This window comes from Clostridium sp. KLE 1755 (genome assembly GCF_000466465.2).
Taxonomy (GTDB): Bacteria; Bacillota; Clostridia; order Lachnospirales; family Lachnospiraceae; genus Eisenbergiella; species Eisenbergiella porci.
This window is the reverse complement of sequence record NZ_KE992693.1, coordinates 1-57671: the sequence shown is the minus strand read 5'-3', so window position 1 is coordinate 57671 and position 57671 is coordinate 1. Positions and strand designations below refer to the sequence as shown.

Here is a 57671-nt window from a genome sequence, read left to right as displayed (position 1 = left end):
CCCCCGGGGACGAAAAAGCGGCCCTGGCAAACAACGTACTTTTTTACCCTGTTCTTGTAAAACAGGAAACGGCCAGCTGGGAACGCTTTCGCACGCAGGCGCTGCCCAAATTCCTGCAGGGGAGCTATGCCGGGACGTACCAGGAAGAACTGACAGCCCTGTTTCATGACAATCTGAAAGGCAAAGCATAATATGGAAAGGATGTAACTGTGAAATTGCTGCGCAGTTATGAAAGGATAAAGGAAACATGGTAAATTTGAAAGAAAAACCCTTCTACCTGAAAGAGGAAGATATTAAATGGGTGGAGGAAACCATAGTCGGCATGACCACAGAGGAAAAAATCGGCCAGCTGTTTGTATATATGGTAACTAACCGCGATCCAGCAGTCATGAAATCGGTTCTTGACCGTTTCCATGTGGGAGCAATCCGTTATCACAATGCGCCTAAGGAAGAACTGTATGAACAGAACCGGATACTTCAGGAAAATACCAAAATTCCTCTTTTAATAGCCTCCAACTGTGAAGCCGGAGGAAACGGCGGAATTGAGGGCGGGACCGCGGTTGCCAACGGAGCTGCGGTCGCCGCAGCGGATTCCGAGGAGCTGGCCTATGAAATGTCCTGTGTAGGCGCTTCCGAATCCGCCGCCGTGGGCTGCAACTGGAATTTTGCCCCGGTTGTGGATCTGCTTTTTAACTGGAGAAATACCATTGTGCAGACAAGGGCCTTCAATGACAGCCCGGAGGATACCATACGCTATGCAAAGGCTTTTATGCGCGGCGCAAAGGAAAAAGGCTTCGCTACCTGCTGCAAGCATTTTCCCGGAGATGGGACGGAAGAGAACGATCAGCATCTGCTTATGGGTATCAATGAGCTTTCCTGTAAGCAGTGGGACAATACCTTCGGCAGAGTATACCAGGAACTGATAGACGACGGTGTAATGACTATTATGGCAGGCCACATTGCCCTGCCTTCCTACCAAAGGGAACTCCATCCCGGCCTGAAAAATGAAGAGATTTTACCGGCCACACTGTCGCCTGAGCTTATTACCGGGCTTTTAAAGGAAAAAATGCAGTTCCATGGCCTGGTGGTAACAGATGCGTCCCATATGATAGGCATGTTCGCCGCCATGCCGAGAAAGGAACAGGTGCCGAGGGCAATTGCCGCAGGCTGTGACTGCTTCCTCTTTTTTAATGATCCCGAAGAAGACTTCGGCTATATGCTGGAGGGCTATCGCAGCGGTATCATCACGGAAGAAAGGCTGAAGGATGCGCTTTACAGGATCCTGGGCGTAAAAGCAGCCATCGGCCTCCACCGTAAGCAGGCGGAAGGCACCCTTATGCCTCCCAGGGAAGCGCTGGAGGTTGTGGGCTGCAGGGAACACCGCTGGATAGCGAAAAAGGCTGCGGATCAGTTCATTACACTGGTAAAGGATACCCAAAGCATCCTCCCGCTGACCCCTGAAAAAAGCAGGCGGCTGAAGCTTGTATTTATCGGCGGCGGAGAAGGCATGGTGGTGGCCGGCAAGCTGATCAAGGACAACAGTGAGGAAGTAAAAGAACAGATGATCCGCCTGCTACAGCAGCAGGGCTTCCAGGTGGATGCCCAGACGCCTCAGGGAAAAGGGAAAATGGAGGATTTCCAGGCAAAATACGATGCCTGCATTGTCGCCCTCCATGTGACAGGCTTTGCCCAGTATAATTCGATGCGTGTCAAATGGGCCTCACCTGCGGATCAGCCCTGGTATGTCTCACAGATCCCCACCATCTTTTTATCGCTTGGCTTTCCCAACCACCTCATTGATGTACCGATGGCCAGGACCTATATCAACGCCTATCTTGATTCCGAAACAGTTATGGAAGCCGCGATAGAAAAGATTATGGGAAAATCAGAATTCAAAGGATGCTACCAGGAAAATGTATTCTGCGGCAGGTGGGACACCAGGCTTTAGAAAGCCCATTTTTGTACAGCTTTACAGCGAAGGAAAAAATTTTAAGTAGGTTTGCAGCGAAGGAAAATCCGTTCTGAAAATGCATCCGGCGAAAAAATACAGGAAAGGCCATACAGCACACCAAAGCTGTACGGCCTTTCTTTTATCATTTCTTTTTATAATAATGCTCCAGCCACTGAATCATCTGATAAAGTCCCATGGCAATAATACAGAGTATAATAATAGAAGTAATTACCATATTCAGCTGGAAGACCTGGCTTCCATAAATGATCAGATAACCAAGCCCTCTTCTTGCCGCCAGGAATTCCCCGATGATTACACCCACAAGGGCAAGACCGATATTCACCTTCATGGTGCTCAGAATAATAGGAATGGAACCGGGAAGCACCACCTTGAAAAGTGTATCCCTCCGGTTCCCGCCCAGGGTGTAAATCAGTTTGATTTTTTCCTCATCCACCTGACGGAAGCCGGTGTAAAGATTGATAATGGCGCCGAAGATAGCAACGGAAATGCCGGCCACAATAATTGTGTTCATTCCGGTTCCCAGCCATACGATAAGAAGCGGAGCCAGGGCGGATTTGGGAAGGCTGTTAAGCACCACCAGATAAGGCTCCAGAATTTCCGTCAGCCTGGAGGAATACCACAGCAGGGTGGCGCACAGCATGCTGAAGCCGAATACCAGCAGAAAGCTTAAAATGGTTTCATACAGCGTTACTCCAATATGCATGCATAAGGAGTTCTTCTGCAGCATAGTAATAAAACAGGTAACCACCCGGCTGGGACTGGAAAAGAAAAAGGAGTCGATGATTTTCAAATCAGCGCACAGCTCCCAGACAGCCAGGAATACAAGCAGGATAAAAAAACGCATGAAGGTCACCATTCTGTGGTGCCTTCTGTGCTCAGCAACAAAACGCTCCTGGGCAGACGCGGAAAGCTCTGCCGGAGTCATATTTTTCATTTTATTTTTATGATTCATCTGTCAGTTCCTCCCATAGCAGATTAAAATAATCCTTGAATTCAGGCGCATTTCTGGAGGCCAGCGGAGAGTCGTCCTTCAGGGTCAGATGGATGGGAATTTCCGCCTTAACCCGGGCGGGCCGGTTGCTCAGTACAATGACGCGTTCTGCGAGGCTGACGGCTTCTGAAAGATCATGAGTGATCAGGATGGCTGTTTTCCCGGCGGAACGTATAATGCGGCAGATATCAGCCGATACGGTCAGGCGCGTCTGGTAATCCAGGGCGCTGAAGGGTTCGTCAAGCAGCAGTATTTCCGGCTCCAAAGCCAGGGTGCGCACCAGTGCGGCCCGCTGCTTCAGCCCCCCTGAAAGCTCGCTGGGCTTCTTGTGAAGGAACGGTGTAAGCCCGTAATCATCCACCATGGCAAGAACCTTTTCCTTCTTCTCAGGCGTCATCTGCTTATTGATCTCCAGGCCCAGCATAACGTTTTTATAAATATCCCGCCATTCAAACAGGTGGTCGTGCTGAAGCATATACCCAATGCCGGGCTTTTTGTCCTGAGGATCCTTTGTATAAAAAGTAATATCGCCGGATTCAGGCTGAAGCAATCCGGCAATAAGTGATAAAATCGTGGATTTTCCGCAGCCGCTGGGACCGACGATGGCCAGGAATTCTCCGGTTTTGACCGAAAAGGATATATTGTTGAGTGCTTTTATTTCTCCATTCAGGCTGTGATAGGAGAATGCTATATTTTTCAATGAGAGTATGATATCTTCCATGTCAATCCTCCAATCTGGCCGGGAAAGGAAGCGGCAGGTCCCACAGCGGCAATCCAGGTCCGGTCAGTTATATAACATATCATATGAAACCGGGGGAAAATGGTTCCTTCCCGGTATTTTTCCGGTGGAAGAAAACAGGGGAAAATGGTAAAATAAAAAGAAAAAGCCAGCTTTTTGTCGGCTTATGTAAGGGGGATTGCATATATGCGGGGCTTGAAGCTTATGTGGGGGGTGTTATGGCCTTTTCTATGGTTCCTGGCGGCATTGGGAGCTGCTGCATTCTCCTGTCCCCACAGTTTTTCCGTACTGGAGGTGACGGGGATTGGCGCAGCTGCAGCAATCCTTACCCTGCTCGCCTGGGAACGTCTGCAAAAAGGAAAGGGCCTGACGGACAGGCTGTTTTGGGGAGGAAAGGCCCTGGGCTGCGGTTGGCTTCTCATCCCTGCGGGGATCTCGGTATGCATTACGCTTAACGGCTTATTGATTCTCACCGGGCTGGAAAGCGCGTCCGGAATGTATGACGGGATGGCGGAGCTTATCTACGGCAGCGCAGTCTGGGAACAGCTGCTGCTTTCCTGTCTCCTGATTCCTTTTGCGGAGGAGCTGGTTTTCCGTGAGCTGGGATACGGCAGGCTTAGGGAGGAAGTGGGCTTTGGAGCGGCTGCTTTGATAACTGCCCTTTTTTTTGGAATTTACCACCTTCGGCCGGTTCAGGCGATCTACGCGGCGGGACTGGGGCTTGTGCTGGCGGCGGCCTATGAAAAATGCGGCGGTTTTTTGGCGGCGTTTCTGGTCCATGCCGTGTCCAATCTGGCCTCTGTGGCAATGACGCTGGGAGAGGAGAACAATCAGCTATGGAATCGCCGGAGTGCGGCCGCTGTCTTTACTGTGGCATCAGGTCTGGTGCTTTTTGTCTGTCTGCGGAAGATACTGGCGTTTGATAAGAAAACTTTATTGCAATAAAGTTCATTTTATGGTAGTATCATTTTTAAATTGATTTTTAAGGTCATTTTTTATCGAATAAAAGGCCGGATTTTTGGCGGAATGGAGGATGTTTATGGCACAGCTCTGGGGCGGACGTTTTACCAAGGAAACGGACAGGTTGGCATATCAGTTCAATGCGTCTATTAATTTTGACAAAAGGTTTTTCGCACAGGATATTGAAGGAAGCATTGCCCATGCGGCGATGCTTAAGGAGCAGGGAATCCTGACGGAGGAAGAGAAGGAAGCAATCACGGAGGGCCTGACCGGCATCCGCAGGGATGTGGAAGAGGGACGTCTTGTGATTACCGAAGAATATGAGGATATCCACAGCTTTGTGGAAGCAAACCTGATTGACCGGATCGGGGATGCCGGAAAGAAGCTTCACACCGGAAGGAGCCGCAACGATCAGGTAGCTCTGGATATGAGGCTGTATGTGCGTCAGGAGCTGCTGGAAATCGACGGCTGCCTGAAGGACCTGCTGGAAACGCTGATAACGCTGATGGAAGAGAACCTGGATACCTATATGCCAGGCTTCACCCATATGCAGAAGGCGCAGCCTACCACGCTGGCACACCATCTGGGAGCTTACTTTGAAATGTTTAAAAGAGACAGGCTTCGGATGAAGGATATTTATGCGCGCATGAATTACTGCCCTCTGGGAGCCGGCGCTCTGGCGGGTACCACCTATCCGCTGGATCGCAGTATGACGGCTTCCCTGCTGGGGTTCGCGGGTCCTACGTTAAACAGCATGGATTCCGTTTCTGACAGAGACTATCTGATAGAGTTTTTATCAGCGCTTTCCACGGTGATGATGCACTTAAGCCGTTTTTCGGAGGAGATAATCACCTGGAACTCCAATGAATATCGATTTGTGGAGATCGACGATGCCTATTCTACCGGCAGCAGCATCATGCCGCAGAAGAAGAATCCGGACATTGCTGAGCTGACAAGAGGCAAGACCGGACGTGTTTACGGAGCGCTTGTTTCTATTCTGACAACAATGAAGGGAATTCCTCTCGCCTATAACAAAGACATGCAGGAAGACAAGGAACTGACCTTTGACGCCATAGATACAGTAAAGAACTGCCTGATCCTTTTTAACGGAATGGTAAAGACCATGCGCTTTAATAAAGCCGTCATGGAAAAGAGCGCGGTAAACGGCTTCACCAATGCCACGGACGCCGCCGATTATCTTGTGGGAAAAGGCGTGCCCTTCCGGGATGCCCACGGCATTATCGGCAGGCTGGTGCTGTACTGCATTGAGAAGAATACCAGCATTGACAGCTTAAGCCTGGAGGAACTCAAAAACGTCAGCCCTGTATTTGAGGAAGATATTTTCGATGCAGTATCACTGAAAACCTGCGTGGAAAAAAGGCTGACACTGGGAGCGCCCGGTATGGAGGCCATGAAGGAAGTCATCCGTGTTAACAGGGAATACCTGAAGGAAGAATGGCATTCTTAAACCACATTTAAGGAGATACACCGTCCTAAACAGTTACATTTAGAATATATATAGAAGAAAGATGAGGAGAGAAAAAATGAGTGAGAAACTGAAGGTAGGTATTTTAGGCGGAACAGGTATGGTGGGACAGCGTTTTATATCCCTGCTGGAGAATCATCCCTGGTTTGAAGTGACTACAATTGCTGCAAGTCCCAGATCCGCAGGCAAAACTTATGAGGATGCCGTGGGTGACAGATGGAAAATGACCACTCCCATGCCGGAAGCGGTTAAGAAAATCGTGGTTATGAATGTCAACGAAGTGGAAAAGGTTGCCGCTCAGGTGGATTTTGTTTTCAGCGCCGTTGATATGACAAAGGAAGAGATCAAGAAGATTGAAGAGGAATATGCGAAAACGGAGACCCCTGTGGTATCCAACAACAGCGCACACCGCTGGACCCCGGATGTTCCCATGGTAGTGCCGGAAATCAATCCGGAGCACATGAAGGTAATAGATTTCCAGAAGAAGCGCCTGGGAACCACAAGAGGCTTTGTTGCCGTAAAGCCCAACTGCTCCATCCAGAGCTATGCCCCCGTGCTGACCGCCTGGAAGGAATTCGAGCCTACAGAAGTGGTAGCCACCACCTATCAGGCGATTTCCGGTGCCGGAAAGACCTTTAAGGACTGGCCGGAGATGGTTGGAAACATCATTCCCTATATTGGCGGAGAAGAAGAAAAGAGTGAAAAGGAACCTCTCCGTATCTGGGGTAAAATTGAGGACGGCGTCATCGTTCCGGCGACAAGCCCGGTGATCACCTGCCAGTGTATCCGCGTCCCCGTACTCAATGGACATACGGCCGCTGTTTTCGTGAAGTTTAACAAGAAGCCCACCAAAGAGCAGCTGATTGAAAAGCTTGTGAATTTCAAAGGCCTGCCTCAGGAGCTGGAGCTTCCCAGCGCACCGAAGCAGTTCATCCAGTATCTGGAGGAAGATAACCGTCCGCAGGTTTCCCTGGATGTGGATTATGAAAAGGGCATGGGGATTTCCGTGGGACGTCTCCGTGAAGATACGGTTTATGACTGGAAGTTCATCGGACTTTCCCATAATACGGTCCGTGGAGCAGCAGGCGGAGCCGTTCTGTGTGCGGAACTGCTGAAAGCACAGGGATATATTACTAAAAAATAAGCCCTGAAAAAAGAGGTATGATTTGGGCAAAGATTTATTTATTGCGGAAAAACCCAGTGTTGCCCGCGAATTTGCAAAAGCTTTAAAATACAATATGAGCAACCGGGACGGCTACATGGAATCAAACGAGGCCATCGTCACATGGTGTGTCGGACATCTGGTAACCATGAGCTACCCGGATGCTTATGACCCGGAATTAAAAAGGTGGACGTTAAAAACGCTGCCTTTTATTCCGGAGGAATATAAATATGAAGTAATCCCCGGCGTCCAGAAGCAGTTTGACATTGTGAGCGGCCTGCTGAACCGGGCCGATGTCACCAGAATTTATGTCTGTACCGACTCCGGACGGGAGGGAGAATATATCTACCGTCTGGTGGAAAGGCAGGCCGGCGTCCATGGCAAGGAACGCCGCCGGGTCTGGATTGATTCCCAGACAGAGGAAGAGATTCTCAGAGGCATCCGGGAAGCCAAGGATCTTTCTGCCTATGACAGCCTTTGCGATGCGGCTTATCTGCGCGCCAAGGAAGATTATCTGATGGGAATCAATTTTTCCCGGGTCCTGACCCTGAAATACGGCACACCGGTGAAGAACTACCTGAAAAGAGACAAGGCCGTTATTTCCGTAGGCCGGGTAATGACCTGTGTCCTGGGAATGGTGGTAAACCGTGAGCGGGAAATCCGGCAGTTTGTGAAGACGCCGTTTTACAGGGTAACCGGGCGCTTTTCCATTGCCTGCCAGGCGAAGGACAACCAGGCAAGTGCTTCTTTGGCGGCCTCTGAGAACGGCAGCCGCAGCTTTGAGGGAGAATGGAGGGCAGTGGAAGGCTCCAGATGGTTCCAGTCGCCCTTACTGTATAAGGAAAACGGCTTTAAGGATAAGGAAGAAGCGCAGAAGCTGATAAATTTCCTGGAGGAGGAGCCCAGGGAAATTCCTGTTGTGGATAAAATCGAGCGGAAGAAAGAACAGAAGAATCCGCCGCTTTTGTATAATCTGGCAGAGCTTCAGAATGACTGCTCCAAATATTTTAAAATCAGCCCGGATGAGACACTGCGGATCGTCCAGGAGCTTTATGAAAAAAAGCTGACTACCTATCCGAGAACGGATGCCCGTGTGCTTTCCACCGCTGTTGCAAAGGAAATCAGCAAAAATATCAGCGGGCTTCGGGGAATCAGTTCCGTTGCCCCCTTTGCGGCGCAGATTCTGGAAAGCAAAAGCTATCAGGGAATTGCCAAAACAAGATACGTCAATGATAAACAGATTACGGATCACTATGCGATTATTCCTACCGGACAGGGACTGGGGGCGCTGAAAAGCGTTTCAGCCACGGCCGCAAAGGTTTATGAAATTATCGTGAGACGGTTTTTAAGTATTTTTTATCCGCCTGCGGTATATCAGAAGGTATCCCTGGTCAGTATTATGAAGGGAGAGCGTTTTTTTGCCAGCTTCAGAGTGCTGACGGAGGAAGGCTACCTGAAGGTGAGCCAGTTCTCTTTTTCCAGGAAAAAAGAAGACGTTCCTGCAAATGCAGAGAACAGAAATGAGGAGAAAGACGGCGCACAGGAGGATGTGAAATGCGATGCCGCCTTCCTGAAAATACTCCAGGGGCTGAAAAAAGGCACGCCGCTTGTAAATGAGGGCCTGGAGATCAAGGAAGGGGAGACATCCCCGCCAAAGCGCTATAATTCAGGAACCATGATCCTGACGATGGAAAACGCCGGCCAGTTCATTGAAGATGACGAACTTCGCGCCCAGATTAAGGGAAGCGGTATCGGGACCAGCGCCACAAGGGCGGAGATCCTGAAGAAGCTGGTATCCATCCAGTATCTTGATCTGAATAAAAAAACACAGATCATCACGCCCACGCAGATGGGGGAAATGATTTATGACGTGGTATCCGATTCCATCAGGCCGCTGCTGAATCCGGCACTTACGGCCAGCTGGGAAAAAGGCCTGACCATGGTAGCGGACGGCACGATTACATCACAGGAGTATATGAAAAAGCTGACCGATTTTGTTGGACGCAGAACCAACATCGTGAAGCAGCTGAACAATCAACAGATTCTGTACAGGCAGTTTGAGGAAAATTCAAAGTATTACATGAAGCAGCCCTCCAGGGCGGCTGCCGGAAAGAAACCGGAGGCGAAGGAAGCCTGACCGGGCCAGGGGCAGCAGGCAGCGTGTAAGCAGGCAGCGAGTGTCACGGACACAGTAAGGAGCAGACATGGAAGAATGTAAAATCATAAATCTGTATAACTTGAATGAAACGATTGCAGCGCCTTTATTTGAGGGCCTTACCTATCCCTGGGAGGCATTACCGAAAATCAAGGCTTTTATCATACAACTGGGAAATACGCTTCCTGCAGATAAATTCAACAAAATCGGAGAGGATGTGTGGATTGCAAAATCTGCCAAAGTTGCGCCCACCGCTTATATCAACGGTCCGGCCATCGTGGACGAGGAAGCGGAGATCCGCCACTGTGCCTTTATCAGGGGCAGCGCCATCGTTGGAAAAGGAGCCGTGGTAGGCAATTCCACTGAGCTTAAAAATGTAATCCTGTTCAATAAGGTGCAGGTTCCCCATTATAATTATGTGGGAGACAGCATTCTCGGCTTTAAATCACACATGGGAGCCGGTTCCATTACCTCCAATGTAAAGAGCGATAAAACCCTCGTTGTAGTCAGATGCAATGGAGATGAATTCCATACGGGCCTGAAGAAATTCGGCGCCATGTTGGGCGATAATGTGGAGGTCGGCTGTAATTCCGTCCTGAATCCCGGAACGGTAATCGGCAGGGACAGCAATATTTATCCCACCTCTATGGTAAGAGGCTTTGTACCTGCCAACAGCATTTATAAAACCAGAACGGAAATATCCGAAAAACGCGGTACACAGGCTGGTACGGACAGACAGTAAGTACTGGCTAACGACGGATAAACAGTAATTTCAATGGAATTAACCGGATATTTATATATCAAAAAAGCGGGTGGAGCATCTGCCCGCTTTTTTTGATTGCCATTTTTATGGGGAATTCATGAGCTCTTTTGAATAAGGGGTAAATTTTATAACAGCTTCAATAAATGAGCTGCTACAAAATATTGCGGGCCATATACGAAATATTGAAATTATTATTGACGAAAGGCTTATTTTCGTGTATAGTTACTGTTAGACGCGTTAATGCTTGCACGCGCTAAAGCATCGAACTGTAAAAGATACATAGAAAAGAGGAAAAAGTTATGAAAAGGTTATTAGCAGTAGCAACCGTTTTAACAATGACGGCAGCCATGCTGGCTGGCTGCGGCAGCAGTGCACAGAATGCTGCTTCCACGGCTTCGGAGCCGGCTGTACAGGAGTCGGTCCAGGCACCTGCGGAAAGCCAGGCGGCAGCCGACAGTGAAGCGCCCGCAGCGCAGACCGATTCGGATAAAGTATACAGGATCGGTATCTGCCAGCTTTTGCAGCACGAAGCGCTTGACGCCGCAACAAAAGGCTTCAAGGAAGCCATGATAGAAAAGCTTGGCGAGGATAACGTGGAATTTGACGAGCAGAATGCTTCCGGTGATTCCGCGACCTGCGCAACCATTATCAATCAGTTTGTTTCTGCAGACGTGGATCTGATTCTGGCAAATGCAACAGCTTCCCTTCAGGCAGCAGCGGCAGGGACCGGAACCATTCCGATTCTTGGAACCTCCATCACAGACTATGCGACTGCGCTGGAAATTGACGAGTGGACAGGAACCACTGGCAAGAATATCTCCGGGACATCCGATCTGGCTCCCCTGAAGGAACAGGCAGCCATGCTGAATGAGCTTTTCCCGGATGCCAAAACTGTCGGCCTGCTTTACTGCTCTGCAGAAGCCAATTCCGTATATCAGGCAAACACCATCCAGGAACATCTGGAAGGGCTGGGATATACCTGCAAGACCTACACCTTCGCAGACTCCAATGATATCGCTTCCGTAACCACCAATGCGGCGGGAGAGTGTGATGTAATCTATGTCCCCACAGACAATACGGCTGCTTCCAATACAGAGGTTATCAATAATGTATGTCTGCCCGCAGGCGTTCCCGTCATCGCCGGTGAAGAAGGAATCTGCAAGGGCTGCGGCGTAGCCACCCTGTCCATCAACTATTACGATATCGGATATAAAGCCGGCGAGATGGCAGTAGATATTCTTGTAAACGGCGCTGACATTACAACCATGGCGATTGAATCCGCTCCCAATGTAACCAAGGAATACAATGAAGCAATCTGCAAAGAACTGAATATTACAGTGCCTGATGACTATGTTGCCATCAAAGCCGAATAACCAATGTTTCTAACATAAAGTACATCCCCGCAGCCATCTGCGGTGAACTGGGGAACGGTTTTAGTTCCTTACGTACAGAAGCGGTTAAAAAAGCCCTGCTTTTTTACCGCTTTTTGTCGTACTCTATAGTTGGAGATGAAGATCATATTTTTTCCTGTTATAAATATATATATTTGGCTGTGAAAATACGTAAAAGCCCTAAAAATGAGGAAAAGTCCAAAGAGGCTTAATTAAAAAGATACGCGGAGGTAAAATGAAGTGAATATCATGTCGCTCTTTAATGCGCTGCCAGGCGCCTGCGCCCAGGGATTGATCTGGGGCATTATGGCAATCGGGGTTTATATTACCTACAAGATACTGGATCTGGCGGACCTGACAGTGGATGGAACAATGGCCACCGGAGGCGCTGTCTGTATTATGATGATACGAAGCGGACATTCCATCGGCCTTTCCCTCTTATGCGCGGTTATGGCAGGGGCGCTTGCCGGACTGGTTACGGGAATTTTTCATACGGCCATGGGAATCCCGGCAATTCTTGCAGGAATACTGACCCAGCTCGGCCTTTACTCCATTAACCTGAGAATTCTTGCCAACAGCTCCAATCAGGCAGTCAGCGTGGATAAGTATTCCCTGCTGGTTTCACTGCGCTACATAAAGGGCGTTCCTTTTTATAAAAATACAATACTGATTTGTATCGTAATTCTTATTGTACTGATCGCTTTACTTTACTGGTTTTTCGGTACTGAACTTGGATGTTCCATCCGCGCCACCGGCTCCAACCCGAATATGTCCAGGGCACAGGGAATCAATACGGATTTCTGTAAAATCCTGGGACTTATGCTTTCCAACGGAATCGTTGCTTTTGCCAGTGCGCTTTATGCCCAGTATCAGGGCTTTGCGGATGTAAATATGGGACGGGGCGCTATCGTTATCGGCCTGGCGGCCGTTATTATCGGTGAAGTAATCTTCAGCCGTGTCCGCGGGAACTTTGCTTTCAAGCTGTTTTCGGCGGCCCTGGGAGCAATTATCTACTATATCGTTCTGCAGGTGGTTCTGTGGCTGGGCCTGAATTCCAACGATCTGAAGCTGTTCTCAGCCCTGGTTGTGGCTCTGTTCCTGGCAATCCCTTACCTGAAGGACAGATATTCCAAAAAGGCGGTAAAAAAAGGAGGTGCTTCCCGTGCTTAAGCTAACAGATATTACCAAAACCTTCAATGCGGGTACGATTAATGAGAAAACAGCGCTGAACGGCCTTTCCCTTGAGCTTCAGGAGGGAGACTTTGTAACCGTCATTGGCGGAAACGGGGCAGGAAAGTCAACGATGCTCAATGCAGTGGCAGGTGTTTTTTATGCAGACGCGGGTACGATAAGCATAGACGGCATCGATGTGACCAAGCTGCCAGAATATAAACGGGCCAAATATCTGGGGCGCGTGTTTCAGGATCCGATGACGGGTACTGCCGCCAATATGCAGATAGAAGAAAATCTGGCCCTGGCGGCACGGCGCGGAGGCCACCGCACCCTCAGGCTGGGAATTACGCAGAAGGAAAGAGAAGAGTATCAGGAACAGCTGAAAATTCTGGAGCTCGGACTGGAATTCCGCATGACCAGCAAAGTCGGCCTCCTTTCCGGAGGCCAGCGCCAGGCGCTGACTCTGCTTATGGCAACCCTGAAAAAGCCCAGACTTCTGCTCCTTGACGAGCATACGGCGGCGCTGGACCCGAAAACAGCGGCAAAGGTTCTGGATATCACAGAAAAAATCGTTGACAGGGATCACCTGACCACCCTGATGATTACCCATAATATGAAGGATGCCATCGCTCACGGAAACCGCCTTATCATGATGCATGAAGGAAGAGTTATCTATGACGTGTCAGGAGAAGAGAAGAAGAAGCTTCAGGTATCAGACCTCCTGAAGAAATTCGAACAGGCCAGCGGCGGAGAATTCGCCAACGACCGAATGATGTTGAACTGATAACAATAACGTTGGTTCGGTCGTTTGCGACCGGATGATGTTGAATTGATAACAGAAAAGTTGGTTCGGTCGTTTATGACCGAATGATGTTGAACTGATAACAGAAATGTGGATTTTATAAGCGTATCCGAAGCCCTCATAAGCATCGGATACGCTTATTTTTACCACTTCGACAATTCTTTGACAAATTTTTTCAAAAAGGCTGGATTTTTAAGATGAAATATGAGAAAATAATACGAGCGATTAGGGACAGGTATTTTTGCGGCCTTTTTGCCGCAGAGGTATTTTGTTATCAATAAGGCGCCTTACCATACGACGCCGCACTGTTTGCTAATACAATCTACATATCGAAAGGAGTTTTCACATGATCTATTCAAAAGAAGTTGAAGAAATGTGTCCAGTAGCACAAGGCGTTGCTCACGGCTGTGCTCCGATCCCTGAAGAAGCAAAATGGGTAAAATCCAAAGAAGTAAAAGACATTTCCGGTCTGACACACGGTGTTGGCTGGTGTGCTCCTCAGCAGGGTGCCTGCAAGCTTACCCTGAACGTTAAGGAAGGTATTATCCAGGAAGCTTTGGTTGAGACAATCGGATGCTCCGGTATGACCCACTCCGCAGCTATGGCAGCAGAGATCCTTCCGGGCAGAACTGTTCTGGAAGCTTTAAATACAGACCTTGTATGTGATGCTATCAACACAGCTATGAGAGAACTGTTCTTACAGATCGCTTACGGCAGAACACAGAGCGCGTTCTCCGAAGACGGACTTCCTGTAGGCGCAGGCCTGGAAGACCTTGGAAAGGGCTTAAGAAGCCAGGTTGGTACTATGTATGGTACCCTGAAGAAAGGCCCCCGTTATCTGGAAATGGCAGAAGGCTATGTAACAGGCATCGCTCTTGACGAAGAAGATCAGATTATCGGCTACCAGTTCGTAAGCCTTGGAAAAATGACAGACTTTATCAAGCAGGGCGACGATCCGAACACAGCTTATGAAAAAGCAAAAGGTCAGTACGGTCGTGTTGCTGATGCTGTTAAGATCATCGATCCGAGAAAAGAATAAGAGGAGGTAGCGAAAATGGCTTTATTTGAATCATATGAAAGACGTATTGATAAAATCAATGCCGTACTGAACAGCTACGGCATCGCTTCCCTTGAAGAAGCTGAGAAAATCACAAAAGACGCTGGACTTGACGTATATGACCAGGTTAAGAAAATCCAGCCTATCTGCTTTGAAAATGCTTGCTGGGCTTACATTGTAGGCGCTGCAATTGCAATTAAGAAGGGCTGCAAGAGAGCAGCTGACGCAGCTGCAGCAATCGGTGAAGGACTTCAGGCTTTCTGTATTCCCGGTTCCGTTGCTGATACCCGTAAAGTAGGCCTTGGCCATGGTAACCTTGGAAAGATGCTTCTTGAAGAAGAAACCGAATGCTTCTGCTTCCTGGCTGGACATGAGTCCTTCGCAGCAGCTGAAGGCGCTATCGGTATCGCAGAGAAAGCAAACAAGGTTCGTAAGAAACCCTTAAGAGTTATCCTGAACGGCCTTGGAAAAGATGCAGCTCAGATTATCTCCAGAATCAACGGATTTACTTTCGTTGAGACAGAATATGATCCTTACACCAACACTGTAAAGGAAGTATACCGCAAATCCTATTCCGAAGGACTTCGCGCAAAAGTTAACTGCTACGGTGCTAACGATGTTTGTGAAGGCGTTGCTATCATGCACAAAGAAGGTGTTGACGTTTCCATTACCGGTAACTCCACCAACCCCACGAGATTCCAGCATCCCGTTGCAGGTACCTACAAGAAGGAATGCATCGAGCAGGGTAAGAAATACTTCTCCGTTGCTTCCGGCGGTGGTACAGGCCGTACACTTCATCCCGATAACATGGCAGCAGGCCCTGCTTCCTACGGTATGACAGATACCATGGGACGTATGCACTCTGACGCTCAGTTCGCTGGTTCTTCTTCCGTTCCGGCTCACGTTGAGATGATGGGTCTGATTGGCGCAGGTAACAATCCGATGGTCGGCATGACCGTGGCTGTTGCTGTTAGCATTGAAGAGGCTGCTCAGGCTGGCAAGTTCTAAGTAAATGACATAAATATATAATTGACCGTACCGACCTTTTATGGTTGGTACGGTTTTTTTTCTGAAAAATCTGTATATTCTTCGGATATAATTACAGTTTCTTCGATGGAGACAGCAAAATCCGCGGTCATACCAACCATCGGGTTATTACCTGCGCCAATCAGTACTATCATTTTATTTCCCATTAACCAACATATATTTCTATAAAACAGCAATTGCTTCTGTAAATTTTTATAAGTGAAATGGAACCTTTCTCCATACAGGATACTCTTATAATCAGAAGCTTCTGAAAAAGAGAGGTGAAAGCAGGTGCGGATAACAAAAGAAAAATTTGCGGATTTAATCAGAGAATATAAGCTGCCCATGTACCGGCTTTCTTATGGAATACTGCAAAATGAAATGGATGCGGAGGATGCCGTAGGCGAAGCGGTGATAAAAGCCTATGAGCATCTGGATTCTTTAAGGGAGATCGATAAGTTCAGGCAATGGATTATGATGATTACCGCAAACGAAGCAAAACATATTTTCCGGAAAAGGAAAAGGGTGGAACTGACTGAGGATGTGAGTCGGTATGGAATGTCACAAAATGATAAACACGATGAACTGTGGGACATTATATTAACCCTTGATGAAAAATATCGCTCCGTAATCATTTTATTTTATTATGATCAAATGAAAATAAAGGAAATCAGTGAAATTCTCCATATCACGGAGGGAACCGTTAAATCCAGGATGTCCAGGGCTAAGGATATATTAAAGAAACAGCTGGTATGATTCTGGATGGAAAGGAGCGGACTATGATTGATAATTTTGATAAAAAAATAATGAAGCTGGCTCAAAAAGAAGCGGACAGAACTCCGAAGCTGCCTCAAAACTTTGACGAACATATCGAAAATATCCTGAGCTGCCTTCCAGCAGGGAAGAAAAGGCGGTTTACATGGAAGAAGGCGATAATACTTGCGGCAGCATTGGCTGTAACACTGTCTGTTACGGTAACGGCAGCGGTTAATTACGTTAGGCAGCGGATGGAGGCTATGAATGAGGCTGAAAGATCAAGTCATTTCCAGGCATCGCTGAATACCGCACCGGCTGATTTTTATTCCAGGGAACTGACCGATATGGAAAAAAAGAAAATGGAAGAGCTGAAGGGGAAATATTATAACGAGGGCGTATTTCCGGAGGGAACATTGAAACGAATAGAGGCTGCATCGGAATATGATGGGAACGGAGTCGCCTTCCTTGCATCGCGCGGCACATTCTTTTTACCGGAAAAAGAACTGAATGATGAAGAAATCCTGCAAATTATTGATTTCCGGGAAAAACGGGAATTTAGTATACATGAGGCCGAAAGCAAAGCTGCCGCCGGAGAACTGAATGACTCTGCGTATGATGCAATCTATGAACCGGTACAGTTAGAGCTGACGGCTCAGGATCAGGTTATAATTTACAGCGGCGAAATGCGCATTGATGCTGCGGCAGCTTTTGGAAATACTCTTTATATCGGAGAAAGAAGCAATAAAGCGAATGGAAGTCAGGCATGCTTGTATCAGCTGGAGCTTGGCAGTGATAAGCCGGTGAAAATGGAGGTACAGGTGCCTGACGGCATGGATATTTCCAAGATGACATGCGACGGGAAAGGGAATCTTTGCCTTCTTCTTACCCAGTCAGAAAATGGTTCCTTTGAGAATGTACGCTCCTGTCTGTGGAAGCTTTCGCCTGAGGGAGAGGAACTTGAAAAGGCTGATATTAATCAAATCAGTGGGACGAAAATGCCTTATCAGGCGATTGCTGCAGATAAAGACGGCAGAATTTATCTGGCAGAATGGAAAGGCGCCAAGAAGAGTCAGAGAATACTGGTTCTGAATGAAGACTGCACCCTGGCAGGCAGCATTACCTGTGACGACGGCGATGTCCGGGGGCTGGGACGGGCCAGAAACGGAGAGGTCTACGGAGTGCTTATGGCTGGGCATGAATGGATCCCTACTATAGTTGGCTTTGATATACAAAACTTCACAATTGATGAAAAATACAGCAATGTCCTTCCTGATGATGTGGGAGCCTTTGATACGATGGGAGCCGGGACAGACTCAGATCTGCTAATCTGGGGACCTTATGGTATTTATACCTATAATATCGGAGACCAGAAGGCTGTTGCCACGCGTGCACAGTATGAACTCCCCAACGGGGCCGCCATGTGTTTTACACCAGGAAGCAGAGCCCTGTTCATTTCCAATAACTATACCGTGAAAGATGGAATTATGGATTTTGATAACTATAGTCTGGAAAAGATATATCTTATGAAAGCAGAATAAATTTCCAGAGGCGCAACAGTATTTCACTGAAAGCAAAATTCTACCTGAAATTAAGGAGGGGAAGCTATTGCTCCTCCTCCTTAACGATACTTTCCAGGACGTCAATCAAATCGTAAACGTCATTGATTTGAACGTTTCTTTCCAATATCATATTTTTCAGATTAATTGATAATGATTCAAATTTATCCCGGACTGCCGGGGATACATAGGATGCCATATTCTCACGTGTAATCCAATTATTTCAGATAGTAATTGGATTTTTCCTTTCTCCCAGAAATCTCTGGGTATTCTGCTCCATCTCTGATATATTTTGAAAAGGCAATGTGGATCTGTACCTATATTTTTACAGCTTTGGCTGTTCCGAGGTGACTCAGGCCACAGCTTCACCTCTTTGACAGTATGTGTAAAAGCGTTAAAATTATGCGAATCCGTTTTTGGCCTCTTACAATTATATAAGCTGGGATTCACTTAAAAGTCATTTTCCATTGCTATGTTTTACCTTGAAAGAAGGTAGAGCTTATGAAGGAAATAGAGGATGTCCCGTATATTGGGATAAAGCTGCAAAATAGCGATGAAGTGAAAAGAAGCGGCGGTGATAGCATTTCAATGAAAAGCTATCTTGGGCTAACGGCGGCATATGAGAAGGTACACCGGAAAACAGGGCGTATCACAACGGTACTGCTGGGGCTTTTGGGGGAAAGTGAAAACAGTTTAATGCGTTCCCTGTATCTGTTAGCGTTCCTGTTGGTTTTGCTGGTGCTTGCGGCCGGGACAGTGATGATATCGCAGAGCGCTCCAAACAGCAGCCTGCCCGAGAATCTGCGGGATGGCTGTTGTTGATACGATAAATAAACAGCAGTAGTTCTGTAAAGCCAGAGCAATTAAAGCAAGATTCTTTTCTTTCCTTATTCATACACAACGTAGTATAATAGGGAAATGAAATTTTGTGTGCAAAATCAAACATTGGACCGGGGGAAAATTCTCCGGCCCGTTTAACGTCACAGGATACAGCAATGCAGAAAGGAAAACAGAAATGAAATTATATTTTGCCCCCATGGAAGGAATTACAGGCTACATATACAGGAATGCCTACCACAGTATATTCCATCCCATGGACAAGTATTTTACACCCTTTATTGCGCCGAAGCAGGACAAGACCCTGAATTCCAAAGAACGGAATGATATTCTGCCGGAGCACAATCAGGGGATGTATGTAGTTCCGCAGATTTTGACCAACAGAGCGGAGGATTTTATCCGCACGGCCAGAAAGCTTGCCGAATATGGCTACCGGGAGGTGAACCTGAATCTGGGCTGCCCTTCGGGAACCGTGGTGTCCAAGAAAAAAGGGGCAGGCTTTCTGGGGGAGAGGGAAGCATTGGAACGGTTCCTTGCGGAAGTATTTGAAGCTCTGGATATGCAGATATCCCTGAAAACCAGGCTGGGGCTGGAGGAAGCTGAGGAATTCGGCCCTTTACTGGAAATCTTCAATAAATTTCGGCTAAAGGAGCTGATTATCCATCCCAGGGTACAGACGGATTATTATAAAAATAAGCCTAACTGGGAGGCCTTTGGGAAAGCGCAGGAATTAAGCCGGAATCCGGTCGTTTATAATGGGGACATTTTTACCACAGAGGATTACCTACGTTTTACCTCTGCCTTTCCGCAGACTGAAACGGTAATGCTGGGCAGGGGAATCCTGGCAAATCCCGGCCTGCCGGGAGAACTGGCGGGAGAGGAGCGTCCAGGAAAGCAGGAAATAAAGCGTTTCCTTGAACAGCTGGAACAGGATTACAGAGAGGTGCTCTCCGGCGAACGGGATGTACTCTTCCGGATGAAGGAATTATGGTACTATCTGGGCTGCCTGTTTTCCAACTCTGAAAAATATGTAAAAAAGATCAGGAAAGCGCAACGTCTGTGCGATTATGAGGAGGCCGTCCGCAGTCTGTTCCGGGAACAGGAGATAGCAGAGAACGCCGGCTTCAGGCCTATGGGATAATTTCATGGCGGATAAGAAAAAAACGGAGCTTCAGCTTTCGAAAAAGCAGGGTAACAGTTCAGGCAGGCAAAAGAAATGAAAAATGACTTGCTTTCCTTGTACAGGAATGTTACAATAATATGGCTTTACTGCTTTAAAGCGTGTTCGCAATAAAGCGCATAAAAACAGCGAAGCAAAACCCAAGATAAATCATCTAAAGGAGACAGAAATTATGGGGGGAAACACAGTTATTGTAACAATTTGTGTGGTGTATTTCCTGGTCATGATCGGAACGGGAATCTATGCATCCAGAAAAAATAAGAAGGCCTCGGATTTCCTGGTGGCAGGACGGAAGCTGAATGCGCCGATGACGGCAATCACCCTTGCGGCAGTTCAAATCGGCGTGGGAATCGTGCTCAGCAGCGCGACCAATGGCTACAACGAAGGCGTATGGCCCGGAATCTATTACTCTATAGGCTGCGGCGGCGGACTGATTCTGGCAGGGCTTCTTACCGCAAGAAAGCTGCGTCAGGAGGAAGGCTATGTACCGCTTGACTATTTTGCCAGGCGCTACGGCGACAGCAAAGGCATCCGTTTCTGGGCCTGGATCAGCAATGTTCCCAGCCTCCTTGGAATATTCATAGCCCAGCTGCTGGCCTGCGGCGGCATCCTGGCGGGCTTTGGCATTCCCTTCGGCGCAGGTGTTGTAATCACGGCCGTGGTTATTCTGATTTACTGCACCATCGGCGGCATGTGGGGCGTTGTTTTAACCGATGTGATTCAGACAGGAATTATTATTGTGGGTATTCCCATACTGGCCATTGCCACGCTGATTCAGTTTATGCATGCGGGCGGAAGCTTTGCCGATATCTATATGACACCGTTTATTCCTCAGGGAATGGGAACGAAATTCATTTATCTGGTATTGCCTTTCTTCCTTTCCATTTCCGTATCCTATGACGCTTACGCGAGAATCCAGTCAGCGAAGGATGCGAAGACGGCTACGAAGGGATGTATCTGGGGCGGTGTTATCGTCATTGTCATCGGGCTTCTGTGTTCCACCATCGGTGCGGCGTCAACCATACTGTTCCCCGGCGTAACCGACGGTATTTTTACCATTGCCGCAACCGGCGTGCTTCATCCGGTCCTGGCCGGAATTGTAATTGCAGCGATCCTTTCCGCGGCAATGTCCAGCGCAAACTGCGTTATCCTGTCCCTGGGAGCTTCTTTTTCCAGAGACTTCTACAATAAATTCCTCCATCCTGAGGTGGAGAACCTGGACGAGCTTCCGAAGGCCAAGCTTATTTCACGCGCTGCCGTATTCGGCGGAAGCATCGTGGGTATCCTGTTTGCATTTAAAATGACCGACATCCTGGATGCCATGATTATTTTCAATTATCCGTATATGGGAAGTATGCTGGTTCCCCTTCTGGGCGGACTTTTATGGAAGGGCGCTACCAGAAAAGGAGCCTTCGCAGCTGCCATTGCCGGCGGTATTGTGGGTGTGGTTTCCTTCTTTATCGGAATTCCCGGACCGCTTTACGGCATCATCAATGTGGACCTGTCCCTGATGATCGCATATCTGGTATCCGCAGCGGCGCTGGTTATTTTCAGCAGCCTGGATAAGGACGGGAAAAAAGTACATGTGTAATACGGCGGGGCAAATGGCTGCACAGCGCACCAAACATGCTCCGTACTGCAAAAATACAGTAACTGCGAGGATTCCGGACAGTTACAGAAAATAATTATTTTGTGAGGAAATATGAGTACATATCAGTGGCCATATAAAAATGAAATCGGGCAGGAGGAGGAGGTTTCCTGCGACGTCCTCGTCCTGGGAGGCGGACTTGCCGGCTGCTATGCGGCAATCGCGGCGGCCCGGAAAGGGAAAAAGGTGATCGTTGTGGAAAAAGGGGCTACCGAGCGCAGCGGCGCGGCCGGCAGCGGCTTTGACCACTGGGAATCCGCCTGTACCAATCCCTGTTCCCGGGTGACTCCCAAGGAAATCGCAGAGGCTTATATTGAAGAGCAGGATTATTACAGCAACGGTATCGCCCACTACATCGAATGCAGGGAGGGCTACGATCGTCTGCTGGATATGGAAAGCTTCGGCGGAAAGGTGCGGGACACGGAGGATGAGTTCAAGGGCGCAGAGTTCAGGGATGAAGAAACCAGGCTCATGTTCGCCTATGATTATAAAAACCGTTTTACGCTCCGTGTGTGGGGAAGTACCTTCAAGCCTGCTTTGTACCGTGAGCTGAAAAAGCTTGGTGTGGCCGTTTATGACAGAACGGAAGCCACAGCCCTGCTGACGGCCGTGGTTAATGGAAAAAAAAGAGGGACAGGCGCGCTGGGCATGAATGTGCGTACCGGTAAATTTATGATTTTCAGGGCAAAGGCCACAATACTCACCATGTCGCGTCCCGCCCGGGTATGGCTTTTTAATCCTGACCTGGTTGGACTGTGCGAATTCCGTCCCACCCAGAGCATCGGCAGCGGCCATGCCATGGGATACCGGGCCGGGATCGAATTTACCATGATGGAAAAGTCGGTGAAGGGCGAGTTTTCAGCGGCCGGCCGGAGCTTTCCTCCCTATGGCACCGGAAATAACCACAATACCTGGTACGCGGCCACCATGGTGGATGCCAGAGGCGTGGAAATCCCTTATGTGGACCGGGATGGCAAGGAGCTGAAAACCGTATCAGAGCGTTATTATCCTGCGCCCGGGCAGAAATTCTTCCTCAAGGGCGGCGTAATTGACGAAGCGAAATATGAATACAGAGGACCGGAAACCCTGCCCTTTGACGAACTGATAAAACGCGGCTACCAGCTTCCTTTTTATGCGGATTTGAGCCGGATGCCTGAAATGGAACGCAAGGTTATCTGGGGCATGATGGTAGGCGAAGAGGGAAAAACCAAGATCCCGATTCTGGAAAACTATACAAAACGCGGCTTTGACCCGGAAAAGCATATGCTGCAGAGCTACGGAAACGGCTGGCAGTCCGCGGCTTTTCTGGCTCAGGAACGGCAGCTGTTCGGCGCGCCCGGCGGCATCATGCATGACTGGGATCTGAAAACGAATATTGACGGGATCTATGCTGCCGGGGATCAGCTTTTTGCCTCGGACTGCTGTGGTTTTGCTGCCGCAACCGGATATTATGCGGGCAGAAAGGCTGCGGATTCCATAGAAGATGTGGAACTGGCAGTTCCAGACAGGCAGCAAATTGAAGCGGAAAAAACACGCCTGTATGCGCCGCTTTATGTGGAGGACGGCATGGACTGGAGGGAGCTGAATATGGCGGTTTCAAAGGCCATGCAGAACTACTGCGGCGGAATAAAATGCAGCGCTCTCCTGGAGGAGGGGCTGGCCCTCTTAAACAGCTATGAGAAGGAAGCGGTTCCCCTGGTAAAGGCGGATAACCCGCATGAGCTGATGCGCGCCCATGAGGTGTTTGATATTTTAGAGGTTGCAAAAATGATTCTGCAGGCATGTCTGTTCCGGGAATCCAGTTCAAAGCCTCTGTGCTTTGAACGAAGCGATTATCCGCAGATGGACCCGGAAGCCGACAAATGCTTTATCACCATCCGCCAGGAAAACGGAAAAGCCGTGAAGGGAAGAGTGCCGCTTGGATATTTCGGGGATGTGGAAGAGGAATATGAAAAACGGAACCAGGATTATATTGGCAGCAGATTACGGTAGAAGGAGAAGCGAGCATGGAAAAGGAACTGACGGCTTCCGTAGTGCCCTGCAGTGCAAGGCCGCTGAAGTTTGACGAAAGCCTGTGTGTCGGCTGCAACCGCTGCGCCGATGTATGCCAGGTGGATATTATGATACCAAACCCGGTCAGGGGAAAGCACCCTCTTGTTATTTATCCGGGAGAATGTTATTATTGTGGCAGTTGTGTAATGGCCTGCCCGAATAAAGGGGCGATTTCCCTGGAGCATCCGCTGATGAACCAGGCGAAGTTCGTACCGGTGAAATAGGATCGCCTGCGGCGGTCCCTTTTCATTTATCGGGACTTTTTTCAGATATCGGCAGGAAATAGCCGGGAAAGGGGAGAATATATGGAGAAGGAAAAATGTGGGCAGCTGAAAGATTTTTTTCCTTTCTGGGAGAAGCTGACTGCTGCGGAAATGGAAAGTATCTGCCGCAGCGCCGCTGAGATGACGTATTCCAGGGGAAGCTTCATTCACAAGGCTTCGGAGGACTGTGTGGGGGTAATCCTTGTGCAGGCAGGAGCGCTGCGGGTATATATCCAATCAGAGGATGGCAGGGATATCACGCTTTTCCGTATTGAAGAGGGAGAGGCCTGTATTCTTAGTGCATCCTGTTTTATGCAGGAAATCACCTTTGAGATTCTCATTGACGCAGAGGAAGACAGCAGGGTAACTGTCATCCCCACCGCTGTTTTTAAGAAGCTTTCCGATGAAAATATATATGTGGAAAATTTTATTTACAAGCAGACCACAGAACGTTTTTCCGATGTGATGTGGACGATGCAGCAGATCCTGTTCATGAGCTTTGACCGCAGGCTGGCAGTTTTTCTCATCGATGAGTCCGCAAAGACAGGAAAGGATACGCTGACCATGACCCATGACCAGATCGCCAAATATACGGGAAGCGCGCGTGAGGTTGTTTCACGGATGCTTAAATATTTTGAAAATGAGGGTATGGTGGAGCTGGGCCGGGGCAGGGTCCGGCTGAAAGATAAGAAACGGCTGAAGGAACTGGCCAGGCAGTAGCGGCAGGAAGGGTGTGTATGGCAGCAGAATCAATCAGCCGTCAAAACGTATCCTTTCCCGAACGATGAAGGGCGCAGGGGTCCCTGTATGTTATGTGACCTGGTTACGGAAGAAATACACTCCATAAGGTAAGATGAGTCCATCAGCTTACTGTAAAGGAGTGTATTTTTATGAGCAAAACAGTGATTATCGGCGGTGTGGCCGGCGGGGCCACAGCAGCAGCAAGACTGCGCCGCAGGGATGAGGGCATGGAAATCGTGGTTTTGGAGAAGGGCGGTTATATTTCCTTTGCCAACTGCGGGCTGCCCTATTATATAGGAGATGTAATCCGAAGCAGGGAGGCGCTTCTGCTTCAGACGCCGGAAGGAATGAAGAGCAAATTTAATATTGATGTCCGGGTGAAGAATGAGGTAACCGCCATCCGGCCCGAAGAAAATAAGGTAACGGTAAAAAAACTGCTTACGGGAGAAACCTATGAGGAAAGCTATGATCACCTGATTATCGCCACAGGCTCATCCCCGCTGAAGCCCGGTATTCCGGGAATTAACGGAGAACATATCTTTACCCTGTGGAATATCGCCGACACAGATCGGATCAAAGCCTTTGTGCAGGAAAACCATCCCCGAAGCGCAGCGGTAATCGGAGGCGGTTTTATCGGGGTGGAGATGGCTGAAAACCTTCATGCGGCAGGGCTTGCGGTATCCATTATAGAAATGCAGAACCAGGTAATGGCTCCCATGGATTATGAAATGGCCCAACTGCTCCATGAAAATATAGAATTGAACGGCGTGAGGCTGCTGCTTGAGGATGGGGTTAAGAGCTTCGGACAGGAGAACGGGCAGGTGGAAATCCTGCTGTCTGGCGGCAGGAAGGTAAACGCGGATATGGTCATTCTTTCCATCGGCGTACGTCCTAACAGCGCGCTTGCCGCCGATGCCGGCCTGGCGCTGAACGAAAGGGGAGGCATTGTGGTCAACGGCCATCTGCAGACCAGCGTCCCCAACATTTATGCGGTGGGAGATGTGATTGAGGTGACTCAGTTTACTACGGGTAATAAAACCATGATCCCCCTCGCCGGTCCGGCAAACAAGCAGGCCAGAATCTGTGCGGACAACATCGTAGGTGATAAAAAAGTATATGAAGGGACCCTGGGCGCCAGTGTCGCGAAATGCTTTGACCTGACGGCTGCCGCCGTGGGAATCAATGAAAAGACGCTCCTCGCCTCCGGCAAAAAGAAGGGTCGGGATTATGACACAATACTGATTCAGCAGAAATCCCATGCAGGCTATTATCCCGGCGCGGTTCCCATGACGCTGAAACTCATTTTTGATGGGGCGGCAAAGATTTTAGGCGCGCAGATCATCGGTCAGGACGGCGTGGATAAAAGAGTGGATACCATTGCCTCCGTCATGCGTCTGCACGGCACAACAGATGCTTTGGCAGAACTGGAGCTGGCCTATGCGCCGCCCTATTCCTCCGCCAAGGATCCTGTAAATATGGCTGGCTTTGTTGCTGAAAATGTGAGAAACGGGCTGGTTTCCTTCATAGGAGTCCGTGAACTGGAAAAGCTGCAGGCAGATGAGGCTGCGAAGGACACTTACCAGATCCTGGATATCACGGAAAATGTGGAACGCATGGTTTTCGCGCTTCCGGGTTCCGTCCACATTCCCCTGGGAGAGCTGCGCGGCAGGCTGGATGAGCTGGATCGTTCAAAGCTGATTATTCCCTACTGCGCCATCGGCGTGCGTTCCTATAATGCGGCCCGCATCCTGCAGCAGTCCGGCTTTCTGAAGGTACGGGTCCTGGAGGGCGGCAGCGCCTTTTATAAATCCTATCACTACAAAGAATATGCGGGAAGCCTTCCGCAGAAGGAGCCGAAGATGAAAGAGGAAAGCCTTCCGAAAAAGGAGAGAAGCATAAAGATCCTTGACTGCTGCGGCATGCAGTGCCCGGGGCCTATCATGAAGGTAAATGAAGCGCTCAAAGAGATGGAAGAGGGGGAGCAGCTCTGTGTCACAGCGACAGACATGGGCTTTGCCAGGGATGTGCAGGCCTGGTGCAGCAGAACCGGAAACCGGCTGGTAAACGTGGAAAGAGAAAACCGTGAAAATAAGGTTACGATTGAAAAAGGTTGCAAAAATCCCGCGGAGGGAACCGCCGCGTCAGGCTGCGCCTGTCCGTCCGGTTCCGGAACAACGCAGTATCCTGCCGAAAACCAGGGTAAGACCATCATCGTTTTCGACGGTGATCTGGATAAGGTGCTGGCAGCCTTTATTATCGCCAACGGGGCGGCGGCCATGGGCAGGCCGGTTACCATGTTTTTTACCTTCTGGGGACTGAACGCACTGCGTAAGCCGGAAAAGGTAAAGGTGAAAAAACCGTTCCTGGATCGTATGTTCGGAATGATGATGCCAAGGGGCACAGGGAAGCTGAAGCTTTCCAACATGAACATGTGCGGCATGGGAACCAGGCTCATGAAAAAGGTAATGAAGGATAAAAACGTAAGCTCTCTGGAAGAGCTGATGCGCCAGGCCATGGCCCAGGGTGTCCGCCTGGTGGCCTGCACCATGTCCATGGACGTGATGGGCATAACAAAAGAAGAGCTTATAGATGGTGTGGAGTTAGCCGGCGTAGCTTCTTATCTGGGAGATGCAGAAGTCTCCAATGTTAATCTCTTTGTATAAAATTAAGGGAAAGCAGCAAGCTTTCTGGAGAATACAAAACCAGAACCGTCCGGTAAAGTGACTTTGCCGGGCGGTTCTGTCATTAATTTTTACACCTTGATACGCCGTTCAAAAATAAATATGGTCTGAACGATGGCAGCATTGATGGAAACACCCTGAAAGCTTGTAAAAGAACCGCCTGAGTTCCTGCCCACTTCATTTGTAAATACAGAATGCAGACGCCAGCCGTTAAGGGCATAGCTCTCCAGTGTTTTCTGAAGCTTTTCCGAATTAATTTCTCCCGTTATTAAATCGTTTATAACGACAGTTTTATATTCATATTCGGAATTCAGGTATAACAAGTTCCTTTTTTTTATTTCTTCCCTCTGGTTCTCCTTGAGCTGTTGGATACGCAGTTCCTCATTCCTTCTCTCTTCAGCAATCCGTGAGGAATCAACCACCCTTTTCAGGCTGAAATCATAATGGCAGTTGAAGCAGATTTTTACGCTGTCGCCGACCAGTTCGTGACAGTTAGGGCATTCCTTCACATTTTACCTTTCTGCGCAAGGAGCACCTGTCGTTTGGTTTCTGTCTGTATTATAACTGGTATTATGCAAATATACAAATTCTCCATTCGGATGGCAGGCGGTACTGTAATGCTGTGTGCCTATGACGCAATTAAATAGTTTTAATGACGTTTTTCCATCTCATACAGATTCAAGTTGCCGGAAGCCTAAAAGGAATGTATGATAGGCATAGGTATCAATGAAACGAACTGAAAAGCAGGGAGGACGGGCTTATGTGTCAGTTGGGGATGAAGGCAGCGGAGATGATTGATTTGTTTCACCATGCGGAAACAGAACAAAGGGAATTTACTGAAGAGGAAAAAGAAAAGTTTATGGCTGTCCTGGGGGAGCTGCTGGACTGGGAGCGCAGTGTTCTGCTGGTTCCTGATAAAGGAATAATGTGTCCTCTTTATCTGAAATTTGGAGGCAGCATCCCGGATGGATTTCGTACCATGAATGGTTTCCGGCCGAAAACAAAAATTTTTTATCTGAACTATTGTGAACTGGAATTGCTTAGAGCAGCATATCTTCTGCAGCCTGACAATCCCGTCCTGCTTTTTGCATGTGAACAGACAAAGCAGAGAATAAGAAAGAACTGCTACGGACGTTTTTGCCCCACGGGAGAGTGCTTTGAAATTTCAATTTCCGCTCTGCGTTTTGTATCTGTGGTTTTCCCGGAAGAAGCCGGCTGGATTGAAATGTATATTACTAATATAACCGATACTATTTTGTCGGGCGCCAAAAATACGGTATGCCAGACAGAGTTATATTTTTTCCAGACCTTATGGGAAATTCACTCGGAGGATTCGATACGCTGTTTATGCCGGCTGGAAGAACGGATGCGCAAGCTGCCCATGCGTATGTCAAAAAGCCGATCGGAATACCGGAGTATAAACAATACTGTAATAGCAAACTGCCTTCATGCAGTAGAAAGGGTAAAGGAGAAAAAGTAATGGAACAAAGCAAAATAATAATTCAATATATGCCTGAAATTACAGAGGATCAGTTATGGGATTTTTATGTACGCAACGATATATGCGAGGTCGGTTACGGAAAAGAAACCGCGGTAAAGCCATTAAAATTTCCCGCATACATCGTCGGCGCTTTTTATGAGGACAAGCTGGTCGGGCTGATACGCGCCATGTTTGACGGATTATCGGCAGATATCCGGGAATTCTGTCTGGAATGTGAGCTTCAGGGGGATAATCTTAAATATAATAACGGTTCTGTAATTGAACAGGATAAATATGGGATTGCAGGCCGTATGGGGAACCTGCTTACCGAAGAACTCCGGAAACTGGGAAATACTTTTACGGTTGCCTATATTGTGGAAGGGACGGAAGAGGATATCTACCGCTCCATAGGATTGAAGCATAATCAGGGACATGCCGTCTATTACAGGGATGAAAGGCCTTATGTATAAATGGGGAAATATATGACGCGTATTCAAGGCAGTCAGGAAAGCAGTAATTGTGAAGGGACCGGACAGTTTCAGGAAATTTTAAAAACAGTTCCTGAAAATATTAAAAATTCGTTTGGATTCTATCACGGAACGCGATATAATAGGAAAGTCAAAACATTACTATTTTCATAACAAATTATACAAAAGAAACCTATGGAAGGCGGTACCACGAAATGAACCAGCTGCGGAAAATATTGATCGACACCTTTAATCTGAACACGGACTGTGCGTCTCAGGAGGAAATAGCGGACAGAATAAAGAGCGGAGGGCAGCTGAGGGGAACGAACATGTGCATTATGATTTTAGCCATGTTTATCGCTTCCATTGGACTGAATATGAACAGCACCGCTGTTATTATAGGGGCAATGCTGATTTCTCCGCTCATGGGCGGGATTATGAATATAGGTTACGGGATTGCCACCTATGACATGGCATATGTCAGACATGCGTTTATGAAGCTTGCCTTCCAGGTGGTGTTCTGTGTGATGGTATCCACCGTATATTTCATGCTGTCGCCCATAACAGCGCCGTCCAACGAGCTGCTGGCCAGAACCTCGCCTACTATATGGGATGTCCTGATAGCCGTTTTCGGCGGCCTTGCAGGAATTATCGGAACTACAAGGGAAGAGAAGGTAAGCAACGTTATCCCCGGTGTGGCAATTGCCACCGCCCTGATGCCGCCCCTTTGTACAGCGGGCTATGGCATCGCCCGTCATTCCTGGAAGTTTTTCGGCGGGGCCATGTATCTCTTTTTCATCAACTGCTTTTTTATCTGCCTTTCGGCCGTGGTGGTCCTCAAGATCATGCATGTCCATGCAAAGCAGGAAATTTCCGGGAAGGTGCTGCGCAAGCAGAAAATATATGTGATGCTGGTAGGGATTATCACTGTGCTGCCAAGTGTCTATTTAGCCTACCAGATGATCAATACCAGCGCGGTCAACAGCCAGTTTAGCAGCTTTATTTCCAAACAGTTTGATTTTGATGAGACGCAGGTGGTTTCCAAAAGCCTGGATACGCAGAACGGAATCATACGCGTGGCTGTGGTGGGCAAGCGCCTGGACAGCGCCACGCGGGATGCAATCGAACAGTCTCTGGCAGATTACAGCCAGCTAAAGGGCATGAAGCTGTACCTGACACAGACGGAATTTACGGGCGGTATCAGTAAGGAAGAGGTGGAAAACCTGATTAATTCGGAAATTGCGGCAGGAGAGGAAATCCAGCTGGATTATGAGGAAAAAACCAAGGCATTGTCAGAGAAAACAGAGCTGTACTGGCCTGCCTATGCCCAGTTTTCCTTCAGCGCCTCTCTGAAGGAACAGCTGATGGACGAACTCCCCCTTTTCTATCCCCAGATCAAGGACCTGGACTGTGCCGCGCTGGGAGGGCTGGATGAAGAGAAGAAGGTGGTTGTGGAAAAATACCTGCTTATCCTTCAGACAGATACTCCCCTGGATAAGGCGCAGCTTGAAAAAATAGAAGAATGGGCGTCCCGGATTATCGGACAGGAGGTGACAGCTTCCTGGCGGCTGCTTCCGGGAATTTCCGAAAATTCCGTATCAGCTGACAGTATCTCTGAAAACAGCGTGCCGGAAGAAAATAGTGCGGAGAATCCGGATGCAGAGGAAGCGGATGGAATATAAATAAAAAGCGGCAGACAGAGGAAAAAAGGCGGCAGTTCAGTTTTAGAACTGCTGTCGAAATCCGTCTGTCAGTCCCTTTTACAGTAATGAATGAGGAATATGAATGACGGATATGCGGACAATTTTTGATAAGACAACTGCGGACTGGTTTGCGGCTGCGCTGGGAGAACCCACTCAAGTGCAGAAGGAAGCCTGGCCTGCGATTGCAGGAGGAAAGCATACGCTTGTATCAGCTCCCACAGGAACGGGCAAAACGCTTTCCGCCTTTCTTGTGTTCATTGACAGGCTGATGAAGCAGGCGAGAGAGGGGACGCTTCCAAGGAAGTTGCAGCTGATTTACATTTCGCCGTTAAAATCCCTGGCAGGCGATATCAGGGAAAATCTGCGCCGTCCTCTGGACGGTATTTCCGGCGGCGGGACCGATCTGATCGACGTAGCGATCCGTACCGGAGATACGCCCCAGAGGGACAGGCAGCGCATGGTGAAATATCCGCCGCACATTCTGATTACCACGCCGGAATCCCTGTATCTGATGCTCACAAGCAAATCAGGACAGTCTGTGCTTAGCAGCGCCAGGGCCATTATCCTGGATGAGCTTCACGCCATGATTGATACCAAACGCGGAGCGCATCTGATGCTTTCCGTCGCCAGGCTGGATAAAATCTGCGAAGCGCCTCTGCAGCGCATCGGGCTTTCAGCAACCATAGAACCGCTTTCCCTGGCGGCGTCCTATCTGTCGCCTGATCCGGTAACCATTGTATCCCCAGGCATGAAAAAAGAAGTGGAGCTTGTGATAACCAGTCCCTTTGCGGATGCCGCTAAGGGGAAACGCAAGGATCCTGTCTGGGAAGAGCTGGCGGAGCTGGTCTACCGCCATTGTCAGGGAAGCCGCAGCGTCATCGCTTTTGTGGAGGGACGCCGTTATGCGGAAAAACTGGCTTACTATGTGAATCTTCTGGGAGGAGACGGCTTCGCCAGGGTTCATCATGGCAGCCTGTCAAAAGAACAGCGTTTTGAGGTGGAGCAGTCGCTGCGTGACGGAAGCCTGCGCCTTTTGTGCGCCACCTCTTCCATGGAGCTGGGCATTGATGTGGGAGAAATCGACCAGGTGCTTCAGGTCGGCTGCCCGAAAACCATTTCCGGCACCATGCAGCGGCTGGGCCGCGCCGGGCATAACCCGGGGCGGGTGAGCGTGATGTATCTTTTTCCCCGTACAGCGCCTGAGGGCGTTTGGTGCGGCATGACGGCAGAACTGGCCAGGCGGGGCGGGGTGGAGCATGCCAATCCGCCGGAGGGCTGCCTGGATGTGCTGGCGCAGCATCTGGTATCCATGGCGGCTTTCCGCGGTTATGAGGTGGATGAGGTTATGGAAATCCTGCCGCGCGCTTATCCCTTCCGGGAAATAACCAGGGAGGATGTCCACTCTGTTCTTGGCATGCTGGCAGGGGATTTTGAGCATGACAGGGATATTCCGGTCCGCCCGAGGATATTATATGACAGGATTCACGGGCGTGTGGAGGGAGACGGATACAGCCGGATGCTTGCCGTATCCGCCGGAGGTACCATACCGGATAAAGGTCTTTATACAGTACGTACAGGCGATGGAGTCAAGGTGGGGGAGGTAGACGAGGAATTCGTATACGAATCCCAGAAGGGCGACCGTTTTCTGCTGGGCGCTTTTGCATGGAAGATTCAGGATATCAGCCGGGATTCGGTCACCGTTGCCCAGGCGCCTTTGGAGGGAGCCAGAGTGCCGTTCTGGAAAGGAGAGTTAAAAGGAAGGGATCTTCGTACCAGTAAGGCCTTTGGCCGTATTTACCATGAATTGCAGGAGGCCTGTGAGAAAGGAAGCCTGGTTCAGGTGCTGAACAGGCTTGGGTTGGATGATGCGGCCGCTGATCTGTCGGCTGGCTTTATTAAAAGACAGGTCCAGGCAACGGATGGCCTGCCTGACGATAAGACGATTCTTGTGGAGCATTTCCGGGATCAGTCTGGCAACGCGCAGATTATGATACATTCTCTGTTCGGCAAGCGTGTAAATGCGCCGCTTGCGCTGCTTCTGCAGCAGGCTGCCAGGCAGCGGGCCGGCATCAATGTTGGCTGTGTGGAGGAAGAGGATGGCATCCTTCTGTATTCCTACGGAGAGGAGCGGATGCCGGAGGGCCTGCTTTATCAGGTGGATCCGGAAAGTGTGGTTCCTGTTTTGGAAGCCCTTCTTCCGGCAACGCCTATTTTCGGTATTGCTTTCCGTTATAACAGCGGCAGGGCTTTGATGATGGGGGTCAAAAAAAGCGGCAGGCTTCCTCTGTGGATGCAACGTCTCCGCAGTGCGGAAATGCTGGATACGCTGGTAAAGGATACTTCCGGAGGAGTGTCCCTGGAGAAGGCTCATCCGTTGATCCGGGAGACAATGCGGGAATGCCTGACACAGATATGGGATCCGGAGGGAGTGAAGGAGATTCTTCATGACATCCGATCCGGCGCAATCAGCGTACGCGAATTTCATTCGGAAACACCTTCTCCCATGTCACTTCCCCTGCAGTGGGCACAGGAAGCCGCGGTCATGTATGATTATTATCCCACCACCAGAGGAGTCCAGGCTGCGGTGGAGGATGAGCTGAAGCAGGCGCAGATGATTGCCGCCGGGAAAGAGGAACTGGCGGGTGTGCAGCAACGCCGCCATCTTCCGGAGGATGAAAAGCAGCTGCATACCCTGCTGATGACGGAAGGAGATCTTACCGCCAGGGAACTGGAGGTCCCTGTGGAGTGGCTGGAAAGTCTGGCTGCCCAGGGCCGGGCGGCATATCTTGAACCCGGACTGTGGATAGCCATGGAACACAGGGAGGAGTATCTCCTTGCGCTTTCCGTCTGTGAATCAGAGGATGGGGAACTTCTGCCGCTTGCAAAACCGGAAACGGACACAGAGACGGTCCAGGCACGGCTTCACATTGTCAGGCGGCTGCTCAGATACCGGGGAGGGCAGACCGCCTGGCAGACGGCACAGCGTTATTTCTGGACGGAAACAGAAGCCCTGGAAATACTGGACGAGCTTGTCTGCCGGGAAGAGGCCGTGGAAAGTGAAGGTGTGTATTATCACGGAAAGCTGTATGACAGAGCCCGCAGGCAGACTCTGAAAAACAGGCGAAACCAGATACAGACACGGCCAGCCGCCTCCTATGAAGCGCTGCTCCTTTCCAGAATGAGTATTCATGCGCCTTCCGGGGAACAGCTGGAACGGACCTTATCCATATTTGCAGGACACCCTTTCCCTGCGTCATTATGGGAAAGCGTTATTCTGCCGGCGAGAGTGAAGGGCTACAGAGAGTCCCTGCTGGACGCCATTTTAGCTGAAGGCACCTTTTTCTGGCATATGGAGGAAGGCGGTATGCTCCGCTTTGATGATCCGGAAAACACTGACTGGGAAGCAGATCTTTCCCCTAATCTGGAAACGTTATCGGAAAAGGAACAAATCATCTACCAGGCTCTGTTAAAGCGCGGCGCCAGCTTTATGCAGGCGCTGAAGGGTCTGCTGGAAGGGGAATCTCCCCACGGGATTCTGCTCTCCCTTCTGGAAAAGGGACTTGTATATGCAGACAGCTTTGTCCCCGTCAGACAGTGGCTTGACCGGGATAAAATAAAAAAAGCAACCGCAAGGCAGCGGGTGAACGCGCGCGTAATGGCTCTGCAGGCAGGGCGCTGGGACGTGGTAAGGCCTCAGAAGGAAACAAACGGCCAGGAATGGGAGCGCTGCTTTGACCGCAGCATTATTTTGTGCCGGGAAACTGTGGCTTCCTGGAATATGTCCTGGCAGGCGGCGCTTTCCGTCTTGCGTATCCGGGAATATACGGGACAGGTCCGCAGGGGGTATTTTGTGGAAGGTCTTTCCGGGGCACAGTTTATCCGGGAAAAGGATTTTCACAGTACGGTACTGGCCCTGGAAAAACCAGAACAGGAAATAAAATGGCTGAATGCGTCTGATCCGGCGCAGATCTGGGGAAAGGTGCTGACGCATCAGGAGGGGAAAGGCTTTACCTGCATTCCCGGAACCCTGGTTGCCATGAAGGGCGGAAATCCCATTGCGGTCATGGAGCGGCAGGGAAAAACACTCCGCTTTTTCGGCGGATGTCCACCGGAGGAATGCCTTGCGCTCATGCAGCTGTTTGTGGAGGATTTCCGGCAGAAGCGTATTTTTGCCGGATTGAAACGGATTGTTGTGAAGGATTATCCCGCAGAAGTGTCCGGCGCGCTGTCCGGCGCCGGTTTTATCAGAGAAATGCAGGATTACGTCCTGTACCGTTAGTGCAGGAGGAAAGCGGCGGAAATTATGCTGAGCTTACTCGTTTTAATTTTGTTGTTTATTTATATGTATAAAAAAAGAGCCTCCTATAATCCCTACGATGTAAAGTACAGTCATAGCTCTTATTATGACTGCTCCTTTACTAAAAGGGAAACCTGTACGGAGGAGATTCTGGATATTCTCAGGCCTGTGGCCGGATATAAAAGGATTCTGACAGATCTGTGTCTGACGGATGAATTGGGACGGACCGGCGGTGCGGATGTGGTGATGATCCATGAATCAGGTATTTATGTAATTTATTCCGGGAATTTCCCGGGAGTGATCTCCGGCAATCCGGAGGGGCGTTACTGGATACAGTCCTTCCGGGAGGGCTGGTTTCTTTCTTGCCGCAATTATCTGTATAATCCTTTCCTGGAAAATAAGCGGATTCTGGACCGGATGCAGTGGGAGTTTAAAGACATGCCCTGGCTTCCTTATTATTCCATCGCGGTTTTCGGAAAGGCGGGTTTGCTGGCTACGGCCGGATATATGGGAGAAAACCGTTTCGCCCTGCCTGTTTATGGGCTTTCTGCGGCTGTGGCGGATATATTCCGCCATAACAGACGGTTTCTGAAGACTCAGGATATAGACCGCGTGTGCGAACGGCTTGAAAAGCTGTAGGGACTGGATTTCGTTTGTCGAAGAGTTTGAGATTCCAGCTTGCTTTTATTGTTATGTCATGTTATTATGAAACACAAAGATTGCAAAGGAAGGAAAGAAAGATGGTCGGATTTGTTCCTGGTCATACAATTTTAGACAGATTGCCGATATCTATGTGCGGAATTATACATGTTTATTCCGGATCACAGGTGGAGTCTGCCCAAAATTGCATATCAGGAAGTGAGCAACCGAAACCGGAAGCCGCGTTTTGTGCGGCAGGGTAAGTGATTTCTGAACTTGGTTTTCCGTATTTTTTCAGTGCGGGAAGCGGCGATCGAGAAGTTATAGGATGATATCAGGATCCGGGCGGTATTGCTCCCCGGGTCTTTTTTTGTATATCTGAGGATTATATGGATGGATATGGTGAACAGCCGGCAGGACTTTGCATTTTTTTGTGCGGGGCCGCGGAGTGTTTATCGTATACAGAAGGAGAGGCCCTGGCAGGCTGCGGTAAATTATGGCAGCCTGTTGGTGCTTTTTTTATGGCGGCGGAACGTGTGACAGGCGCGTTGGAGCCGGCTCAGGCAGAATGAGGGGAGTGGGCCGGTTCGGGAAGAAGGAGAGTAAAAAATGATAGAGTTATCATGCAGTCAATTGAAAAAGTATTATGGAGCACAGCTGGTGCTTGAAAACATTACCTTTGAGGTGCAGGAGGGTGAGCGGGTGGCCGTAATTGGAAAAAACGGCTGCGGGAAATCCACCATTCTGAAGCTGATTACCAGAGTGGAGGCGCCGGATGAAGGATGTGTATCCATCCGCAAAAATGCAGTGACAGGTTATCTGGAGCAGATGCCTGTTTATGAAGAGAAAATGACGGTAAGGCAGGTGTGCGAGCAGGCTTTTTGCGAGTTAGTAATGCTGCAGGAGCAGATGCAGGCGCTGGAAAGAGCGTTGGAGAATGCTGCAGGTTCCGGGGGCGAAGAGGATATGGATGTTCTTTTGAAAAAATATACCCTTTTGCAGGAAAGGTATGAGGCAGGCGGCGGATATGAAATGGAGGAGCGTTTTGCGCGTATCTGTACGGGGCTTAAGCTGTCCGGCGAATTTCTGGAGGCGGAGTTCAGGACGCTCAGCGGAGGTGAAAAGACGCTGGCCTGCCTGGCAAAGGTCCTTTTGCAGAATCCGGATATCCTGGTGCTTGATGAACCTACGAACCATCTGGATATGTCCATGCTGCAGTGGCTGGAGGAATATTTGAAGAACTATAAAGGGACTGTGCTTATGGTTTCCCACGACAGGTATTTTCTGGATGCCGCGGCTACCAGAATCCTGGAGGTAGAGGACGGGACGGCCGTGGAATATCTGGGGAATTATTCTTATTACCTGGAGGAAAAGGAACGGCGCAGGCAGCGGCAGCTGGATGCTTACAAGGAACAGCAGAAGAAAGTTAAGGCTATGGAAAAGGCAATCAAGGATATGCGTTCCTGGGCCGCGCAGGCTGATAATGAGAGTATGTATAAGCGGGCGGCCTCCATGCAGAAGAGGCTGGATCGGATGGAAAAAGTGGAGCGTCCGAAAAACGAGGGCCCGGGAATGCGGGTAACTTTTGAGGAGGGTGAGCGTTCCGGAAAGGATGTTCTGCTGTTGGAAGGCGTTGCAAAAAGCTTTGGTAATAAAAAGCTTTTTTCCAATCTCGATCTGGAGGTGTATTATCAGGAACATGTGGCTCTGCTTGGAAGAAACGGGTGCGGAAAGACAACGCTGCTCCGTATGATACTGGGTGAGCTTCCGGCAGACGCAGGGAGCATCCGTGTGGGCGCCAGCGCCAGAATCGGCTATCTGCCGCAGCAGGTGCATTTCCCCAGGGAGGATGTGTCCGTATTGGAGGCCTTTCGGGATGGATTGGTTATCGGGGAGGGCAAGGCACGTGAAGAACTGTCCAGATATCTTTTTACCGGTGAAAGTGTTTTTAAAAAGGTGGAAAATCTGTCCGGCGGCGAGAAAAGCCGACTTTATCTGGCCAGGCTGATGCAGACCGGGGTGTATACTCCCGGAGAAAATAGCCAGGGCATCAATTTCCTGATACTGGATGAGCCAACCAACCATCTGGACATTCTTTCCAGAGAAAATCTGGAAACAGCGCTGGAACAATTTAAGGGGACGCTTCTTATTGTATCCCACGACAGGTATTTCCTGAACAAAATGGCCGACAGGATGGTGGAAATCACGCAAACAGGCGCCTGCAGCTATGCCGGCAATTATGAATATTACCGGCAGGAAAAGGCAAAAAGAGCCGCCATGCCAATTGCGCCCGCTCAGGAAACGGAAAAGAAAACGGAAAGGAGGTGGGAAACAAACACTGTCCCGGCTAAACCGGCTGCGACAGGAAGCGGACGGAACCAATACCGCCAGAAGCAGCTGGAGCAGGAAATCAGGATGCTGGAGGAATTAAAAAACACCTGCGAGGCCGATGCGGCAGCGGCAGGAACTGATTATGAGAGGCTGCTGGAGCTGGAAGCTGAGAAAAAAAGACTGGAAAACCAGATTGATGAAAAAATGGAGGAATGGCTGGAATTGACGGAAGGGTAAAAATGAATGATAATAAAAGAGAACGTTTTAATCGTTCCTTTCAGGAAGCGTCCTGAAAAAAGCAGGTAAAAGGAGAATGGAACTATGGAAAAGAATCAAAAAAAGCAGGCAAAACAGGCAGGATGGTTTATGGAAATGCTGGTATTGACAGCAGCGGTAGCCGTTATTTCGGCGGCGGTATATTTTTTCCTGATACCCAGCCATGCTTCGGTGAGCAGTATTTCCGGATTGGCCATAGTGCTTTCCAATTTTGTTCCCTTATCCATATCAGCCATCACAATGATTTTAAATGTGATACTTTTGGTGATTGGTTTCTTTACCTGCGGAAAGACCTTTGGTGTCAAGACGGTCTACACAAGCATTCTTCTGCCCGTATTCTTAGGCATTTTTGAACGGGTACTGCCGGATAACCAGTCAATGACGGGCAGCGCGGAGCTGGATGTAGTCTGCTATATTTTCGTAGTCAGCATCGGGCTGAGTATTTTATTCAACAGAAATGCTTCTTCCGGCGGGCTCGATATTGTGGCTAAAATCATGAATAAGTACCTGCATATGGAATTGGGTAAGGCCATGTCTCTTTCCGGAATGTGCGTGGCGCTTTCCTCCGCCCTGATTTATGACAAAAAGACGGTAATCCTCAGCATCCTGGGAACCTATCTGAATGGCATGATTTTGGATCATTTTATCTTCGGGCAGAATGTAAAGCGGCGGGTCTGCATTATCACAAAAAAAGAAGGACAGCTGAGAGATTTTATTATCAATACCCTGCACAGTGGCGCTACCGTCTATGAGGCAATCGGCGCTTACAATCTGGAAAAGCATAACGAAATCATTACTATTGTAAATAAAAGTGAGTACCAGAAGTTAATGAATTATATTAACCATGAGGACCCTGAGGCATTTATAACGGTTTATACGGTCACAGATATGCGCTACCGGCCGAAGGTTTGGTGATATTGCGACAATAGAACTTAAAACAGCATAAACAGCTTCTGTTCTGGAAAGCGATTGCCAGAATAAAAATGTCAGTGCATATAAGGGGAAGCTTCATGAATGTCAATGTACGGAATAAGGAACATACAACTCACGGCGTACTAAATAATTTCAGGTTTATGATCAAGGAACAATGGAACTTTGAGAAAAAACCAGTGTTTGTATGGTTAATACGTATTTTTTCCGAATTAGTCGTTTCATTAACAGCAATCTATTTTCCAAAAGCAGTATTGGATTCCATCAGCCGGTCTGTTTCCAGCAGTGAATTTTTATTTCATATTGTTATTTTAACAGTGGTATTAGTTATTTTCCGTTACTTAAGTTTTTATTTAGAACAAAGCATAATAATTGGAGCAATCCGAATCTTAAATATGCGCTTTTACCTGGGGAAAGACTGGAAAGCTCTGGATATGGATTATAGCATAGCAACATCAAAAGAGGGAAAAATGAAGATTGAAAAAGGACATAGTGCCATAAACAGAAACGTATATGTTAACATGGCATCCTACTATATCAATCTGACCGAATTTCTGAAGAGCGTGCTGGTACTGATTTCCTTTAGTACAGTTATTTTGTTATTGGATCCGGTTGTTATATTGATTTTGCTTATTACATATTTGATCGATGGAGTTATTTCAGTCAAAGTACAAAAAGGGAAAAACAGTGTTAAAGAAGAAAGAGCTTCTGTTAATAGGCGCCTGGGTTATGTTTTGGACGATATTGGCAATTCACTCATGGCAAAAGATATTAAAATCTATAAGATGATGAATTGGATCAATGAAAACACGGATAAGTATATAAAGGAATCAAATGAATTAGAGAAGAGGGTGCTAAGAAAGGATACAAACCAGCATCTGGCAGAAGCATTATTGGTATTTGCCCGTACCGGAGGGGCATATTTTTATTTGTTATGGAAAATGTTCCATTCCAATATGACAATCGGTGATTTTACGCTTTATTTTGGAGCAATTACCGGTCTTGGACAATGGTTAAGCCAAATCGTAACGAGAATCGGCAATTTAACTATTGCCAACTATCTTGTAGATGACTATCGTAACCTGATTGAGACTAAAGATCATATGAACAGAGAAAAGAGCTCTGTAAACCCGAATGTGAAGGCAGCATGTGAAATAAAATTCGAAGATGTAAGTTTTCAATATGAGGGAACTGATCGTCCCATATTAAATCATATCAATTTAACGATACATAAAGGTGAGAAGCTTGCATTGGTGGGAAATAATGGGGCTGGAAAGACTACTCTGATTAAGCTGGCCTGCGGACTTCTACCGCCAAAATCAGGTAAAATTTTCTTCAATGGAATTGATATAAGTGAATACAACAGGGATGAATATTATAAAATGATCAGTGCGTCATTTCAGAATGTGTGCCTTCTGCCAATGAGCATAGCAATGAACGTCGGATATAACAATGAAAACAGTATCAACAGGGAAAAACTGCATAAGGCTGTAAAATTAGCCGGATTGGAAGAAAAACTTTTATCGCTGCCATATGGTATGGACACAGAATTAGTGCCTTCTGTGACTGAAGGCGGAATTAACTTGTCCGGCGGAGAAACACAGAAGTTAATGCTGGCACGTGCAATCTTTAAAGAAGCCCCATTAATTATTATGGACGAACCAACGGCCGCCCTGGACCCAATTGCAGAACAGGAAATGTACTTAAAATATAATGAGCTTACTAAAAATCGTACTGCAATTTATATTTCACACCGTCTTTCATCAACAAAATTCTGTGATCGCATCATATTGTTAGATCATGGAATAATCGTGGAAAGCGGAACACATGATGAATTAATGAATTTGTCAGGAAAATACAAAGAACTATATGACGTACAAAGTCAATACTATAAGGGTGATGCCGTGGAGGTAGAGGCGTGAAAAGAATGAAAGGAGAGAAGAGCAGTTTTTCTGAGAATATAGGTTTAATAAAGAGGGCTTTATCCATAATTTCACAATTATCGCCTAATATGTTAAATATCAATTTAATAAAAGCATTTATAGATGCCTTAACTCCTTATATAGCAATCTGTTTGTCAGCTTTGATTATTGACGAATTGGCCGGAGAGAGAAATTCTGATGTATTATTTTGCTGTGTTCTTATTGTAATATCAGGCACTTTGTTTTTCAATATATTATCTATCTTTTTGCAAGAAAAGATAAATATTATGAATGTGTCGTTTCATCATGAATTCAAAAAATTTCTGAATAACCTTAAGCTGAAATTAGATTATGACAAAATGGAAGATCCAAAGTATAATGAGCTTCATTCCAAGATTGTGGGCTCCATGTTTATGACAAATGGAGGGATTACAAGTATCATTGACCTGATTACAAGTATGGCAGCTAACAGTATCTCATTTATAACTGCAGTGATTATCATTGCAAGAGTTCTTATAAAAACATCTGGAAAAAGTAATCTTTTTTCTTCATTTGGAGCCGGCTTATTATACACTTTAATTATAATTGGGTGTATTGCATTGACTGTAAGAAATTCTCGCAAAGAAAGCAAGGAGGAATTTGACCTTTATAAAAATTGTGCCACGAACCGCTATGTTGATTATTACCATTTTAATTACATGGAGGATGATAAGGCTGCCAAAGATATACGTATCTTTAACCAAAGAGATTTAATTATTGATGACTTGTGGAATAAAGCCCGCAAACCCTAGATGAATATCTTAATCAGAAGATCCGGACTGATACAAAAGTATTTTGGTACCAATGTAATCATTTCAACATTTATTGGTGGATTTACATATGTTGTTATTGGTTTAAGAGCACTTAAAGGATATATCAGTTTAGGTAATGTATCTCAAAGCTACGCGTCCATCGTAATTCTGATTTCTTCTATTCAAAATCTTTTTGTTTCGGTATCACAGATCATCAGTAATAATGATTATCTGAAAGTTTTGTATGAATATATTGATATATCGAAGATATCGTCCAAAGAAGGTCTGATTCCAAAAGCACAAAAGGGCTGGGAAATAGAATTTCATAATGTAAGCTTTAAATATCCCTCAGCAGATGAATATGCATTAAAAAATATATCTTTTAGGATAACATCAAACAGCCAGACCGCTGTTGTTGGAGTAAATGGTTCCGGTAAAACGACAATGATAAAATTGTTATGTGGGTTTTATCAGCCTCAGGAAGGATATATCACTTTGAATGGAATCCGGATTAATAATTATGATCGTGATGCATACCTTGAACTATTTTCTGTTGTATTTCAGGATTTCAGGATCTTTGCATTCCCAATAGGAGAAAATGTTGCAGCTTCTGTCCATTATGATGAAAACAGAGTATGGGATGCGCTAGCGAAGGCTGGTCTTAATGAGAAGACTGAAAGCCTGCCTGAAAAGCTTAACCAGTATCTATTTAAAAATATAGATGCTGAAGGTCTGGAAATCTCAGGCGGAGAAGAACAGAAGCTTGCAATTGCAAGAGCTTTCTATAAAGATGCCCCTTTTATTATTTTTGATGAGCCTACTGCAGCACTTGATCCAATTGCAGAATCTGAAATTTATAGCAAATTTAATCAGATTGTCGGTACAAAAGCAGCCATATTCATTTCACACAGACTTTCATCCTGCAGATTTTGCAAAAGGATATTGGTATTCGATCAAGGAAAAATTATTCAGTGCGGAACACATGATGAGCTTCTTCAAAATAGGAATGGAAAATACTATGAATTATGGAATGCTCAGGCACAATACTACCAATAATATGCAGAAGGGAAGAAACAGTAATTAAGCGCTGTTATAAACATGCAAATATATATACTAATAACCAGAATTGGAGAAAATAAATGAATTATTTTAATGAAAACAAAAAGGCCTGGGAAGAGGCCTTCGAACACAAACTTCCCGGATGGGGAGAAGAAAACTACGAAAGGCTGATGAATGAACACCTTCCCTTTTTTTGCCCTGATTTGGCAAAAGAGCTGGAAGCTTTGGATTTTAGAGGGAAAACAGCAGCGCAGTTTTGCTGCAACAATGGACGGGAACTGCTTTCTCTGATGCAGCTTGGCGCAAAGGAGGGCTATGGCTTTGATATTGCGGAAAACATAATCGGGCAGGCCCGCGATACGGCTCAAAAGGCCGGAATTGACAATTGCCGGTTTACTGCCTGCAACATTCTGGAAATACCGGAGGAATACAACAACCGCTTTGATTTTGTGATGTTCACCATCGGTGCAATTACCTGGTTTGAGGATCTTGAGCAGCTATTTTCCAAAGTGGCGGACTGCCTGAGGCCGGGCGGCATTCTTCTTATCCATGATTATCATCCTCTTATGAATATGCTGGCCATGCCCGGTGAGCCTGCATTTGATGAAAAGCACCTGAATCAGATTGCCTATTCTTATTTCAGGAGGGAACCATGGATCGAAAATGAAGGAATGGGATATATGTCGGAGCAATATGTCTCCAAAACCTTTACCAGTTTTTCACACACGATGTCCGACATTATCAATGCGGTCTGCTTTTCGAAAATGAATGTATGCAAACTGAATGAGTATGACTACGATATCGGTTTAACAGAAGCTTATGATAAAAAAGGGTTCCCTCTGTCATTTCTTCTGATTGCGCAGAAATAACATTTTCAATGTGTAACATTTATAACTTTCAAATGATATAGCAAATATTCTTAAAGGATCTTTAAGAAATAAGTAATTGCTGTATGCATTCAGAAAATGGTATAATAGTCCTTGCAATGAGCAAAAAATATGCCGGCTGCCAGTGCATGCCGGTATATTTTTGTCGGGGCAGGACTCTGGCACAGGGCATGCTTTGCATTTACTAAAGAAGAAAGGAAAAAAGACAATGAGGGACAAGGAAACAGAAAAATTTGAAAGAGTGGGCAGGAGCTATATCCTGCTTGTGCTGGCAGCAGGGATTATCCTCCCGTTGGTCGCATCATTAATCATGTGTATTGTTATGGGTGAGATCAGAGTGGATCTGGTTCTCGCTATGTCGCTTATTTTCGGAATTATGATCTGGATTATCATGCTGATGATGATTGCATGGGGTAATTTTTCGAGCCTGTTTGTAAAAAAGACGGCGAAGGAGGTTGACTCGCTTCCTTACCGGTTTGACAGCTCTTTTCAGGGGAGAGGCGGAATTCTCTATATCGACATGACAAACGGCATGATTGGCTTTATTTCTTCCTACAATCCTTTTAAAATCCAGATTTTCAATGCCTCCCGTATTGACCGTATTGAAACAATCGCTTCCGCCATGACAGGGATACGTTTTGTTTTTTATCTGGATGGTAAAAAAATATCCATGCCGACCCTTCTGACCAACCGGGTGGTGAGTACGAAATCCGGAATAGGCGCTGAGGCGGTATCCAAGGCCGATGCTTTCGTGGAAATACTGAAGGCGGCAAAGGCCAGGGCGGAAGGAAGGATGTAGCAATGGGCTGGATATATTATATGCCGGAGATTCTCTTCGTTATAGCGGCAGTAATTGCGGTTTTTGGCGTCATTTCCCTGATACGTGCGCTTGCCGCCGATACGGAAGGCAAAATTCTCTGCCGGAAATGCCAGGCTCCTGCTGTAAAATCTTCTACCCGTACCTATCTGTTCCTGATACCTGCCTCTTTTGAGCAGGAGTATGGGGATCCCGAGGGGTATCTGAGCAGGAATATGAAGCCGATTGCAGGAAAGGAGCAGATCCCCACAGGACGGCGCGCATGCTGGCTTGAGGTTTTCACCTGTACCAAATGTGATGAAAGGCAGGTGCGGATCAAGGATTTCCTTCAGGTGAGGGGAGAAGAATATCTGAAAGGGACTTATATTCTCCCTTATGAGCCATTCCGTCCCCTGACAGAACAATGGGAGGAAATGAACTGGGGCAGGTAGCACCGGTAATATCAGAAAGGATCTGCAGACCGCAGGAGAATAGGCTATGGATAAGTTTTTAAAAATACTGGATTTCGTACTTGTGATTGCAGCTATAGTACTGGCTGTATATGTAGGAAAAAATATCGGGCTGGAATATCTGATGCGGGGCAGGGAGGAGCCTGTTACCCTGTCCATGACTGAGGGCGGCCTTCCTGAGGATTACATCGGCAGGCCTGCCGGCGGGGATATCCCCCTCATTGAGGACGGACATAGCTGGGAGGAAGCCTGGGCAACTGACTATATAACGATACAGCCTGTGGGTATTGTATCCACAGGAGTAGGTGCCCTTCATCCCTGGGTTGACGCATACACCACCCCGACACGCAGAAACAGAGGCGGCTGGAAAGCGCCTGTAATAACCAATACAGCATTGGACGTTTTCAATGAATATGGGGAATTCTATCTGCTTCAGCTGCCGGATGAATCGTACATACTGGCCCAGCTGCCGATGGAAGAGGCAAGGAAGCTGAAAATGGGAAAAGAAATCACCCTGCCCGTCGGCCGGAAAATACCGCTTAATATGCAGGCGAAGGGCAGCCTTGACGGAATCTGCTATGAATATGATGTTCCCATGGATGATGTTTTTTACTGCATTAATGATAAATGGAATGATTCCCATGAATTCGGACTTTTTCTGCTGCGCATCGCAATTGCCGTTCTGGTATTGTTTTCCTTTGGAACCGCATTCATTATGCTGGCAGAGAAGATTTTCAAACGGGAGAAAAAGTAATAAGCGGTAATTGATTACCGCCAACAGAAAGCGGCAGGAGAAAGAGCGTGGGACAATTTATTATTGAGGCAAGTAATATCAGAAAGAAATACGATGACAAAACTGTACTGAAGGATATTTCACTGCAGGCGCAAAGAGGGGAAGCTGTTGGCCTTGTGGGCGTAAATGGCTGCGGGAAAAGCACGCTGCTGCGGATTCTGGCCGGCCTCAGCAATCCATCCTCAGGAGAAGTGAGCCTGCAGGCAGGAACCCGCATGGCCTTCATTCCCGACCGTTATGAGAAGATCAACATGACACTTGGAAAGTTCATGGAGCATATGTATCTTATGGAAACGGAAAGAGAAGGCCGTGACCGTATGGCGCATTATCTGCATCAGTTTCATCTGGAGACCATGCTGAAAACTCCCATGAAATATCTTTCCAAAGGAACGCTGCAGAAGGCGGCGGTGATTCAGGCTCTGCTTGGGAAAAGAGATCTGATGTTTCTGGATGAACCCCTTTCCGGACAGGATACGCTGTCCCAGATGACCCTGATACAGGAGCTGCGAGAGAGAAAAGAAAAGGGAATGGCGCTGATTATGGCCTGCCATGAAACCTATCTCATTGAAGAGCTGGCTGACCGGATTTATGAGATCAAAGAAGGAGAGCTGGCTGACGGCATTCCCTATGTGTATGGAACACACAGAAAACAATGCAGCCTTCTCTTTAAGCCCTGCAGCAGGCAGAGTGTATTGGAAATCCTGAAGCAATGTCTTCCTGAAGAAGGCTGGAACATTACGGATTTTGGGACAATCTGCAGAATAGAGGCCGATACTGTTCTGGCGGATAAGCTGTTTGGAATCTGCCTGGAAAAGCAGTGGCATATTGTCAGATATGAGGAGGCGGATGAGACATGACAGCTGAAACGAATGCTCCAGGTTCAAAGCGTTTTGCCCGGGCGGCACATCTTCTGGAAATCTTCCGTTATGAAAGGGAAAAATATAAGCACAGCAGCCGGATGATCCTTCCGGCCATCCTTTTGTTTTTTTATCTGGGTTTTGCCTATTCCATGGCGCCCCAGTATGTACTTGACAGCTTCAGCATCTGTTCCCTTGTGGTATTTCTCCTGATGCTTGCCATGGGGGTTATGTATGAGGATATTATCTTTCCCATGATTGATCAGACCGTATTTATCAAAACGGAGGAAAAAGGACTGCTGTTTGGCGGCCGGTGCCTTCTGGTGGCTTATATCAGTCTGGAGACCGCCGCTGTCAGCGCGGTGTATCCTTTTTTATGCGATCTGGTGAATAAAAAAGGGTTGTTTATGAGACCTCTGACCGCTGCAGATATCATCAGCGCTTTTTTCCTTTTCTGGATTATAGGGATCAGCGGAGGCATTACGGGACTTTTTGCCAACAGGAGGATTTTCCATAAGAGAGAAACAGCCTTGATTCTCAGTGTGTTAATAGGACTTATTATAGTCCTTAAAGGGGCTGTGGGCGAAAAGTTCGCTGCCGTACGTCTGGTGACCTGGGTTCTGCCGCCGGTATATGATTTAAGTGTTAATTATTGTGCGGAGGAATACTTTCATTTTTCCAGGCTGTGGATTTATTTCTTCTGGATGGCAGCTTACACAGTGCTGGAGACCTGGATCTATATTAAGATAATGGTAAGAAAAAAGTTTGAATAATTTCGGGATTATTACCAACACACCTGAAAATCTGCTGAAAGATAAGTGCCTGCCTTCCCGGGAAACCAGGAGAGCAGGCACTTTATGATTTACCAAACCGGTCAATGAAGAACATTAATCGAGGATGCCGCGGACGGGGTTATGAGCCATGGCAGGGCCTCTTTCATAGGTGGTTTCCAGTTCCAGATAGCGGCCCTCAAGGCTGCTTTTTTCAAAAGCGGTCATGATTTCCAGTACATGCAGAGTCTGGCTGCAGTCTGCCCTGCAGGCCCTTCCGGTGCGAAGTGCTTTTGCCATATCGGCGACACCCAGGCCGCGGCTGTTTTCCTGATAATCGAAGGCCAAAGGGATTTCCTTGAAGCTGCCGTCTTCAGGGCGCAGGAGAGTGATGCTCCCGCCGAAGCAGTTGGGATCAGGAACGCGCAGGGTACCTTGTGTCCCATAGATTTCAAGTTTATCCTGTCTGTCATAATACACGTCAAAGGTGGTGGTAACAGTAGCTACCGCACCGTTTACGAACTGAAGGATACCATTTACATGGGTTGGAACCTCCACCGGAATTACAGTACCGCACTGGGGTTCGCTGGTAATGGTGCGCGTTTCAAAGGATTTTGCAGTCAATCCGGTCAATCCTTTAACTCCGCCCAGAAGGTTGACCAGTGCAGTCATATAATAAGGTCCCATATCCATCATGGGGCCGCCTCCGTACTGATAGTAAAAGGCAGGCGCCGGATGCCAGCTCTCATGCCCATGGCAGATCATCTGCGCTGTTGCGCCTATGGGCCGGCCGATAAAGCCATCGTCAATGAGCTTACGGCAGGTCTGGATTGCCGCCCCCATGAAGGTATCAGGCGCTCCTGCGAGAAGCAGTCCTTTTTCCCGGGCCATGGCAACCAGCTCCTTGCCTTCTTCCAGAGTGGCCGCCAGCGGCTTTTCACTGTATACGTGCTTTCCCGCCAGAAGAGCCGCTTTGGTGGTGGCATAATGTTCAAAGGGGCGGGTGAGGTTAAGGACGATTTCCACCTCCTCATCCTGAAGCATTTCTTCCATAGAGGTATAGGCTTTGGGGATTCCATATTCTTTCTGGGCCTGCGCTGTTTTTTCCGGAATAAGGTCATAAACGCCGATTACCTCCACTTCCTTAAACAGCCCGGTCAGATTTTTCAGATAAATTCCGCTGATGGCACCCAGTCCCAGAATGCCGATTCTTACTTTTTCCATAATTACTCCTTTCCGGCAATGCTATGTATCGGTTCAGATAGTTGAATTATTACAGGTATCATAACGGCTCAGTTCCGTCGCAGATACTGCGCTGGCCTGCTGGGAAATATCCGGATATCAATACATTTTTGCCGTATTTTCAAACCTCTCCGTGGTCAGCTTGTGCTCTGAGGCATATTCTTTACCCTGAGCTGCCCAAAGCATACCGCGCTCCATAAGAATCTGTGCCTCAGGGGATTTTTCAAAAACGTCATCGTGATGTCCCAGCGAATTATAGAACACCCGGCCGTTGCCCCAGAATTTTGTCCAGGCTACAGGCATATCCACTTCTTTATTGGAAATATGATAGTAGGGAACAATGGGGAAACGTGTGGTTGCAAGCACCTCTACCGCCGGATCCACATGCAGATAATATTGTTCGCTGCATACCGGGAAATCCTCCAGGCCTTCCACAATAGGGCTGGATCCCTTGCAGATATTAACCTGATAGGAGATGCCATCGCCGCCGGGATGGCTTACCCACTGTCCACCAGTCATAAATTGCCATTCCACATCCTCACGGAACGCATCGCACATCCCACCGTGGCATCCGGCAAGTCCGGTGCCGGCCGCTACGGCCTTCACAATGTTTGCCCTTGCTGCGGCATCGATCTTGCCCATTGTCCAGCAGGGAATAATAAGATCCTGACGCATCAGCAGATCCAGATCAAGAAGCACCTCCTGATTGTCGTAAATCTTGCATGTGTAGCCGTTTTTCTCCATCAGCTTCGCAAATCTTGCGGCGACCTTGACCGGTTCATGGCCATCCCATCCGCCCTGGAAAATCAAAACATTTTTCTCTGTCATAGCAAATCCTCCGCTTTTCTTGATTATGCTTGTATTATAGCAGGACGGCGCGTATAATGATTGCCATAACTAAAAGATTAGTGGCCATAAATTGCGGTCATTCCAGCCACAGGCAATATTCCGGGAGGGAGAAGGGGAATGAATCCTTTTTATGAAAGGCGGAGCGGCAGGCTCCAGATCGGTGTATCGGACAATATGAATTTTCCGGCGCATCTGCATGATGATGTGGAAATGCTTTATTGCATGGAAGGGGAAATACGGGTTTCCGTTATGGGGGAAACAAGATTGCTGCAAAGCGGCGAATGCGCGGTTATTTTCCCTGAGCGGGTACACAGCTATACGACGGAGCATACATGCAAAGCGCTTCTTTTGATTTTCGGTTCGGCCATCGCCGGAGCTTATGCGGGAAGCATCCGGAAATATTATCCTGCCAATCCTTTTTTGGGGAAAAAGGATATCCCAGCGGATACCGCCCTTGCTTTCAGACGGCTGTGCAAAAAAGAAATAAACTCTGATCCGGGCCTGTGCGGCGCCTGGATCCAGGTGGTACTGGCGTATCTGTTTCCCCGTCTGACGCTTTGCGAAGATGAAAGCCCGGAAAATATGGATCTGACCTATCGTCTGGTACAGTACATTATGGAACATTTCCAGGAGCCTCTGACCCTGGAAGAGCTGGCAAAGAAGCTGCATGTTAATAAATACTACCTGTCCCATACCTTTTCCGCCCGCCTGCAGATGAGCTTCCGGGAATACCTGAACCGTATCCGCCTGGAATATGCCATGCAGCTCATACGCACCACCGGAAAGCCGCTGACGGAAATATGGGAAGATGCAGGTTTTGAAAGCCAGAGAAGCTTTAACCGCGTTTTCCGGGACGCGGCGGGGATGACGCCTAAGGAATACAGGAGCAGAGGAATGTAGCTGCAGTTCTTGCTGGACTGATGCAGCACCATAGTATATAATGAGGAAAGGTTAAGGCAAAAGGAGGGTGGTTGTTGTATGACTACAGATATATATTCTGCATAGCAAAGGCTATTGCAGACAATAAATCATATAATATGAAAGACTTGTAATAGCCTTTGCTCATCCGGGAAACTATTCCCGCGGACAGCAGGCCGGCCGGATATGCAGTGAACACTGCCAGGTTATATATCCAATTGGCTTCTGCCGAGGGAATCAAATGTCCGCAGCTTACTGCGGGGGATTTGACTTTTCAGGAGGGCAGAATGGGCTACAGAAAGGCAGAAAAAATATTGCCGCCGGAGGTGGTGGCACTGATACAGCAATATGTGGACGGAGAATATATTTATATACCAAGGAAAGAAGAAAACAGGAAATGCTGGGGAGAATCCACGGATTACCGCCGGGAAATGGATGAAAGGAACCGCCGGATTTATGAGGACTATCTGTCAGGCATGAAAACGGATACATTATCCATGAAGTATTTTCTTTCTGAAAAAAGTATCCAGAGAATTATTGCAAAAGAGAAAAAGAGACCGGCATGAGCAGCCGGAGGGGAAAGGATTTCGTAAACCGCAGGGCGGGACGGGATCCTTTTTTTGTTCAGCCCATGACTGTCCAGTTCCTTGAACTGTCAGCTTGGCGCATCATTTTTTCAGAAAAGAATTTGGGAGCGCCGCAGCCGGTTTGAAATGTTACAATACAAAAGCCGGCAAATACAGGGAAAAAAGAATAGTTAGAGCAACAGTCCGGTTATCTGAATTGTTGCCGGTAAGGACTGTTCTTTTCCCAAGAGGGAGGATCGATTTATGACAGAAGATATTTTTCATGCATAGCAGAAGCTATTGTATGAAATGTGAATATTGCGGCTGAATTTAAAACAGCCCGGGAATTTTTCAGTTCCTTCAATGCTATTGCGTTGACCTGCTGAATAGTTTATCGGCTTTTTACAAAAATAAAATAGCTTCTGCTGTTTCCCTACCTGTCAATCAGACACAAGAAGGAGATGCAGACAAGCTTATGAAAATAGAAAAATGGGCCATAGTGCCTAAAACCGCACCTGCAATTATCAGAAATTGTTCAGGGTGCCGTCGAAAAACAATATTTCACAGTAGTGGAAATTTTCGAATTAACGCCAACGGTAATAAAATAGATGTATGGCTCATCTACCGGTGTGAAAAGTGCGCTTCCAGCTGGAATCTGGATATTTATACACGGATTTCCCCAGATTTCCTGGACAGAAGGCTATACACACGATTCCAGCAAAATGACAGGAAAACGGCATTGGAGTATGGCTGCCGTAAGGAGATTTTAAACCGGAATAAGGCGGAAGCTCTGTGGGAGCAGGTGGAGTATGATGTAGAGATTACGGAATTACCTTTGCTTCAGACCCAATTGTCTCAGACGCAGACAGAAAGGTCACAATTATATCCGGCTGAAGGCGAACAGGAATTCAACGATGAAAGAGTATTCATAACTATTTATAATCAATATGGTATGCCGCTGAGGTTGGATAAACTGCTGTGCAGCCATTTCGGCTGGTCCAGAAAAGAAACTGCGAAAATGGAGGAAGAAGGGTTTCTTCGTATTTTATCCGGCGGAAAGAGCTGCAAAAATAAAATACCGGAAACTATGGCAATAGAGATTAGAAATATATAAAAAATGATACTTTTGATTTTTACATATTCAGTGCATTGTTGTGCCCAGTACAGTGAAACAATTGAATCAAAGTTACAATCAAATATAGAACATACTTACTTAAAAAAATGCCGGTTTTCTAACAATGGAACCGGTATTTTTTTGTGGGATGCATTCATCTGTTGGAATAGGTTAGCTTATGAATCTGCTGCTACGGCAATGACAAATATTCTATTCCAAAAGGAAATTTATTACATGCTTTTAACGGGAGTGATGATACCGACCTCTGCGTTGATTTTCCCATTGTTTCAAATCGTAAAAGGGCTTAAAATAAATAATATCCCTTTTCCCTGATTTTCAGGCAGGACAACATGGAATAATCCTGAAGGAGGCGTAACGGTGACATTAATAATAAACAACAATTTAGAAAGAGAGGGTATGAAAAAATGAAACTGGATTTTGCAACCTACAAAGACAAGGTGATGGGCTGCTGGGCAGGAAAAAATATCGGAGGCGTGCTGGGGGCGCCCTTCGAAGGAAAGCGACAGGTAAACGATATTTCCTTCTACACGCAGGATCTGTCCATGGGGCCTCCGCCCAACGATGATCTGGATCTGCAGATTATCTGGCTGGCCGCGGTGGAGCGTTACGGAAGAAATGTAAATGCATCTATTTTGGGAGAATACTGGCTTTCCTATTGTATTCCCAACTGGGTAGAATACGGGACAGGAAAAGCTAACCTGCGTGCGGGCCTGCAGCCTCCCCTTTCAGGCCTGATCGATAATACTTATAAGGACAGCTGCGGCTGCTATATCCGCTCCGAAATCTGGGCCTGCCTGGCTCCCGGCAATCCGGATCTGGCTGCACGCTATGCCTACGAGGATGCTATTGTAGATCATGAAGGCGAAGGCATGTATGGTGAAATTTTCTTCGCGGCTCTGCAGAGCGCCGCTTTTGTGGAAAGCGACAAACGGACTCTGATAGATATTGCCCTGTCCTATATTCCTGAGGAAAGCGCAACGGCAAAAGCGATCCTGAAGGCCCTGGAATGCTACGATAATCATACAGATTTCAGGGAAGCCCGCATCCAGATCCATAACACGGCTCCCGGTACCTTCGGCATTCAAAGCGGCACCCTCAGTGAAATCCCTGTGGAAGGAAATGAAGGGATGGAGACAGGAGCACCGGGCTTTGACGCTCCTGAAAATGTGGCATTCACTATTGCAGGCTGGTTATATGGCGGGGAGGATTTCGGCAGAAGCCTCTGCATGGCGGTGGCCTGCGGCGAAGATACGGACTGCACATGTGCCACATTAGGCGCAGTGCTGGGAATCATAGCCGGCGCATCAGGCCTTCCGGAGGAATGGACAGCTCCCCTTGACGACAAAATTGCAACGCTCTGTATTGACAAAACAAGCGGGGGAATCTGGGTGCCCTCCACGGTAACCGAACTGACAGAACGGGTAATGAAGGCAGCCCCCGGGTTCCTGGGACAGGATATCTGCGATATTTTTGCAGAAGGCGGAATGACAATCGAATGCAAAGAGGGCAAAGCGCTGTATTGTAGCAGGACAACGGATTATCTGCCTAAAATAAACGGCAACGGAAAGGATGAGGCGCTTCCCATCAGAGAGCTTTGCAGCCTGTCTCCCTATGTGGTAAGATATTCCTTCCCTGCCTTTAATCTTATGGTTGATTATGAAAATTCCGTTTTCTTCAAAGCAGGAGAAGAGCGTAAGATAAAAGTGACCGTGACCAATTCGCATACGATGAGGCAGCAGCAGTGGGCCAGGATTACGGTTTATATGCCGTCAGGCGTGGAACTGAAAAACGGAAGGGCCTTTACGCTTCCCCTGAATAATCTGTACGGCTCAAAGGCTGAAGCTGAAATCGTTTTTAATGCGGATACGTTTGATGGCGGCAAGCTGGAATTTATAATTGAAGTATCTCTGGAAGGCAGACATTCTTCCGGCGCGGTTAAGGTTACACTGATGAGAGAGGCATAATTTTTAAACTGGAGGCAGGCATGGGAAATTCTCTGAAGGTGATGCTGGTTGATGATGAAGCCCAGAGCGAATAAAAAGCTTGGTAACGATTTTCTTTACCGATGTTGAATAATCCACCCGATTCGTTATAGTATAATGGTTAATGAACTTAAACGAAAGGAGCCCGGATAATGAAACAGCATCGAGTGGAAATTGATACGTCCAAATGCATTGGCTGCGGTATATGCGCCAGGGTATGCCCCGCGCACAGCATAGAGATAAAGGACAAAAAAGCAGCAACCCTGTTGGACGATTGCCTGATGTGCGGGCAATGCACCGCAGTCTGCCCTATGAGGGCCGTTTCAATCAGCGGCTACGATACCGGACAAATTGAGAAAAAAGAAGATTTCCGCCTGAAGCCCGGGGAGATTTTGGATGTCATCCGCTTCCGAAGATCCATAAGGCAGTTTAAGCAAAAAGAAATTCCAAAGGAAGTACTCAGCCAGGTTCTGGAAGCAGGCAGGCTTACCCATACGGCCAAAAACATGCAGGACGTTTCCTTTGTCGTACTCAATAAGGAAAAGAGCCGCATTGAGCAAATGGCTGTCAGCCTGTTCCGGAAAATAAAGCCATTTGCCGATTTATTCAGCCCCATGGCACGCAAAAATAAAATTGATGAACACTTTTTCTTTTTTAACGCCCCGACAGTGATTGTTATTCTGGCCAGGGATAAAACGAATGGTATACTCGCCGCACAGAATATGGAATTTGTAGCGGAGGCGAATGGCCTGGGCGTGTTATTCAGCGGATTTTTCACAATGGCGGCAAATACCTCCCCTAAAATCAGGAAGGCAATAGGCATTCCGAAGGGAAAACGTGCCGCCATGACATTGGTGCTGGGCTATCCGGATGTGAAATTCTTACGTTCCGTACAACGTGAAAAATTAATCGTCAAATATATGTAGAGGGCTAAAAATGGCAAAAGAATGTGAAGAAAATTTACAGAAAATCGTGGCCGGGTTCCGGGACTGCCGGAATGCGTTCACCGCTATTGGCGATGAAACGAGACAGTTGATTCTTCTCGTGCTTTTGGAAAGTGATCTGTCGGGAATCCGGGTTGGGGAGATTGCGGAAAAAACCCATTTAACGAGGCCTTCCGTTTCCCATCATCTGCAGATCCTGAAAGAAGCCGGAATCGTTGCAATGCGGAGAGAGGGAACGAAAAATTATTATTATCTGAGCGCCGATGAAACGCAGTGGAAAGAGATTTCAGATGTAATCAACCTTATTTATGCAAGCGTCCGGCATATCAGCAAATCATGACAGGAGGAAGCAGATTATGATTTTATTCTTTTCCGGGACAGGTAACAGTGAATATGCCGCTAAGAGAATCGGCAAAGCAATCAATGACGACGCCGTGGATTTATTTGGGAAAATCCGCAGCCATGATTATTCTCAGCTGCACTCAGAAAAGCCCTGGGTTATCGTTGTCCCCACCTATGCCTGGAGGATACCGCGCATCGTGCAGGAATGGCTGGAGAATACAGCGCTTACGGGAAACAGAAGCATTTATTTTGTAATGACCTGCGGCGGCAGTATCGGAAATGCAGGCGCTTATCTTGAAAAGTTATGCAATGCAAAGAAGCTTGATTTCTGCGGCTGCATGGAAGTGGTAATGCCAGAAAACTATATTGCGATGTATTCCGCGCCGGCACAGGACGAGGCACTGGAAATTATCCGCCGGTCGGAAAAAGTGCTGGATGAGGCTGCCCTTTTGATAAAGAGCGGCAAAGTATTTCCCCGGCCTGCCGTCGCATTGAAGGATAAAATAAGCAGCGGTATTGTGAATGACATTTTTTATCCGGTATTCGTCCATGCCCGGAAATTTTATGCTGATGATTCCTGCATTTCCTGCGGCAAATGCGTTCAGGTCTGTCCCCTGGACAATATCCGCCTGTCAGACGGAAAACCTGTATGGGGTAAGAGCTGCACCCACTGCATGGCCTGTATCTGCCGCTGCCCTGCGGAAGCGATTGAATACGGAGAACACAGTAAGGGCCTGATACGATACATCTGCCCGGAAAACCCGGAAAAAAGCTGAGGAACGTAAAAAATATCTGCGGCAAAATAAATTGACAGGGAAGGTTTATTGTTATAAACTAGGTTTATGACAATAAACCTTTTTGCATATATAAACTGAAAACAGCTGTTTAACCGCCAATGAAGAAAGTGAGGCCCGACATTCATGGAAATACCGAAAATCCCGGATGGAGAATACCGTTTTGCAGATCTTGTATGGGAGAATGAGCCCATAAATTCCACAGCATTAATTAAGACAGCCCAGGAACGCCTAGGCTGGAAGAAAGCCACCAGCTACACCGTTTTAAGAAAGCTGTGTGAAAAAGGCATTCTGAAAAATGAAAATGCTACCGTAACCGCTATTGTAAAAAAAGACGAGGTATGCAGGCAGGAAAGCGAACAGCTGATACACCGGAGTTTCGGGAACTCCCTGCCTGCCTTTGTCGCCGCTTTCCTCAGGGATAAGAAGCTGACCCGTCAGGAAGCGGAAGAGCTGAAGCGTCTGATAGATGCCGCAAGCATGTCGGATGGACGAAACGATTCATAAGAAGGGAGAGAAAAAATATGGAAGGCCTGCTGCATATTTTTCCGAAAATACTGAATATGACCCTGTCCGCTTCCTGTGCGGGCGTTGTGGTCCTGCTTCTGAGAGCCTTGCTGAAAAAAGTGCCTGCGGGGTATTTTTATGCGCTCTGGATCCTGGTGTTTGTAAGATTTTTGTGTCCCTTCAGCCTGGAATCGGCCCTCAGCCTTATTCCAGTCCGGCAAGATGCAGTAACCTATAAAGGGATGGTTTCCACCGGTTTTCAGGCATATACCTCCATAGTCAACAGCCTTGCGCCGGACAGTGCCGTACGCAGGGCGACAGCTGCAGCCGGAAGAAGCGGCATCGCGCCTGACAGACTGCTGATGGGAATGTTTTTCACTCTGTGGCTGTTGGGAGTGTTCATAATATTGGCGGCTGCATTGTATACTTTTCTGCGCTTGAAGAAACGAACGGCCCAGGCCGTAATTCTTGTGGGAAAAACGAAAGGACGGGCGCCGGTTTACGAATCGGCAGCGCTGGAAACCCCCTTTCTG

52 protein-coding genes (1 of these 52 running past the window's edge) are annotated in these 57671 nt (G+C 47.7%); 46 read left to right on the top strand and 6 right to left on the bottom strand.

Annotated features, from left to right (window positions below):
- Both HMPREF1548_RS09660 and HMPREF1548_RS09655 read left to right on the top strand, forming a co-directional pair.
- On the top strand, positions 1 to 191 hold the 3' end of the coding sequence (locus tag HMPREF1548_RS09660; protein WP_035321658.1) for an HAD family hydrolase. The gene continues 667 nt to the left of window position 1, outside the view; only the last 191 of its 858 coding nucleotides appear in the window; its start codon lies beyond the left edge, outside the window; its stop codon occupies positions 189 to 191.
- 56 nt (positions 192 to 247) lie between these two features.
- Positions 248 to 1948, top strand: a complete 1701-nt coding sequence (locus HMPREF1548_RS09655) for a glycoside hydrolase family 3 protein (protein ID WP_021635837.1) — start codon at positions 248 to 250, stop codon at positions 1946 to 1948.
- A 145-nt stretch (positions 1949 to 2093) separates the two neighbouring features.
- On the opposite strand, the gene HMPREF1548_RS09650 is transcribed toward HMPREF1548_RS09655, so the two are convergent.
- Both HMPREF1548_RS09650 and HMPREF1548_RS09645 read right to left on the bottom strand, forming a co-directional pair.
- Positions 2094 to 2924, bottom strand: a complete 831-nt coding sequence (locus HMPREF1548_RS09650) for an ABC transporter permease (protein ID WP_021635836.1) — start codon at positions 2922 to 2924, stop codon at positions 2094 to 2096.
- The gene (locus tag HMPREF1548_RS09645; protein WP_021635835.1) at positions 2914 to 3684 is read right to left on the bottom strand and encodes an ABC transporter ATP-binding protein; all 771 of its coding nucleotides are present in this window, start codon (positions 3682 to 3684) and stop codon (positions 2914 to 2916) included. The genes HMPREF1548_RS09650 and HMPREF1548_RS09645 overlap by 11 nt, the downstream gene beginning before the upstream one ends.
- Positions 3685 to 3888: 204 nt before the next feature.
- On the opposite strand from HMPREF1548_RS09645, the gene HMPREF1548_RS09640 reads away from it, so the two are divergent.
- The 10 genes from HMPREF1548_RS09640 to HMPREF1548_RS09595 all read left to right on the top strand — a co-directional run bounded on the left by HMPREF1548_RS09640 (position 3889) and on the right by HMPREF1548_RS09595 (position 15659).
- The gene (locus HMPREF1548_RS09640; protein ID WP_021635833.1) at positions 3889 to 4647 is read left to right on the top strand and encodes a CPBP family intramembrane glutamic endopeptidase; all 759 of its coding nucleotides are present in this window, start codon (positions 3889 to 3891) and stop codon (positions 4645 to 4647) included.
- A 94-nt stretch (positions 4648 to 4741) separates the two neighbouring features.
- Positions 4742 to 6130 carry an argininosuccinate lyase gene (argH, locus tag HMPREF1548_RS09635; protein WP_035321657.1) on the top strand — a complete coding sequence of 463 codons (1389 nt, stop codon included), beginning with the start codon at positions 4742 to 4744 and terminating at the stop codon, positions 6128 to 6130.
- Between the two features lie 76 nt (positions 6131 to 6206).
- Positions 6207 to 7292, top strand: coding sequence for an aspartate-semialdehyde dehydrogenase (asd, locus tag HMPREF1548_RS09630; protein ID WP_025489787.1), 1086 nt, complete (start codon positions 6207 to 6209; stop codon positions 7290 to 7292).
- Positions 7293 to 7314: 22 nt separating this feature from the next.
- The gene (locus tag HMPREF1548_RS09625) at positions 7315 to 9447 is read left to right on the top strand and encodes a DNA topoisomerase (RefSeq protein WP_021635830.1); all 2133 of its coding nucleotides are present in this window, start codon (positions 7315 to 7317) and stop codon (positions 9445 to 9447) included.
- A 67-nt stretch (positions 9448 to 9514) separates the two neighbouring features.
- Complete coding sequence (locus HMPREF1548_RS09620) at positions 9515 to 10207, top strand: acyltransferase (protein WP_021635829.1); 693 nt, start codon at positions 9515 to 9517, stop codon at positions 10205 to 10207.
- 320 nt (positions 10208 to 10527) lie between these two features.
- On the top strand, positions 10528 to 11601 hold the full coding sequence (locus tag HMPREF1548_RS09615; protein ID WP_021635828.1) for an ABC transporter substrate-binding protein: 1074 nt from the start codon (positions 10528 to 10530) through the stop codon (positions 11599 to 11601).
- A 267-nt stretch (positions 11602 to 11868) separates the two neighbouring features.
- Positions 11869 to 12789 (top strand): ABC transporter permease, encoded by a 921-nt coding sequence (locus HMPREF1548_RS09610; protein WP_021635827.1) that lies wholly within the window; start codon positions 11869 to 11871, stop codon positions 12787 to 12789.
- The gene (locus HMPREF1548_RS09605; protein ID WP_021635826.1) at positions 12782 to 13576 is read left to right on the top strand and encodes an ABC transporter ATP-binding protein; all 795 of its coding nucleotides are present in this window, start codon (positions 12782 to 12784) and stop codon (positions 13574 to 13576) included. Before HMPREF1548_RS09610 ends, HMPREF1548_RS09605 begins: the two co-directional genes overlap by 8 nt.
- A 364-nt stretch (positions 13577 to 13940) precedes the next feature.
- Positions 13941 to 14633 carry an iron-sulfur cluster assembly scaffold protein gene (locus HMPREF1548_RS09600; protein ID WP_021635824.1) on the top strand — a complete coding sequence of 231 codons (693 nt, stop codon included), beginning with the start codon at positions 13941 to 13943 and terminating at the stop codon, positions 14631 to 14633.
- Positions 14634 to 14648: 15 nt separating this feature from the next.
- Positions 14649 to 15659 (top strand): GGGtGRT protein, encoded by a 1011-nt coding sequence (locus HMPREF1548_RS09595; protein ID WP_021635823.1) that lies wholly within the window; start codon positions 14649 to 14651, stop codon positions 15657 to 15659.
- Positions 15660 to 15697: 38 nt separating this feature from the next.
- Here the strand turns inward: HMPREF1548_RS09595 and HMPREF1548_RS30455 are convergent, their stop codons facing one another.
- Positions 15698 to 15832 (bottom strand): hypothetical protein, encoded by a 135-nt coding sequence (locus HMPREF1548_RS30455; protein WP_276946547.1) that lies wholly within the window; start codon positions 15830 to 15832, stop codon positions 15698 to 15700.
- Positions 15833 to 15968: 136 nt separating this feature from the next.
- Here HMPREF1548_RS30455 and HMPREF1548_RS09585 point away from each other — a divergent pair, with 136 nt between their 5' ends.
- The 9 genes from HMPREF1548_RS09585 to HMPREF1548_RS09540 all read left to right on the top strand — a co-directional run bounded on the left by HMPREF1548_RS09585 (position 15969) and on the right by HMPREF1548_RS09540 (position 27373).
- Complete coding sequence (locus HMPREF1548_RS09585; protein ID WP_147331819.1) at positions 15969 to 16433, top strand: RNA polymerase sigma factor; 465 nt, start codon at positions 15969 to 15971, stop codon at positions 16431 to 16433.
- A gap of 23 nt (positions 16434 to 16456) precedes the next feature.
- Positions 16457 to 17971, top strand: coding sequence for a hypothetical protein (locus tag HMPREF1548_RS09580; protein ID WP_157065655.1), 1515 nt, complete (start codon positions 16457 to 16459; stop codon positions 17969 to 17971).
- Positions 17972 to 18490: 519 nt separating this feature from the next.
- The gene (locus tag HMPREF1548_RS09570; RefSeq protein ID WP_021635818.1) at positions 18491 to 18811 is read left to right on the top strand and encodes a hypothetical protein; all 321 of its coding nucleotides are present in this window, start codon (positions 18491 to 18493) and stop codon (positions 18809 to 18811) included.
- A gap of 193 nt (positions 18812 to 19004) precedes the next feature.
- Positions 19005 to 19967, top strand: a complete 963-nt coding sequence (locus tag HMPREF1548_RS09565) for a tRNA dihydrouridine synthase (protein WP_035321702.1) — start codon at positions 19005 to 19007, stop codon at positions 19965 to 19967.
- 211 nt (positions 19968 to 20178) lie between these two features.
- Entirely contained in the window at positions 20179 to 21597 is a 1419-nt protein-coding gene (locus HMPREF1548_RS09560) for a sodium:solute symporter family protein (protein WP_021635816.1), read from the top strand.
- Between the two features lie 111 nt (positions 21598 to 21708).
- Positions 21709 to 23646: an FAD-dependent oxidoreductase gene (locus HMPREF1548_RS09555; protein WP_021635815.1), complete on the top strand. Its 1938-nt coding sequence runs from the start codon at positions 21709 to 21711 to the stop codon at positions 23644 to 23646.
- A gap of 14 nt (positions 23647 to 23660) precedes the next feature.
- Positions 23661 to 23930, top strand: coding sequence for a 4Fe-4S dicluster domain-containing protein (locus tag HMPREF1548_RS09550; protein WP_021635814.1), 270 nt, complete (start codon positions 23661 to 23663; stop codon positions 23928 to 23930).
- An 81-nt stretch (positions 23931 to 24011) separates the two neighbouring features.
- Complete coding sequence (locus tag HMPREF1548_RS09545; RefSeq protein ID WP_021635813.1) at positions 24012 to 24689, top strand: Crp/Fnr family transcriptional regulator; 678 nt, start codon at positions 24012 to 24014, stop codon at positions 24687 to 24689.
- Between the two features lie 170 nt (positions 24690 to 24859).
- The gene (locus tag HMPREF1548_RS09540) at positions 24860 to 27373 is read left to right on the top strand and encodes an FAD-dependent oxidoreductase (protein WP_021635812.1); all 2514 of its coding nucleotides are present in this window, start codon (positions 24860 to 24862) and stop codon (positions 27371 to 27373) included.
- Positions 27374 to 27462: 89 nt separating this feature from the next.
- On the opposite strand, the gene HMPREF1548_RS09535 is transcribed toward HMPREF1548_RS09540, so the two are convergent.
- A complete protein-coding gene (locus tag HMPREF1548_RS09535) occupies positions 27463 to 27900 on the bottom strand; it encodes a DUF4177 domain-containing protein (protein ID WP_021635811.1) in 438 nt (145 codons plus the stop codon).
- A 251-nt stretch (positions 27901 to 28151) separates the two neighbouring features.
- On the opposite strand from HMPREF1548_RS09535, the gene HMPREF1548_RS09530 reads away from it, so the two are divergent.
- From HMPREF1548_RS09530 to HMPREF1548_RS09450, 16 genes are all read left to right on the top strand, one after another.
- Positions 28152 to 28871 carry a hypothetical protein gene (locus HMPREF1548_RS09530; RefSeq protein ID WP_021635810.1) on the top strand — a complete coding sequence of 240 codons (720 nt, stop codon included), beginning with the start codon at positions 28152 to 28154 and terminating at the stop codon, positions 28869 to 28871.
- Positions 28871 to 29341: a hypothetical protein gene (locus HMPREF1548_RS09525; protein ID WP_021635809.1), complete on the top strand. Its 471-nt coding sequence runs from the start codon at positions 28871 to 28873 to the stop codon at positions 29339 to 29341. Before HMPREF1548_RS09530 ends, HMPREF1548_RS09525 begins: the two co-directional genes overlap by 1 nt.
- Before the next feature lie 212 nt (positions 29342 to 29553).
- On the top strand, positions 29554 to 31020 hold the full coding sequence (locus HMPREF1548_RS09520; RefSeq protein ID WP_021635807.1) for a DUF389 domain-containing protein: 1467 nt from the start codon (positions 29554 to 29556) through the stop codon (positions 31018 to 31020).
- Between the two features lie 103 nt (positions 31021 to 31123).
- Positions 31124 to 35320 (top strand): DEAD/DEAH box helicase, encoded by a 4197-nt coding sequence (locus HMPREF1548_RS09515; RefSeq protein ID WP_021635806.1) that lies wholly within the window; start codon positions 31124 to 31126, stop codon positions 35318 to 35320.
- Positions 35321 to 35344: 24 nt separating this feature from the next.
- A complete protein-coding gene (locus tag HMPREF1548_RS09510) occupies positions 35345 to 35977 on the top strand; it encodes a nuclease-related domain-containing protein (RefSeq protein WP_021635805.1) in 633 nt (210 codons plus the stop codon).
- Positions 35978 to 36586: 609 nt separating this feature from the next.
- A complete protein-coding gene (gene abc-f, locus HMPREF1548_RS09500) occupies positions 36587 to 38545 on the top strand; it encodes a ribosomal protection-like ABC-F family protein (RefSeq protein WP_021635802.1) in 1959 nt (652 codons plus the stop codon).
- An 84-nt stretch (positions 38546 to 38629) separates the two neighbouring features.
- Entirely contained in the window at positions 38630 to 39499 is an 870-nt protein-coding gene (locus HMPREF1548_RS09495) for a YitT family protein (protein WP_021635801.1), read from the top strand.
- Positions 39500 to 39594: 95 nt separating this feature from the next.
- Entirely contained in the window at positions 39595 to 41436 is a 1842-nt protein-coding gene (locus tag HMPREF1548_RS09490) for an ABC transporter ATP-binding protein (protein WP_021635800.1), read from the top strand.
- Positions 41433 to 42227: a hypothetical protein gene (locus tag HMPREF1548_RS09485; RefSeq protein WP_035321655.1), complete on the top strand. Its 795-nt coding sequence runs from the start codon at positions 41433 to 41435 to the stop codon at positions 42225 to 42227. The genes HMPREF1548_RS09490 and HMPREF1548_RS09485 overlap by 4 nt, the downstream gene beginning before the upstream one ends.
- On the top strand, positions 42228 to 43283 hold the full coding sequence (locus HMPREF1548_RS09480) for an ABC transporter ATP-binding protein (RefSeq protein WP_021635798.1): 1056 nt from the start codon (positions 42228 to 42230) through the stop codon (positions 43281 to 43283).
- A gap of 83 nt (positions 43284 to 43366) precedes the next feature.
- Complete coding sequence (locus HMPREF1548_RS09475) at positions 43367 to 44155, top strand: class I SAM-dependent methyltransferase (protein WP_021635797.1); 789 nt, start codon at positions 43367 to 43369, stop codon at positions 44153 to 44155.
- Between the two features lie 226 nt (positions 44156 to 44381).
- Positions 44382 to 44972: a hypothetical protein gene (locus HMPREF1548_RS09470; RefSeq protein WP_035321654.1), complete on the top strand. Its 591-nt coding sequence runs from the start codon at positions 44382 to 44384 to the stop codon at positions 44970 to 44972.
- A gap of 2 nt (positions 44973 to 44974) precedes the next feature.
- Entirely contained in the window at positions 44975 to 45421 is a 447-nt protein-coding gene (locus tag HMPREF1548_RS09465) for a hypothetical protein (RefSeq protein ID WP_021635795.1), read from the top strand.
- A 46-nt stretch (positions 45422 to 45467) separates the two neighbouring features.
- Positions 45468 to 46193: a hypothetical protein gene (locus tag HMPREF1548_RS09460; protein WP_021635794.1), complete on the top strand. Its 726-nt coding sequence runs from the start codon at positions 45468 to 45470 to the stop codon at positions 46191 to 46193.
- Positions 46194 to 46240: 47 nt separating this feature from the next.
- Positions 46241 to 47089 carry an ATP-binding cassette domain-containing protein gene (locus HMPREF1548_RS09455; protein WP_021635793.1) on the top strand — a complete coding sequence of 283 codons (849 nt, stop codon included), beginning with the start codon at positions 46241 to 46243 and terminating at the stop codon, positions 47087 to 47089.
- Positions 47086 to 47862, top strand: a complete 777-nt coding sequence (locus HMPREF1548_RS09450; protein ID WP_021635792.1) for a hypothetical protein — start codon at positions 47086 to 47088, stop codon at positions 47860 to 47862. The genes HMPREF1548_RS09455 and HMPREF1548_RS09450 overlap by 4 nt, the downstream gene beginning before the upstream one ends.
- Positions 47863 to 47976: 114 nt before the next feature.
- Here HMPREF1548_RS09450 and HMPREF1548_RS09445 read toward each other — a convergent pair whose 3' ends face one another.
- Both HMPREF1548_RS09445 and HMPREF1548_RS09440 read right to left on the bottom strand, forming a co-directional pair.
- Positions 47977 to 49083, bottom strand: coding sequence for a Gfo/Idh/MocA family protein (locus tag HMPREF1548_RS09445; protein ID WP_021635791.1), 1107 nt, complete (start codon positions 49081 to 49083; stop codon positions 47977 to 47979).
- Positions 49084 to 49200: 117 nt separating this feature from the next.
- Positions 49201 to 49929 carry a ThuA domain-containing protein gene (locus HMPREF1548_RS09440; protein WP_021635790.1) on the bottom strand — a complete coding sequence of 243 codons (729 nt, stop codon included), beginning with the start codon at positions 49927 to 49929 and terminating at the stop codon, positions 49201 to 49203.
- A gap of 138 nt (positions 49930 to 50067) precedes the next feature.
- Here HMPREF1548_RS09440 and HMPREF1548_RS09435 point away from each other — a divergent pair, with 138 nt between their 5' ends.
- The 9 genes from HMPREF1548_RS09435 to HMPREF1548_RS09390 form a co-directional block, all read left to right on the top strand.
- Positions 50068 to 50850, top strand: coding sequence for an AraC family transcriptional regulator (locus HMPREF1548_RS09435; protein WP_021635789.1), 783 nt, complete (start codon positions 50068 to 50070; stop codon positions 50848 to 50850).
- Positions 50851 to 51155: 305 nt separating this feature from the next.
- The gene (locus HMPREF1548_RS09430) at positions 51156 to 51434 is read left to right on the top strand and encodes a CD3324 family protein (RefSeq protein ID WP_025489812.1); all 279 of its coding nucleotides are present in this window, start codon (positions 51156 to 51158) and stop codon (positions 51432 to 51434) included.
- A 475-nt stretch (positions 51435 to 51909) separates the two neighbouring features.
- Positions 51910 to 52548: a DUF1062 domain-containing protein gene (locus HMPREF1548_RS09425; protein WP_021635785.1), complete on the top strand. Its 639-nt coding sequence runs from the start codon at positions 51910 to 51912 to the stop codon at positions 52546 to 52548.
- A gap of 425 nt (positions 52549 to 52973) precedes the next feature.
- Complete coding sequence (locus tag HMPREF1548_RS09415; protein WP_021635783.1) at positions 52974 to 54533, top strand: ADP-ribosylglycohydrolase family protein; 1560 nt, start codon at positions 52974 to 52976, stop codon at positions 54531 to 54533.
- 170 nt (positions 54534 to 54703) lie between these two features.
- Positions 54704 to 55477, top strand: coding sequence for a nitroreductase family protein (locus HMPREF1548_RS09410; protein ID WP_021635782.1), 774 nt, complete (start codon positions 54704 to 54706; stop codon positions 55475 to 55477).
- A gap of 10 nt (positions 55478 to 55487) precedes the next feature.
- Entirely contained in the window at positions 55488 to 55835 is a 348-nt protein-coding gene (locus tag HMPREF1548_RS09405) for an ArsR/SmtB family transcription factor (protein WP_021635781.1), read from the top strand.
- Between the two features lie 16 nt (positions 55836 to 55851).
- Positions 55852 to 56613 (top strand): EFR1 family ferrodoxin, encoded by a 762-nt coding sequence (locus HMPREF1548_RS09400; protein ID WP_021635780.1) that lies wholly within the window; start codon positions 55852 to 55854, stop codon positions 56611 to 56613.
- 144 nt (positions 56614 to 56757) lie between these two features.
- A complete protein-coding gene (locus tag HMPREF1548_RS09395) occupies positions 56758 to 57138 on the top strand; it encodes a BlaI/MecI/CopY family transcriptional regulator (RefSeq protein ID WP_021635779.1) in 381 nt (126 codons plus the stop codon).
- A 17-nt stretch (positions 57139 to 57155) separates the two neighbouring features.
- The coding region (locus HMPREF1548_RS09390) for a M56 family metallopeptidase (protein ID WP_021635778.1) at positions 57156 to 57671 on the top strand (516 nt) is incomplete at its 3' end.

Bases quoted from the DNA above. Each gene is read 5' to 3' on its own strand.
- HMPREF1548_RS09655 (WP_021635837.1), top strand. From the start codon at position 248: ATGGTAAATTTGAAAGAAAAACCCTTCTACCTGAAAGAGGAAGATATT.
- HMPREF1548_RS09650 (WP_021635836.1), bottom strand. From the start codon at position 2,924: ATGAATCATAAAAATAAAATGAAAAATATGACTCCGGCAGAGCTTTCC.
- HMPREF1548_RS09645 (WP_021635835.1), bottom strand. From the start codon at position 3,684: ATGGAAGATATCATACTCTCATTGAAAAATATAGCATTCTCCTATCAC.
- HMPREF1548_RS09640 (WP_021635833.1), top strand. From the start codon at position 3,889: ATGCGGGGCTTGAAGCTTATGTGGGGGGTGTTATGGCCTTTTCTATGG.
- argH (WP_035321657.1), top strand. From the start codon at position 4,742: ATGGCACAGCTCTGGGGCGGACGTTTTACCAAGGAAACGGACAGGTTG.
- asd (WP_025489787.1), top strand. From the start codon at position 6,207: ATGAGTGAGAAACTGAAGGTAGGTATTTTAGGCGGAACAGGTATGGTG.
- HMPREF1548_RS09620 (WP_021635829.1), top strand. From the start codon at position 9,515: ATGGAAGAATGTAAAATCATAAATCTGTATAACTTGAATGAAACGATT.
- HMPREF1548_RS09615 (WP_021635828.1), top strand. From the start codon at position 10,528: ATGAAAAGGTTATTAGCAGTAGCAACCGTTTTAACAATGACGGCAGCC.
- HMPREF1548_RS09610 (WP_021635827.1), top strand. From the start codon at position 11,869: ATGTCGCTCTTTAATGCGCTGCCAGGCGCCTGCGCCCAGGGATTGATC.
- HMPREF1548_RS09600 (WP_021635824.1), top strand. From the start codon at position 13,941: ATGATCTATTCAAAAGAAGTTGAAGAAATGTGTCCAGTAGCACAAGGC.
- HMPREF1548_RS09595 (WP_021635823.1), top strand. From the start codon at position 14,649: ATGGCTTTATTTGAATCATATGAAAGACGTATTGATAAAATCAATGCC.
- HMPREF1548_RS30455 (WP_276946547.1), bottom strand. From the start codon at position 15,832: ATGATAGTACTGATTGGCGCAGGTAATAACCCGATGGTTGGTATGACC.
- HMPREF1548_RS09580 (WP_157065655.1), top strand. From the start codon at position 16,457: ATGATTGATAATTTTGATAAAAAAATAATGAAGCTGGCTCAAAAAGAA.
- HMPREF1548_RS09570 (WP_021635818.1), top strand. From the start codon at position 18,491: ATGAAGGAAATAGAGGATGTCCCGTATATTGGGATAAAGCTGCAAAAT.
- HMPREF1548_RS09565 (WP_035321702.1), top strand. From the start codon at position 19,005: ATGAAATTATATTTTGCCCCCATGGAAGGAATTACAGGCTACATATAC.
- HMPREF1548_RS09560 (WP_021635816.1), top strand. From the start codon at position 20,179: ATGGGGGGAAACACAGTTATTGTAACAATTTGTGTGGTGTATTTCCTG.
- HMPREF1548_RS09555 (WP_021635815.1), top strand. From the start codon at position 21,709: ATGAGTACATATCAGTGGCCATATAAAAATGAAATCGGGCAGGAGGAG.
- HMPREF1548_RS09550 (WP_021635814.1), top strand. From the start codon at position 23,661: ATGGAAAAGGAACTGACGGCTTCCGTAGTGCCCTGCAGTGCAAGGCCG.
- HMPREF1548_RS09545 (WP_021635813.1), top strand. From the start codon at position 24,012: ATGGAGAAGGAAAAATGTGGGCAGCTGAAAGATTTTTTTCCTTTCTGG.
- HMPREF1548_RS09540 (WP_021635812.1), top strand. From the start codon at position 24,860: ATGAGCAAAACAGTGATTATCGGCGGTGTGGCCGGCGGGGCCACAGCA.
- HMPREF1548_RS09530 (WP_021635810.1), top strand. From the start codon at position 28,152: ATGTGTCAGTTGGGGATGAAGGCAGCGGAGATGATTGATTTGTTTCAC.
- HMPREF1548_RS09525 (WP_021635809.1), top strand. From the start codon at position 28,871: ATGGAACAAAGCAAAATAATAATTCAATATATGCCTGAAATTACAGAG.
- HMPREF1548_RS09520 (WP_021635807.1), top strand. From the start codon at position 29,554: ATGAACCAGCTGCGGAAAATATTGATCGACACCTTTAATCTGAACACG.
- HMPREF1548_RS09515 (WP_021635806.1), top strand. From the start codon at position 31,124: ATGACGGATATGCGGACAATTTTTGATAAGACAACTGCGGACTGGTTT.
- HMPREF1548_RS09510 (WP_021635805.1), top strand. From the start codon at position 35,345: ATGCTGAGCTTACTCGTTTTAATTTTGTTGTTTATTTATATGTATAAA.
- abc-f (WP_021635802.1), top strand. From the start codon at position 36,587: ATGATAGAGTTATCATGCAGTCAATTGAAAAAGTATTATGGAGCACAG.
- HMPREF1548_RS09495 (WP_021635801.1), top strand. From the start codon at position 38,630: ATGGAAAAGAATCAAAAAAAGCAGGCAAAACAGGCAGGATGGTTTATG.
- HMPREF1548_RS09490 (WP_021635800.1), top strand. From the start codon at position 39,595: ATGAATGTCAATGTACGGAATAAGGAACATACAACTCACGGCGTACTA.
- HMPREF1548_RS09480 (WP_021635798.1), top strand. From the start codon at position 42,228: ATGAATATCTTAATCAGAAGATCCGGACTGATACAAAAGTATTTTGGT.
- HMPREF1548_RS09475 (WP_021635797.1), top strand. From the start codon at position 43,367: ATGAATTATTTTAATGAAAACAAAAAGGCCTGGGAAGAGGCCTTCGAA.
- HMPREF1548_RS09470 (WP_035321654.1), top strand. From the start codon at position 44,382: ATGAGGGACAAGGAAACAGAAAAATTTGAAAGAGTGGGCAGGAGCTAT.
- HMPREF1548_RS09465 (WP_021635795.1), top strand. From the start codon at position 44,975: ATGGGCTGGATATATTATATGCCGGAGATTCTCTTCGTTATAGCGGCA.
- HMPREF1548_RS09460 (WP_021635794.1), top strand. From the start codon at position 45,468: ATGGATAAGTTTTTAAAAATACTGGATTTCGTACTTGTGATTGCAGCT.
- HMPREF1548_RS09450 (WP_021635792.1), top strand. From the start codon at position 47,086: ATGACAGCTGAAACGAATGCTCCAGGTTCAAAGCGTTTTGCCCGGGCG.
- HMPREF1548_RS09445 (WP_021635791.1), bottom strand. From the start codon at position 49,083: ATGGAAAAAGTAAGAATCGGCATTCTGGGACTGGGTGCCATCAGCGGA.
- HMPREF1548_RS09440 (WP_021635790.1), bottom strand. From the start codon at position 49,929: ATGACAGAGAAAAATGTTTTGATTTTCCAGGGCGGATGGGATGGCCAT.
- HMPREF1548_RS09435 (WP_021635789.1), top strand. From the start codon at position 50,068: ATGAATCCTTTTTATGAAAGGCGGAGCGGCAGGCTCCAGATCGGTGTA.
- HMPREF1548_RS09430 (WP_025489812.1), top strand. From the start codon at position 51,156: ATGGGCTACAGAAAGGCAGAAAAAATATTGCCGCCGGAGGTGGTGGCA.
- HMPREF1548_RS09425 (WP_021635785.1), top strand. From the start codon at position 51,910: ATGAAAATAGAAAAATGGGCCATAGTGCCTAAAACCGCACCTGCAATT.
- HMPREF1548_RS09415 (WP_021635783.1), top strand. From the start codon at position 52,974: ATGAAACTGGATTTTGCAACCTACAAAGACAAGGTGATGGGCTGCTGG.
- HMPREF1548_RS09410 (WP_021635782.1), top strand. From the start codon at position 54,704: ATGAAACAGCATCGAGTGGAAATTGATACGTCCAAATGCATTGGCTGC.
- HMPREF1548_RS09405 (WP_021635781.1), top strand. From the start codon at position 55,488: ATGGCAAAAGAATGTGAAGAAAATTTACAGAAAATCGTGGCCGGGTTC.
- HMPREF1548_RS09400 (WP_021635780.1), top strand. From the start codon at position 55,852: ATGATTTTATTCTTTTCCGGGACAGGTAACAGTGAATATGCCGCTAAG.
- HMPREF1548_RS09395 (WP_021635779.1), top strand. From the start codon at position 56,758: ATGGAAATACCGAAAATCCCGGATGGAGAATACCGTTTTGCAGATCTT.